Genomic DNA, 57,671 nt, shown 5'->3' on the forward strand with positions numbered 1-57,671 from the left:
AGCCGGTGGTACTTGGCTTGGTAGGCTGCGCCGATGGCGCACAGCCCCCCGACGATCCAGAGCAGAAGGAAGGCGGGATCGAAGGCTGTGCCGGGACGAGAGCCCGCCGCGAGACCTTGCCGATAAAGCGGCCAGAGCGCCGCAAGCACGGCGAACGCCACCAGCAGCCTTAGTTGCGGCTGAAGCCGCTGGGTGCCGAACACGCGCTCGAGCGTCCGGGCCCATCGCCACGACAGGGTGACGAGCACCCGTTCGAAGATGCGCTGGCCCTTGAGGTGACGCACCAGGGGAGGGCCATTGATGCCCTTCTTCAGGTATCCCTGCAACAACCAGTACAGGATGACGCCGCCGGTGAGCGCGATCATGCTCATGAGCAACGGCTCGGTGAAGCCGTGCCACACGGCCAGGCTGTAGTAAGGGGTGTCCGGCCCCAGCACCGCCCGAACGGCGGTTGCGAGGAAGGGCTTGATGGTCAGCGCCGGGAGGATGCCGACGAGCAGGCACGCCAGCACCAGGAACTCAATGGGGAAGCGCATCCAGTGCGGCGGCTCGTGCGGGATGCGCGGCAAGTCTTTCGCGGGCGGGCCGAAGAATACGCCGTGAATGAAGCGCAGCGAATAGGCCACGCTGAAGGCGCTGAACAGCATGGCGAAGTACGGGAGGGAGTGATCGAGCAGGGAGTCGACGTGGAAGGCGGCCGCCTCGGCAAAGAACATTTCCTTGGACAGGAAGCCGTTGAGCAGCGGCACGCCCGCCATGGCGGCCGCCGCGACCATCGCCAGGGTGGCGGTGATCGGCATGTATCGGAACAGGCCGCTCAGACGCCGGATGTCGCGGGTGCCGGACTCGTGGTCGATGATGCCGGCAGCCATGAACAGCGACGCCTTGAAGGTCGCGTGATTGATCGTGTGGAAGATGGCCGCCACGGCGGCGAGCGGGCTGCTGAGACCGAGCAGGAGCGTGATCAGGCCGAGATGGCTGATGGTGGAATAGGCCAGCAGACCCTTCAGGTCCTGCTGGAAGATGGCTGCGTAAGCCCCCAGGACCAGGGTGCAGAGGCCGGCCGTCACCACGATGTAGAACCACGCTTCCGTGCCTGACAGCACGGGCCAGAGCAGGGTGAGCAGGAACACGCCGGCCTTCACCATGGTGGCCGAGTGGAGATAGGCCGAGACCGGCGTCGGCGCGGCCATGGCGTGCGGGAGCCAGAAGTGGAATGGGAACTGCGCACTCTTGGTCAGGGCACCGAGCAGGACCAGGATCAGGGCCGGCATGTAGAGGCTGCTGCTGCGGACCTTGTCACCCGATGACAGCACCCGGTCCAGATCGTAGCTGCCAACGATGTGGCCGATCAGCAGGACGCCGACAAGCAGGCATAGTCCGCCCGTGGCCGTGACCGTCAGGGCCATGCGTGCGCCGTCGCGGGCGCTGGCGTTATGGTGCCAGTAACCGATGAGGAGGAAGGAGAAGAGGCTGGTCAGCTCCCAGAAGAAGACCAGCTGGATCAGGTTGCCTGAGAGCACGATGCCCAACATGGCGCCCATGAAGGCAAGCAGGAACGCGAAGAAGCGCGGCACAGGATCGGCGGGCGACATGTAATAGCGCGCATAGAGCGCCACTAGGAAGCCAATGCCTGTAACCAGCATGGCAAACAGCCAGGTGAACCCGTCCATGCGCAGGCCGAAGTTGAGGCCGAGGGTTGGCACCCACTCGATGTTTGTGCGCAGAACGCCGCCGCCGCGGTGAACGGTCGGATACTGGAGAGCCGTCAGGACGGTGGCGCAGAGGGCCACAGCTCCAGCGAGGAAAGCGGCGCCGTTCCTGGCGTCCTTGCGCAGGAAGGCGGCAACGAGACTCCCGATGAAAGGAAGGACGACGATGGCCAGGAGGGACATGCCACTGGACATGGATTGAGCTATCTCCTTCCGGGTGGGAGCGCGAGCAAAACTCCGAAATTGGGGCGATATCGCCCAATATGGTTGACATGAAGCCAGGCTGCAAGGTCATGGCGTCATAGTGGGGTAGTTCGCGCCAGGCTAGAGCCCGATACGGGCGGGAGTGCGGCCACCGGTCTCCGACCAAAACGCCAGCCGCAGAGGGACCTTTCCGCCGGAGTAATGCCACTCGATGCATCCGCCGATCAGAGATCGAGCTCGGCCCGCGTGCGCCCGGGCCTCGGCCGATAGCGCGGCAGAGACCAGTCCCACCGCAGCGCGGCAGCTCGGATTGCGAGGGCGGCCAGGAAGCCGCCGGCAAGCGCGAGTTCTCGCGTGATCCCGGCGAGCGCCAACGCAACAAAAATTGCTGCACCGCCGAGCGCCGCCGACACATAGATCTCGCGGCTGAGGATAACCGGACTTTCACCGCCCAGCACGTCTCTGACGATGCCGCCGAAGGTCGCCGTGATCACGCCCATCGCAACGGCAACGATGGGTCCGGCTTCTGCAAGCAGCGCCTTCTCGGCGCCGGTCACTGCGAACAAGGCCATGCCGACGGCATCGCACCACAGAAGGAGCTTGAGCCGGGATTGCGGAATGTGGGCGAGGAAGAACGCCATGCAGGAGACCAGCACGCAGGTGACCAGATAGGCGGGCTCCCGCACCCAGAAGACCGGAAGCGCGTCGATGAGCGTGTCCCTGATCGTTCCGCCGCCGATTCCGGTCGCCGTGCCGAGCAGCACGAAGCCGACCAGATCCATTTCTTTGCGCGAGGCGACCAGCGCCCCGGTTGTCGCGAAGACGACGATCCCGAACCAGTCGAGGAGGGCGGCAAACGTGTCGAACATCGGGTATAGTTCCATCATGAGCTTCATCAGAATAAGTAGGTGGGGCCGGGAGGGGCATAGGCCTCCCGGAGCGGGATATCGGCTGGCGCCTCGATGCCCGGCTTGAACGCCTCAAGGGTTGCACCTTCTCCGGGAGCGCTGCGCTCGCTTGTGTAGGCATCGATCGGGATCAGCTTTAAGCTAGCGGGGCCCGCTTGATGACGGCGGGAGGCAAATGAATTTGCTCGGCGCACGGCCGTACGCGATCAATCATGCTAAAAAGGAGCCGTGATTGCTCCGGCATCACGCGACGCACGAAGCGTCAGGTCATGAAGCGTGTCGCGGAGACAGTCGATTGCCCTGCGGGGACGGGTCGCAGCGCGTGTCAGCCGCTCAGGCGCGACCGAATCTGGCGCAAAAAATCATTCGCCCGCAGTTGTGGCGAAGGGGGCGCGTCATGGCTCGTATGTGTTCGGGCAAGGGCATTCGTCAGGCTCCGTCATGGTCCGCAGGCGATCCTGCGGAAGGAGCCCCCTCTGTCATTGGCCTGAGAGTTTCGTCGGGATGCGAGTGCAGCCGCGACTTTCACCATGGGCGGGAGCAGGATGCTCCACTTTTCAGAGTGTTGGGCAACGAAGCGGTCCTGGGTGCCTGAGAGTTTCCGGGGCAGTTGCTCCTTCGGCGGCCAGCGTGCTGGCTCTCTCCCGCTCATTGCTAAGGTCAATCTACCGTGGTTTGCGGCAGAATTGTGTTGTTCGGGTGTAGGGTAAAACTCCTTTGGACGATCCAGACGGCACCGTTCGGTCTTCGGCGTCGGCATCCAGCACCGTGACGCTCGTGCCGATTGGTATCCGGCGGTGCAAGTCGACAATATCCTGGTTGAACAGGCGGATGCATCCGCTGGAGATCGAGCGGCCGATGGTGTCGGGCTCGTTCGTGCCGTGGATGCGGTAGAGCGTATCACGGCCCTCGCGGTGGAGGTGAAGCGCCCGGGCGCCGAGCGGATTTTTGAGGCCGCCCTCCACTCCGCTCGCGTACGCGCCGTAGCGCTCCGGCTCGAACCTGATCCATGTTGGGCGTGTTTCAGCAGGGAAGCGATGCACAAGGCCGCGCCTCTTGTTACTTTCCCCATTGGAGGACGGCTGGGTTGAGGCGTGTGGCGATTTCGATGAGGCCCTGTCGCGTGGCCGGATGCAGCGGCTGCAGCGGATGGCGCACCGCCTCCGAGCCGATCACTCCGCCCTCCTTCATCAGCACCTTGGCCGCGTGCAGACCGCACTGCCGGTTCTCGTAGTTGATCAGCGGCAGCCAGCGCTCGTAGGCGGCCGCCGCCGCCGCGCGATCGCCGGCCACATACGGATCGAGGATCTGGCGGATGCCGTCGGGATAAGCCCCTCCCGTCATGGCGCCCGTGGCGCCCGCATCCAGATCCGCCATCAGCGTGATCGCCTCCTCGCCGTCCCACGGCCCCTCAATCGCCTCACCGCCCAGGGCGATCAGGTCGCGCAGCTTCGTTGCCGTGCCCGCCACCTCGATCTTGAAGTAGGCCACGTTGGCAATCTCCTTGGCCATGCGGGCCAGGAATGGCGCCGAGAGCGACGTGCCGGCCATGGGCGCATCCTGGATCATGATCGGGATGGTGATGGCCTCCGAGACCCGGCGGAAGAAGTCGTAGATCCCTGCCTCGGACACCCGCAGGGTCGCGCCGAAGAACGGCGGCATGATCATGACCATGGCCGCCCCGGCGGCTTCGGCCCGCTGGCTGCGTGCGGCGCAGATTTCGGTCGAGACATGGCTGGTGGTAACGATGACCGGCACGCGGCCGGCCACATGCTCGAGCACGGTGGTCATCACCGCCTCGCGCTCCTCGTCGGTGAGCAGGAACTGCTCGGAGAAGTTGGCCAGGATGCACAGGCCGTGGGAGCCGGCCTCGATCATGAAGTCGATGGCGCGCTTTTGCCCCTCCAGGTCGAGCCGGCCGTCATCCTGGAAGATAGTCGGCGCCACCGGGAACACACCGCGATAGGGGCGCGCAGAACTCGGGCCAGACAAAGACATGGCATCTCCTTTCAATATCTTTAAGTACCGTGATCAGTGATTGTCTCGCGGAACGGGCGAACCCGTGCGTCCGACGAGAAAGTCCAGATCGACACCTTTATCGGCTTGCATAACATGGTCGATATAGAGCTTTGCATAGCCGCGCGTCGCATGCGGTGCAGGTGGCACCCAGGCGGCGCGCCGGCGCTCCATCTCCTCGGCCTCCACGTGAAGATGCAGGCTGCGGGCTGTCACATCAAGGGTGATGAGGTCGCCGTTCTGCACAAGCGCCAGCGGCCCGCCGGCGGCCGCCTCGGGCGCCACGTGCAGCACCACGGTGCCGTAGGCGGTTCCGGACATGCGTGCGTCCGAGATGCGGATCATGTCGCGAACCCCCTTCTTGAGCAGCTTCTGCGGTAGGGGCATGTTGCCTACTTCCGCCATGCCCGGATAGCCCTTGGGACCGCAGTTTTTCAGCACCATGATGCAGGTCTCGTCGATATCGAGATCCTCGTCGTCGATGCTGTGGTGCAGATCCTCGATGGTCTCGAATACGACCGCCCGGCCGGTGTGCTGCATGAGTTCAGGCGAGGCAGCGGACGGCTTGATCACCGCGCCGTTCGGCGCAAGGTTTCCTTTGAGGATCGCGATGCCGGCCTCCGGCTTGAACGGCTCCTCGAACGTGGTGATCACCTCCCGGTTCCAGCACGGAGCATCCTTCACGTTCTCCCAGATCGGCTTGCCGTTGATCGTAAGCGCATCCTTGTGCAGCAATCCGCGTTCGCCGAGGGTGCGCAGCACGACAGGCAGGCCGCCGGCATAGTAGAAATCCTCCATCAGGAAGCGGCCGGAGGGCATGAGATCGACCAGGCAGTGGATGTCGCGCCCGAGCCTGTCGAAATCGTCGAGGGTCAGGTCGATCCCGCACCGTCCGGCGATGGCGAGGAGATGCACAACGGCATTGGTCGAGCCGCCGATGGCGGCGAGCGTGCGGATCGCGTTCTCGAAGGCCTGACGCGTCATGATCTTCGAGAGCACGAGGTCTTCATGAACCATGTCGACGATGCGCCGTCCGGCCATGCGGGCGAGATGGTTGCGCCGCGCGTCGCTTGCGGGAATCGCCGCGTTTTCCGGCAGGCCGACGCCGAGCGCCTCGACCATGGAGGCCATCGTGGAGCCGGTGCCCATGGTCATGCAGTGGCCGGCCGAGCGGTTCATGCCGCCTTCCGCCTCGTGGAATTCCTGCAGCGTCACCTCGCCAGCGCGCAGCTGCTCGCTCATGGAGATGATGTTGGTGCCTGACCCGATATATTTACCGCGATAGACGCCGCGCAGCTGCGGCCCGCCCGACACGCCGATCGTTGGCAGATCGGCCGAGGCCGCGCCCATGAGCAGGGCAGGGGTGGTCTTGTCGCAGCCCATCAGCAGCACGACGCCGTCGAGCGGATGGGCACGGATGGCTTCCTCCACGTCCATGGCAGCCAAGTTGCGAAACAGCATGGCGGTGGGGCGCATGGTCACCTCGCCGAGCGAGGAGACGGGAAACTCGAGCGGAAAGCCGCCGGCATCAAGCACGCCGTACTTCACGTGCTCGGCGATGGTGCGAAAATGGGCGTTGCAGGGGGTCAGCTCGGACCAAGTGTTGCAGATGCCGATGACCGGCCGGCCCTCGAACTGGTCCTGGGGGAAGCCGCTGTTCTTGAGAAACGAGCGGTAATAGAATCCCATCTTGTCCTGCCGACCAAACCAGGCTTGGCTGCGCAACCCACGCTTCTTGTCTTCGCTCATCTCTTCTCGCCTCTGAAATGGGGCGCTCGCCAAAAGGGCCTAAACCACGACTTTGGTTGAATATGCGCTCGCCTTGATTCATATAATAGTACTAATAGTCGGCTGTTAAGGCTGCTAAAGTCGAAGAGCAACGAAAATCTTAGGGAGAAAACGCATGAAGGCACGTCATCTTCTGACGACGATCGGCATGGCCGCACTGATGCTGTCCTCCGGTGCCGCCTACGCCCAGAACAAAATGACCATCGGCTTTTCTCAGGTCGGCTCGGAATCCGGCTGGCGCGCCGCCGAAACAAAGGTCTCCAAGATCGAAGCCGAGAAGCGGGGAGTGGATTTGAAGATCTCCGATGCTCAGCAGAAGCAGGAGAACCAGATCCGCGCCGTCAGGTCCTTCATCGCGCAGGGCGTCGACGCCATCTTCATTGCGCCGGTCGTGTCCACCGGCTGGGATTCCGTTCTCAAGGAAGCAAAGGACGCCAAGATCCCGGTCGTCCTGCTCGACCGCTCCATCGAGACGAAGGATGATTCGCTCTATCTCACGGCTGTGACCTCCGACACTGTTTACGAGGGCAAGGTTGCCGGCGAGTGGCTGGCAAAGGAAACCGGCGGCAAGTGCAATGTGGTCGAGCTGCAGGGAACCGTCGGCTCCAGCCCGGCGATCAACCGCAAGAAGGGCTTCGATCAGGTCGTTGCCGCCAATCCCGGCATGAAGATCGTGCGCACGCAATCCGGCGACTTCACCCGCACCAAGGGCAAGGAAGTCATGGAAAGCTTCATCAAGGCCGAGGGTGGCGGCAAGAACATCTGCGCCGTCTATGCACATAACGATGACATGGCAATCGGCGCTATCCAAGCCATCAAGGAAGCAGGTCTGAAGCCCGGAAAGGACATCAAGATCGTCTCCATCGATGCCGTGCCTGATATCTTCAAGGCCATGGCGGATGGCGAGGCCAATGTGACGGTCGAGCTGACTCCCAACATGGCAGGTCCTGCACTGGATGCTCTCGCCGCCTTCAAGAAGGACGGCAAGCAGCCTCCGAAATGGATCCAGACGGAGTCCAAGGTTTATACCCCCGAGACCGCGAAGGCTGAGTACGATAAGCGCAAGGATCTCTACTGAGACCGTAGAGCTGAAAAGGGCAGCAGGCGGGTTCCGCCTGCTGCCTCTGATAACCCGCTGGGATCCGGCGGTTTTGCGCATGGGCCGGCGAGGGCAGGATGCAGCCATCGAGAGAACAGCCTCAGCTTCTTGAAATCAGAGGACTGACGAAAGGCTTCCCTGGCGTGCAGGCGCTCGCTCATGTGGATTTCACCTTGCATGCGGGCGAGATTCACGGCCTGCTGGGAGAGAATGGTGCCGGCAAGTCGACTTTGATCAAGGTGCTGACGGGCGTGTTTCGGCGTGATGCCGGTACGATCCGCCTTGATGGCGAAGAAATCTCAGCACGTGATCCGGCCGATGCGCTCTCGCTTGGGATTGGCACCGTGTACCAGGAGGTGAACCTGCTGCCTAACCTGTCGGTGGCGGAAAATCTCTTCATCGGCCGTCAACCCCATCACTTTGGTTTCGTGCGCACGGGGGAGATGCGCCGCCAGGCCACGGAACTTCTGGCGGGCTACGGCCTCGACATCGACGTCGCCAATCCCTTGGGCACCTATTCGGTTGCGGTTCAGCAGATCGTCGCGATCGCGCGTGCCGTCGACCTCTCGGCCAAGGTGCTCATTCTCGACGAGCCGACCGCCAGTCTCGACGCGCAAGAGGTCGAGACGCTTTTCGGCATCCTGAAAAGCCTCAAGAGCCGCGGTATCGGTATCGTCTTCGTCACCCATTTCCTCGATCAGGTCTATGCCGTCTGCGACAGGATCACCGTCCTGCGCAACGGGCGCCTCGTCGGATCTCGACCGATCTCCAAGCTGCCGCGCATCGAGCTCGTCTCGATGATGCTCGGGCGCGAGCTGGCGGCCGAAGCGCTTCACCGCAACCAGCGTCCTACTGTGACGGGAGAGCCCCTCGTGGCTTTCGAGAACTATGGCAAGCGCCGGCTCCTGGAGCCGTTCGATCTAGCCGTGCGCCCTGGCGAGGTAGTAGGCCTTGCAGGCCTCCTCGGCTCCGGCCGAACGGAAACGGCCAAACTGGTCTTCGGCATAGAGCGCGCCGACAGCGGACAGGCCTTCGTCGACGGCAGGCCCGTACGCATCGCCACGCCGCGCGACGCGGCCCGCCTGCGGTTCGGCTTCACCCCCGAGGATCGCAAGACGGAGGGCATCGTCGCGGAACTCTCGGTACGCGAGAACATCATCCTGGCGCTGCAGGCGCAGCGCGGGTGGCTGCGTCTGCTCCCGAAGCGCAGGCAGGACGAGATCGCCGACCACTTCATCAAGCTCCTCGACATCCGCACGCCGGATGCGGAAAAACCCATCGGCCTTCTCTCAGGAGGCAATCAGCAGAAGGCGCTCCTCGCGCGCTGGCTCGCCACCGAGCCGCGCTTCCTCATCCTCGACGAGCCGACCCGCGGCATCGACGTGGGCGCCCATGCCGAGATCATCCGCCTGATCGAGCGCCTGTGCGAGGAGGGGCTTGCCCTTCTCGTCATCTCGTCGGAGCTCGAGGAGGTCGCCTCCTACAGCGACCGGGTCGTCGTGCTGCGCGACCGGCGGCATGTGCGCGAGCTGTCAGGCGCCGAGGTGAGTGCCGATACCATCATGACAACCATCGCAGGCCATTGAATGAGCGGCATGATCCAGGCCAATCTTCCGCGCACGCTTCCCAAGGGACTTCCGCAGGTCGCGGCGCTCCTGATTGTCTTTCTCGTCAACTGGCTCGTCTTCCGCGACTTCTTCGCTCTGCGCCTGCAGGACGGGCGACTCTTCGGCAGCCTCATCGACGTGCTGAACCGCGGCGCCCCCGTCGCGATCCTCGCTCTGGGAATGACGCTCGTCATCGCCACCCGCGGCATCGATCTGTCCGTCGGCGCCGTCATGGCGATTGCAGGCGCGATGGCGGCGACCTTGACGGCGCAGGGCTATCCGCTGCCCGTTGCGCTCGCCGCTGCCGTAGGCATCGGCCTCGCCTGCGGCCTGTGGAACGGTTTTCTCGTCGCCGTCCTCGAAATCCAGCCCTTCGTGGCAACCCTGATCCTGATGGTGGCGGGCCGTGGCTTCGCGCAGCTGATCACGGAAGGACAGATCATCACCTTCGTGAGCGAGGGCTTCGCCGCCATCGGCGGCGGTTCCTTCCTGATGCTGCCGATGGCGGTGGTGATCGCCATCGGCATGCTGATCATCACCCACTTCATCGTGCGATATACGGCGTTGGGTCTCTTTATCGAATCCATCGGCGCCAATGTCCGCTCCAGCGCTTATGCCGGCATCGGCACCAAGGTCGTGACCGTCGCGGTTTATATGTGGTGCGGCCTGTGCGCGGCGATCGCCGGCCTGATCGTGACGGCCGACATCCGCGGCGCCGATGCCAACAATGCGGGGCTCTGGCTCGAGCTCGATGCGATTCTGGCCGTGGTGATCGGCGGCACGTCGCTCTTCGGCGGCCGCTTCAGCCTCGGCCTCTCGGTCGTCGGCGCCCTGATCATCCAAGCCATGAACACCGGCATCCTGCTGAGCGGCTATCCGCCGGAGTACAACCTCATCGTGAAAGCCATCGTGGTGCTCGCCGTGCTCCTTGCCCAATCGCCCGTTCTGTCGGCCGTCCGTTCGGTCTGGAGGGCTTGAGTATGATCCGGCGCCATCTTCCGGTCCTCGTCACGCTCGCCGTCTTCATCGTCGGCTACCTGATCTGCCTCGCACAGTTTCCGAGCTTCGCCTCGACCCGGGTGATCGGCAATCTCCTGACCGACAACGCCTTTCTCGGCATCGTTGCGGTCGGCATGACCTTTGTGATCCTGTCCGGCGGCATCGACCTTTCCGTCGGCTCGGTGATCGCTTTCACGGGCGTATTCCTGGCCGTTGCCATCGAGAAATACGGCCTCAATCCCTATCTGGCCTTTATCCTCATTCTCGGCATTGCGGCATTGTTCGGGGCGGGCATGGGCCTTTTGATCCACACCTTTCAGATCCCGGCCTTCATCGTGACGCTCGCCGGCATGTTCCTGGCCCGGGGCCTCTGCTTCGTACTGACCACGGATTCGATCCCAATCAATGCTGCGGCTTATGGTCAGATCACGGATATCGCCTTTCAACTGCCCGGCGGCGGCAGGCTGAGCTTCATCGCCATCGTCATGCTGGTAACCTTTGTCCTTGGCATTGTCCTTGCTCATTTCACCCGGTTCGGCGCCAATGTTTATGCCCTTGGCGGCAACAGGACCTCGGCCGAGCTGATGGGGGTTCCCGTAGGGAAAACGACGATCCGGATCTACATGTTGTCGAGCTTCCTCGCCGCCCTCGCCGGGATTGTCTTTTCCTTCTACACGTCTGCCGGGTATTCCCTGGCCGCAACCGGTGTCGAGCTCGACACCATCGCGGCGGTGGTCATTGGCGGCACGCTGCTGACAGGAGGGTACGGGACGATCATCGGCACGCTTGTCGGCGTGCTGATCCAGGGGCTGATCCAGACCTATATTACCTTCGAGGGAACGCTGAGTTCCTGGTGGACGAAAATTGCCATCGGTGGTCTGCTGTTCGCATTCATCGTTTTGCAACGGGGACTGTCGGCGGCATCCCTCCGGTCGCGATAGAAGTGAGAGAACAGGAGCATGTCGTTGGCGAACGGCTTCCAGAGGCCATCCAGAGCGCGATCGGCCCATGATCTCGTTGCCCATGGGATCGGCCAGAACATCATGCAAGGACACTTCCCTATCGGAAGTATCCTGCCGGGTGACGCGGAGCTGATGGAGTTGTACGGAGTTTCCCGGACAGCTCTTCGAGAGGCGCTGAAGACCTTGGCGGCAAAGGGCTTGATCGAGTCCAAGACGAAGGTCGGCACCAAGGTTCTGGATCGCAACAACTGGAACATGTTCGATGCCGACATTCTCGGGTGGCATCTGGAGATGGGCGTCGATGCTCACTTCCTCGGATGGCTTTTCGAGATCAGGCAGACGCTCGAGCCGCTCGCCTGCGCCACGGCTGCCCTGCGGCGGACACCGGAGCAGCTTGAGGACATGCGCAAGGCCCTTTCGGCGATGTACGCATGCGAGAGCAACAGGCAGGGTTTCACGAAGGCCGATCTCGCCTTCCATCAGGCCATCCTGGAAGCTTCCGGCAACCCCTTCCTGCAGTCGATTGGTTCTGTGATCGGAGCCGCACTGGCAACATCCTTCACGATCAGCTCTCCAGTCTCGAGTGATGATCGCTTCAAGGAAGTGATGCGGCAGCATCAAGCCGTATTCGACGCCATAAAGCAGCGTCATCCATCTGCGGCAAGCGATGCTATGGCTGCGCTGATCCTACAGGCAGCGGAGCGAGTTCTGATCAAGCATGCGGAGAGCGCCTTAGCGAGAATCCAGATTCACGCGTTTTCTGGTGTCGACTAGCGGGAGGGTCGAGCAGTTTGTCCGGCCAACTCTGTGGTCTGCCGAGTTGCCAGCGAATAGATCATGTGCATTAGTATTATAGTAGTATTTATAGAGAATCTGGCTAGCTCAAGCGCTCCAGACGCCTATATGGAGTTAGAGCTGCCTCAACGAGAGCCTCTGCCTTTATAATAAGATCAGGCAGCCGCGACCGGCCTGTTCCGGAAGCCGTAAGCTGACCCAGAGTCCTTGACTGAAGAATGCTGCAGATGCGCCAGGCCAAGTGATGAAAGCCCGGGCATGGACAAGAGGGAGAACGACCTTGAAGACGTTTACGACCACAATGGCGGCCGTGGCTCTGGGAGCCTTCGGCCTTCTCGGTGCCGCTCAGGCGCAGGATAAAGGCACTGTCGGCGTGGCCATGCCCACGAAGTCGTCCGCGCGTTGGATCGACGACGGCAACAACATGGTCAAGGTACTCAAAGAGAAGGGATATAACGTCGATCTGCAATATGCTGAAGACGATATTCCCAACCAGCTCTCGCAAATCGAGAACATGATCACCAAAGGCGCCAAGGTGCTCGTGATAGCAGCCATCGATGGCACGACACTGTCTGACGCGCTGCAGCAGGCTGCCGACAAGGGCATCAAGGTGATCGCCTATGACCGGCTGATCCGCAATTCCAAGAATGTCGATTATTACGCCACCTTCGACAACTTCCAGGTCGGCGTGCTCCAGGGCGGCTACATCGAGAAGGCGCTTGGCCTGAAGGAGGGCAAGGGTCCGTTCAACATCGAGCTGTTCGGCGGCTCGCCGGACGACAACAATGCCTTCTTCTTTTACAACGGCGCCATGTCCGTGCTCGATCCGTACATCAAGAGCGGCAAGCTCAAGGTCGCCAGCGGTCAGACCGGCATGGACAAGGTCTCCACCCTGCGCTGGGACGGTGCAGTGGCCCAGGCCCGCATGGATAACCTGCTCAGCGCCTACTACACCGACAAGCGTGTGGATGCGGTTCTCTCGCCGTATGACGGCCTGAGCATCGGCATCATCTCGTCGCTCAAGGGCGTTGGTTACGGCACCCCGAAGCAGCCCATGCCCGTGATCACCGGACAGGATGCGGAGGTCCCCTCGATCAAGTCGATCCTTGCCAAAGAGCAGACTCAGACGGTGTTCAAGGACACCCGCGAACTGGCAAAGGTCACGGTCAACATGGTCGACGCCACGCTGTCGGGAAAGACGCCCGAGGTGAACGACACCAAGACCTATGAGAACGGCGTGAAAGTGGTCCCGTCCTACCTCCTGAAGCCGGTCAACGTCGATGCGTCGAACTGGAAGGAAATCCTGGTCGGCAGCGGCTACTACAAGGAAGACCAGTTCAAGTGATCGATTCTTGATCGTGGACCCTGGGCAGGTGCCCAGGGTCCACGCTCTTTTGATAGAAGGCTCTTGCGTCCATCTCCGGAGCTGCCTGAGGTCATGCGATGAATACGATCCTTGAAATGCAGGGGATCACCAAAACGTTTCCGGGCGTGAAGGCCCTGGACGACGTCAACATCACCGTAAAAGCCGGTGAGATCCATGCTCTGGTCGGGGAGAACGGCGCCGGAAAATCAACACTGATGAAGGTTCTGAGCGGGGTCTATCCGCATGGGTCCTATTCCGGCTCGATCATCTATGAGGGAGAGGAGCGCCGCTTCAAGGGAATTGCCGACAGCGAGTCGCTGGGCATCATCATCATCCACCAGGAGCTGGCGCTGGTGCCTCTCCTGTCGATCGCGGAAAACATCTTCCTCGGCAATGAGCAGGCGCAATACGGGATCATCGACTGGTCGCTGGCATTCGCGCGCACAAAGGAGCTGCTCAAGGTCGTCGGCCTCAACGAATCGCCTGAGACCCTGGTCACCAATCTTGGCGTCGGGAAGCAGCAACTCGTCGAGATCGCCAAGGCGCTCTCGAAAAAGGTGAAGCTTCTGATCCTCGACGAGCCAACCGCCAGCCTGAACGAGAAGGACAGCGACGCGCTCCTCAACCTTCTGCTTCAGTTCAAGGCGCAAGGCATTTCCTCCATTCTGATCTCGCACAAGCTCAATGAGATCTCGAAGGTAGCCGATGCCATCACGGTTCTTCGCGACGGCGGCACGGTCGAAACCCTCGATTGCCATGCGGAGACGGTCAGTGAGGACCGCATCATCCGCGGCATGGTTGGCCGCACCATGGAAGACCGGTACCCAAAGCGCGAGCCGAAGGTCGGCGAGGTCATCTTCCAGGTCGAGAACTGGTCCGCCCATCATCAGCTCCACGCCAATGTGCAGGTCGTGAAGAACATCAACTTGAACATCCGGCGTGGTGAGATCGTCGGCATCGCCGGATTGATGGGGGCGGGGCGGACCGAATTCGCCATGAGCCTGTTCGGTCGCAGCTATGGCCAGAACATCTCCGGCCGGGTAACGCTGCACGGCAGGGAAATCGACGTAAGCACGGTCGAGAAGGCCGTCGCGAGCGGAATCGCTTATGCTACCGAGGACCGCAAGACCTATGGTCTGGTTCTGGCCGAGGACATCCGGAAGAATGTGACGCTCGCGAACCTTGAGGGCGTCTCCAGGAACCTTGTCATTGACGACATCCAGGAACTGGCGGTCGCCAACGACTACCGGGCCAAGATGCGCATCCGCAGCCCCAGCGTCTTCCAGGAGACGGTCAACCTCTCAGGCGGCAACCAGCAGAAAGTCGTCTTGAGCAAATGGCTCTTCTCCGATCCAGAGATTCTCATTCTCGATGAGCCGACCCGGGGGATCGATGTCGGTGCGAAATATGAAATCTACACCATCATCAACAGGTTGGCCGATGCAGGGAAGGGTGTCCTTATGATATCCTCGGAGATGCCGGAACTGCTTGGTATGTGTGACCGGATCTATGTGATGAACGAAGGCGCCCTGATTGCCGAACTCGACATTGCCGAGGCATCCCAGGAAAGAATCATGCACGCCATCGTCAAATCAGGGAGACGCTGAGATGGACACGAGAACCGCTGACGAGCTTCACGTTCCCCAGCATAAGACGTCGTGGATGGAGTTCATCAAGGCCCATTTCCGCGACTACGGCATGCTGCTGTCCCTCTTGGTCATCATGCTGTTCTTCCAGGTGGTGACCAACGGCACGCTTTTGCGCCCGCTCAACCTCACCAATCTGGTGCTGCAGAACAGCTACATCGTGATCATGGCGCTAGGGATGCTGCTTGTCATCGTGGCCGGGCATATCGACCTGTCGGTCGGCTCCATCGTCGGCTTCGTGGGCGGCCTGGCGGCTGTGATGATGGTCAGGTTCGGCATCGACCCCGTGACGACCACCATCGCCTGCCTGATCGTGGGCGGCCTCATCGGCGCGGCTCAGGGTTATTGGGTGGCCTATTTCAAGGTGCCATCCTTCATCGTGACGTTGGCCGGCATGCTCGTCTTCAAGGGGCTCACCCTGGCGCTGCTCGGCGGCATGTCGGTCGGTCCCTTCCCGGTGGTGTTCCAGCGGCTGAGCTCGGGCTTCATCCCGGACGTCTTCGGCGGCGAGGGCTTCAATTACACCGCTCTCTTCCTGGGTGTCGCGAGCGTGGCGGTGCTCATCTATTTCAGCTTCCGCAGCCGCGCCAACCAGCTCAAGCATGCGGTCGAGACGGCGCCCTTCGGGCTCTTCGCCTTCAAGAACGGCCTGCTTGCTCTCCTCGTGGTCGCGTTCTGCTACCTGATGGCGACCTATCGTGGCCTGCCGAACGTTCTCGTCATCATGGCGGTTCTGATCGCGCTCTACGCCTTCGTGACCAACCGGACCACGATCGGCCGACGCATCTATGCGCTCGGCGGCAACGAGAAAGCGGCCAAGCTGTCCGGCATCAAAACCGAACGTCTCACCTTCCTGACCTTCGTCAACATGGGAGTGCTGGCGGGGCTCGCCGGTCTGATCTTCGCCGCGCGCCTGAACACGGCTACCCCGAAGGCAGGTCTTGGCTTCGAGCTCGACGTGATCGCAGCCGTGTTCATCGGCGGCGCCTCCGCCACGGGGGGCGTTGGCAAGGTGACGGGAGCCGTCATCGGCGCCTTTGTCATGGGCGTCATGAACAATGGCATGTCGATCCTCGGCATCGGCATTGACTACCAGCAAGTCATCAAAGGCCTTGTGCTGCTCGCAGCGGTCTCCCTCGACGTGTACAACAGGAAGAAGTGAGGAGATCCGTGAGGCCCCAGGTGACTCTGCGCACGATATGGACCGTGACGTAACTCGTAGCTGCATGCGCTTTTACTGACCTAACAGACCAGCAGCCGTGAAGCCGCCATCGACACAGATCGTCTGCCCGGTTATGAAGCCCGAATGCACGTGATCGAGAAGAAAAAGCGCCGCACTGGCAATCTCGGACGGTTTTCCGTAGCGGCGCTGGGGAACCCTGGCGAGCCATTCGGCTCGAATTTGATCGGTATGCACCTCACGGACAAGGGGAGTCTCAATAGGGCCGGGAGCGATTGCATTGACCCGGACGCCTAGAGAAGCAAGCTCGACGGCCATGACTTGAGTCATCGTGATCATACCGCCTTTTGAGGCGCCATAGGCAACGCGCCCCACATTGCCGCGGATGCCGGAGACCGACGCGATGTTGACGATGGAGCCGATGTGGCGCTCGCACATCCGCTTGGCAATCTCTCGGGAAATCACGAAGCTTCCGATAACGTTGACATCGAGAATTCTGCGGAAAAGGTCGGCACTGGTCTCGAGGGATGGCACGTCCCGCGCGATCCCGGCGGAGTTGATGAGTCCGGTGATCGGGCCGAACTCTGCCTCGCAGCGTTCAACGGCCTGCACGACTGCGGCTTCATCTGCGATATCCAGCTGCATGAAGTGAGCTTGAGCGCCGAATTGCTCGAGTGCTGCCCGGCTTTGAAGGAGACTTCGTTCATCCCGGTCCACGACGACGGCGCGCCAGCCTTTTTCGAGAACCGCCTCAACGATCGCGAGCCCTATCCCTGAGGCCCCGCCTGTGACGAATACCGTTTCCTGAATGGACATCGTGCTTCCTAGCTATAGGCTCGCCCCATCTGATAGTCCTTCGGACGCGCTTGGCTCCGTCCGTGAAAGCTTGCTCGGCAGCAGTTATACCGAGGCTCCAACTGGTTTGTCTGACGGAAGGCATCCCTTCGCCTCCAACTCCTCACGGATGATCTTTTTCGTGATCTTGCCGTAAGCGGATTTCGGCAGGGAATCCCAGAAGAACACGCGTTTCGGAAGCTTGTAGCGAGCGACTTTGCCATCGAGCCAGGAGTGGAGTTCGAGTTCGTCGAGAGTCGAGCCGGAGCGCAGGACGCACACGGCAATGCCAACCTCGCCCCAGGTTCTGTCAGGCACTCCCAAGACCGCAACCTCGGCGATGTCTGGGTGTGTGAGGATCTTTTCCTCGATCTCACGTGGATAGACGTTCGAGCCGCCCGAGATGTACATGTCCGAGGCGCGACCGGTGATGTAGAGAAAGCCTTCTTCGTCCACATGGCCGAGATCGCCAGTCCTGAACCAGCCATCCCGGAATGCCTTCGCATTGGCGTCAGGGTTGTTGTAGTAGCCCGCGAAGACCGCCGGGCCGCAGACGCAGATCTCGCCTGTCACATCGGGCGGCACTTCGCGTCCTTGATCGTCTTGGATCGAGACCTGCATGCCGGTGCGCTCGTAGCCACAGGTGCCCACCTTCACACCGGGTCCGTCCTCAGGCTCGTGGAGCGCGGGAGGAAGCACGGTGATGTTGCCGGTAACCTCGCCGAGGCCGAAATACTGCACCAGCACCTTGCCGAGCTTCTTGAGAGCATGCTTCTGATCTTCCCGGTACATGGGCGCGCCGGCATAAATCACATAGCGAAGAGATGAGTGATCGTGCGCGTCGACCGAAGGATGCTCCGTCAGCAGCTTCACGATGGTCGGCACGGTAAACAGGTTCGTGATGCGCCACTTCTCCACCAGGGTCCAAGCCTCGTCGACGTCAAAGCGCTCGCCGGACAACAGGACCGTCTTGGCAGCCCTCGCGACCTGCACGAGCTGATGTACGCCTGCGCCATGGGAGAGCGGCGCGACCACCAGAGAGGCATCCGCGCTGGTCGTGCCCGGCATGAGATCGCAGAGATGATTCGTGATCACGAAGGCCATCTGGCCATGGGTCAGGACTGCCGCTTTGGGGCGACCTGTCGTGCCAGACGTGAAGAAGAACCAGCATGGATCGTCATGGACCACGGCAGCGGTCAGAGCCGACCGCCCTGTATGAAGTTCGACGAGCTCGTCGTAGTCCTCTCCGAAATCGGAACGGCCGATCGAGATCACGAAGCGGATGTCGGGCGCTGCCTCGCGCATGCTTTTGGCATGCTCGGGAAAGTCGCTGTGGCAGATCATGCCTAAGGCGCCGCTGGCTTGGGCCAGATAGGCGACTTCGCCTGGAGTCTGGCGGAAGTTCGTCGGCACCCAGACGGCGCCAAGCCGGAAGCAGGCGAACATCGATTCGAACATCTGGTTGCAGTTCTTGGACTGCACCAGCACGCGATCTCCCTTTCGGATCCCCTTGGCTGCAAGCGCCGCCGCCATCGCATCGACGCGCCGGTCGAGATCCGACCACGTCCATGTGCGCTCGCCCCATACAAACCCGATTTCCTGGCCGTGCCGTCGTGCCGCCTGGCGGAGGAAATGGGACAGGTTCATGACCCGCTTCGATTCGGCTATGACGCCGCTATGGGGAAGGGGAGGGCTGCTCATGGGGTTGCCTCCCAAAATGCATGGCAATGAATGTCTGGGATCATGGCGTCGTCCCGACGGGGTGGAACATTCTGCGCAGCTTGCCTTCGACGCGCTCGACCTCAGTCCTCAGGTAGCGGACAAGTTCCGGTTGCCGCTCGGCACTCATGCGGCTGTCGATGGCGGCAATGCTGAGAGCGCCCGCGATACGTCCATCCGGGAACCTGATTGCAGCTCCGAGGCCCCATGAGCCGGCGACGATACGGCCGGGGTTGAGGGCGTAGCCCTGCAGGCGCGTCATGGCGACATCCTCCCGGATCCGCTCCGCCGAATAGTAGGCATATTGAGTATCGAGAGCTTTTGTGTTCGCGGCAAGCACGCGCTCCACCTCATCGTCACTCAGAGCTGCGAGCATGGCGAGCGAGCCGGCGCCAATGCCGAGCGGATGCTGATTTCCGGCCTGCAGGGCGTGCGTGCGCACCGGATAGGTACCTTCCTCCCGATGGAGGCACACGGCGTAGTTTCCCCGCTTCACAGAGAGGAAGCTCGTATCCATGGTCTTATCGGAGAGGTTACGCAGGCTTTCCAGAGACAACTCAAGCAGGCCGTGCCGGCGAGACGCGAGGGTTCCAAGGACATACGCCTCCTCACCCAGATAGTACCGACGTGTCCGCGCCTCCTGCTCAACGAGACCTGCACGCATCAGCGCGAGGAGCAACCGCCTTGCAGTCGGCTTGTTGAGGCCGCTTTCCTCCACGATGTCGCTCAACTGTGCGCCGCGCTCGGCCTCTCGCCCGACAAGCGCCAGCAGGCGCAGGGCCCGATCCACACTTTGGGAGCCTGACAGATCGACGGTTGAAAAAGGGGCATCGTCCATGGTGTTGTTCAACCAGAGGTCCATATTATGGACCAAAAAACTCAAGCATCATCCTCGTTCAAAGGCTAAATTGCTTTAGCGCGTATTGCAATGACCTGTAAGACGTGTATCTTTCCCCCGCCATCTACGAAACAAAGATCCACAAAGTGGACCTATTACGCAGTGTTTGTTGCGGCTGTTGGAATAAATGGGAGGAGGCGTATGAGTACTGAGGTAAACGGTATGACGCCTTCTTCGGATCATGCCCGCAGGCAGTCTCCTCTCCGTCGACCATATTGTGAAACATGGCGCCGAATGCGGCTCCAGACAGCCTTGAACCGTAGAACGCATCGCTGAAACGGGGCGGCGTGATTGAGGGACATGGAGAGCAACATGGCTGCCGCCACTGATACTGTCGCCCCGTTATTGGATGACGAGGAGATCAATGCGCCTCATGTCGGCGCTCTGCTGATCCGGCCGATCGAGGCAGTATCGGCGCTGCTTCTCTGCGTCATCATCGTTCTGCTTCTGGCCGGCGTGGCCTCGCGCTACGTGTTCTCCTACCCGGTGGTCTGGATCGACGAAGCGGCGTCGATCTCTTTTCTATGGCTGGCCATGCTGGGCTCCGCCATCGCCATCGACCGGAACGAGCATCTCAGGCTGACACTCTTCACCGGAATGTTCCCAAAAAGCATTCAAGGGTTCATCCACACGCTCGGTCTCGTGCTTACGGCGACGTTCCTGCTCATCATGCTGCAGCCGGCCATCGAATACGTGATGGAGGAATGGTACGTCACGTCCGCAGCCCTCAACATTCCCAACAGCTTCCGCGTCTCGGCCATCGCTTTCGGCATCTTTGCGATGCTGGGCTTCATCGTGTTGCACGCGGTAAAGACATCGACCTTAAGGGATCTCGCCATATCCGTGGCGCTCGTGGCGGCTATCGTCGGGGCGCTCTGGTTCCTGACACCCGCATTGCTGCGGCTCGGCAACCTCAACATCCTCATCTTCCTCGTCGGTGTCGTGGCCGTATGTCTCGTGATGGGAGTGCCGATTGCATTCTGTTTCGGCATAGGAACTCTAGCATTCCTGGCCTTCAGCACGCGGGTACCGATCTTCGTCATGATCGGACGCATGGATGAGGGTATGTCGAGCATCATTCTCCTGTCGGTGCCGATCTTCGTGTTCCTCGGCTGCATCCTCGATGCAACCGGCATGGGGAAAGCCATTGTTGACTTCCTCGCCTCTCTCCTGGGTCATGTGCGAGCAGGCATGTCCTATGTGCTGCTCGGCTCTCTCTTCCTGGTCTCCGGCATCTCCGGCTCGAAGGTGTCGGACATGGCGACTGTCGCCCCGGCTTTGTTCCCGGAGATGAAACGGCGCGGGCACAAGCCACGGGAGATGATTGCTCTGTTGGCGACAGGTGCCGCCATGGCGGATACGGTTCCGCCGAGCATCGTGCTGATCGTGCTGGGTTCGGTAGCCGGTGTCTCCATCGCAGGCCTGTTCACGAGCGGCTTCGTGGTCGCCATGGTGCTGCTCGCGGTATTGGCCGTTCTGGCGCGGATGAAGGCTGCCGGCGAGCATCTCGGCGATGTGCGTCGCGCACCCTTCCGGACGATGTGGCGCACGTTGATTGTCGCTGCGCCGGCACTGGTCCTGCCGTTCATCATCCGAAGTGCCGTAGGCGGCGGCGTCGCTACGGCGACCGAGGTCTCGACGATCGCGGTTTTGTACGCCCTGATCATCGGTATCTTCCTCTATGGCGGCATCGGACTGCGCAAGTTCTATGACATGCTCGTGGAGACGGCAGCGTTGAGCGGCGCAATCCTTCTGATCCTCGGCACAGCGCTTGCCATGGCCTGGGCGCTGACCCAGACGGGTTTCGCACAGCAGCTTGCAACGTTCATGGCAGGCCTGCCCGGCGGCTGGATCATCTTCATGGCCGTAACCATCGTGGTGTTTCTGCTTCTCGGTTGCGTGCTCGAAGGGCTTCCTGCCATCGTCCTGATGGCGCCGCTCATGTTCCCGATCGCGAAGAACCTCGGCATCAACGACATCCACTATTCCATGGTCGTCGTGACCGCGATGAACATCGGCCTGATGGCCCCGCCCATCGGCATCGGCTTCTACATCGCCTGCAAGATCGGCAACGTCTCGCCAGACGAAGCCATGGGGGCGATCTGGCCCTATATCGTAGCCTTGCTCGTCGGCCTTGTGCTGATCGCCGCGATCCCTGGCATTTCCACCGCCTTCCTGTGACGGTGGAGCCCATTTGAAGATACCTGCCACAAAAACCACGAGGGAGAGAAACATGATTATTTCACGCCGCACCATGCTGCAGGGCTCCGCCTCAGCCGCATTGGTCACCAGCTTCGGGGTTCGCGCTCAGTCCGCCGAGTTCACGTACAAATACGCCAACAATCTGCCGGTCACGCACCCGATGAACCTGCGCGCGAAAGAGGCAGCTGATAGGATCAAGCAGGAGACCGGAGGCCGGGTCGAGATCCAGATCTTCCCCAATAACCAGCTCGGCTCCGACACCGATATGCTGAGCCAAGTCAGGTCGGGCGGTGTGGAGTTCTTCACCCTCTCTCCGCTGATCCTGTCCACCCTCGTGCCCAATGCCTCGATCAGCGGCATTGGCTTCGCATTCCCGAATTACGACAGCGTCTGGAAGGCCATGGATGGCGACCTCGGCGCCTATGTGCGCGGCCAGATATCCAAGGTGAATCTCGTCGTGATGGACAAGATCTGGGACAACGGCTTCCGGCAGATCACGAGCTCGAGCAAGCCGATCCAGACGCCCGACGATCTGAAGGGCTTCAAGATCCGTGTTCCGGTAAGCCCGCTCTGGACCTCCATGTTCACCGCCTTCGGCTCGGCTCCGGCCAGCATCAACTTCGCCGAAGTCTACACTGCGCTGCAGACGAAGGTGGTCGACGGACAGGAGAATCCGCTTGCGATCCTCTCCACCGCGAAACTCTACGAGGTCCAGAAATACGTCTCCATGACCAACCATATGTGGGATGGTTTCTGGTTCCTGGCCAACCGCCGGGCCTGGGAGCGGCTGCCGGAAGACCTGCGCGCTGTTGTGGCCAAGCACCTCAACGCGGCAGCCGTGGAGGAACGTACTGACGTGGCAAAGCTCAATGCAGGCCTCAAGGACGAACTCGTCTCGAAGGGCATGCAGTTCAACGATCCGGATCCGGCCCTCTTCCGTGAGGCTCTGCGGAAAGCAGGGTTCTATGCGGAATGGAAGAAGAAGTACGGCGACGAGGCCTGGGCCATTCTCGAGAAGTCCGTAGGCGGCAGCCTGACCTGATCTCGGCAGCCGGATTTGATTTTCGCGACCGGCGAGATCCGCCGGTCGCATATCCAGGCTCGGAATCGCTCCTGAGGGAAGGGGACGGCTCTTTGCCTGGAGGGCGCGAATGCCTGCTGGGTTCGCATGCGGTGGAGAACTTCATGGTCGACCGTTTGAGGGGGAAAGCCGCCGTCGTGTTCGGCGCCGGATCCTCGGGCCCCGGCTGGGGCAACGGCAAGGCCGCCGCCGTAGCCTACGCGCGGGAGGGTGCCCGCATAGCCTGCATTGACCTTATCCAGGAGGCTGCGGAGGAAACCGCATCCATCATCGCGAAGGATGGCGGTGAGGCGATTGCGATTGCTGCCGATGTTACCGACGCGAGCTCGGTGGAAGGCGCCGTCGCGCGGACGATCGAGGCCTTTGGGCGCATCGACATCCTGCACAACAATGTGGGCGTGACCCATATGGGCGGTCCTGTGGAATTGACCGAAGAGCAGTTCGAGGCCGCGCTGAAGCTGAATATCGGACCCGTCTACCGCACGGCGAAGGCCGTTATCCCGCACATGCTGCGGCAGGGGAGCGGTGCCATCGTCAACATCTCCTCCCTCGCGGCGATCCGCTGGACGGGGTATCCCTATTTCGCCTATTACGCCACCAAGGCAGCGGTGAACCAGGCGACGGTGGCAATCGCGATGCAATATGCCCGTCAGGGCATCCGGGCCAATTGCATCATGCCGGGTCTTATCGACACGCCGCTGATCTACCGGCAAATCTCCGGGCAGTATGCCACTGTGGAGGAGATGGTGGCGGCGCGCAGCGCCGCTGTTCCAATGGGCCGGATGGGAACCGCTTGGGACGTTGCCAATGCGGCAGTATTCCTTGCTTCCGACGAGGCGCAGTTCATTACCGGAGTGTGCCTGCCGGTGGACGGTGGGCAGAGCTGCGCCGTGTCAGAATTTCGCTGATAGGACAAGTTCAATGGCCTTTGCAACCACAAGCGATGGCGTGCGGCTTTTCTACCAATCCGCTGGAAAAGGCATACCCATCGTCTTCGTGCACGAGTTCGGGGGTAATCACTGGAGCTGGGAGCCACAGGTCAGCTACTTTTCCCGCAGGCACGAATGCATCACTTTCTCGGCTCGCGGCTATCCGCCCTCGGATATCCCAGGCGACGCGGAAAAGTACTCCCAGTCCCGCGCCGCCGACGATATCATCGGTGTCATGGATGCAGCCGGGATTGAGACAGCCCATGTCGTCGGCCTGTCGATGGGGGCGTTCGCCAGCCTGCATGCCGCACTGCGGTATCCCGGACGCATCCGGTCTGCTGTCGTTGCAGGAGCAGGTTATGGCTCGGAGCGGGAGTATCAGGAGTTCTTCCGACGCAACTCCGAGCAGGTGGCAAAGGGCTTCGAAGAGCGCGGCGCCCGCGTCTTTGCTCCGGTCTATGGGGAAAGCGCGTCGCGGGTTCAGTTCCAGGAGAAGGACCCCCGTGGCTGGCAGCTTTTCGTAGAGCGGATGGCGCAGCATTCCGATAAGGGTGCCGCCAACACCATGCGCGGCGTGCAGATGCGACGACCGTCACTCTACGATCTGGAGGACGAGCTTCGCGCGCTTCAGGTTCCGCTGCTCGTGGTCGTCGGCGACGAGGACGATCATTCGATCCAGCCCGGCATCTTCCTGAAACGGACGGTGCCCCGCTGCGGTCTCACCATGTTCCCGAAGTCTGGCCACACCTTGAACCTGGAGGAGCCGGCGCTGTTCAATCATCTCGTGGCGGAGTTCCTCGCTCAGGTGGACGCCGGGCGATGGGGGCCTCGGGACCCGCGATCCGATCCGACGCAGATCATGCGCGCGGACTAACATTGCGGGAGGTGGCGGGGAACCAACCATGAGACGCATTCATCATTCGGGTCCCACTGCGCCGGAACGTATCGCGGCCGTCGCCGGTTCGGCCGTTCCGCTCCGCTTCGTGCTGGAGCCCGGCCAGACTGTCGACGAGGCCGTCGCTTTGGGGATGAAGGCCTCTGGCTGCATCGGCGGCTTCGTGGCCTTCGAAGGCGGCCGGTGCGAACCATTCCGATACGTCATGCCTGCAGCATCCTCTGATCCACGATACGCCGCCTGGTACAGCGAAACCTTCGAACCGGTTGGCCCTGTAACCATCAGGCGGGCCTGTGCCATCGTCGGAGTGAGGGATGGAAAGCCCTTCCTCCACTGCCACGGCATCTGGGATACGTCCGAAGGACCGCGTATGGGTCACATGCTTGCTCCCGTGACAACGGTGTCGGAGCCCATCGTGGTCAAAGGGATCGGCTTTAGGGACGCCAACTTCGAGGCCATGCCCGACCCGGAAACCAACTTTACCCTCTTCGAACCGGTTCGATTCGCCGGTGCAAACTTCATGACATCGGGCGTTCGCATGCTGCTCGCAAAAGTTCGCCCGAACGAGGACATCAGTCTTGCCATCGAGAAGATCTGCTTACGACATGGCATTGAAACGGCTAAGATTCATGGGATCGGCAGCCTGAACGGAGTGCGCTTCGTCGACGGAACTCAGGTGGATTCGTATGCGACTGAGGTTTCGATCCGAGATGGCATCGTGAAGAGCGATGGCAATCAGCTGGTAGCGCAACTTGCCATCGATGTCGTTGACATGGAGGGAGTTATCTCCTCCGGGAAACTCGTTCGGGGCGATAATCCTGTCTGCATTACGTTCGAGATAGTGGTCGAGGAGAACCAGGGATAAAAGCCTTACCCGATGTGCCTTCCGCATGAGGTCGGACGTCTGGCGTCGTAGCAAGCAGATCTTCAACTGGCGAAGCCGAGCCTCTTCCGGCGCCCCAGCTATCCGACACAAACATCGCAAGTTGCCGAGTGGGACCTGACACTTCTGGAGAGGGCTCAGGGCAAGGTGGGGCCCACTCTCCAGAGCTTCGCAGCTCGGGTCTATATCAGGGGTATCGCGATCAACTTGACGGACAATCTCATTCAGTGGATCGAGAACCCGCGCTCCATCGCTCCTAAGACAGCCATGCCGATCACGGGCGTCTCCCGGGCTGAGGCGAGGCATGTCGCGGCCTATCTCTACACGTTGCGCTGACCGCAGAGAGGTGGCCACCAGTTCCGGCATCGTGCTCGATAGGCACGAACTAGGCTGATGAAAGCATCAGATCGACCTATGGCTACGCTGTCACGCCGTCCGGCCTTGAGCATGTGCACCAAGGACCGCCTCAGATTTGAGCTTTCGATGCTTTTCTGAGCAGAGGCTCCGGCTCGGCTCTCCGGTTACATGAATACACTGCCGCTACGCAGCTGCGCCACCGGTACCATTGGCATGGTTCTTGCTTAGTGACCCGTGCTGCACCTGAAGCAGGGCAGGCAAGGGAGAAGGACCTATGTCGATATTCAACATGACGCGGAGAAACCTGATGGCGCTGACGGCAGCGGCTCTGGTTTCGAGCGCCACGGCGCAAGCCGCAAAAGCAGAGGAAACGATCAAGGTAGGGGTTCTCCACTCGTTGTCGGGCACGATGGCGATCAGCGAGACGACGTTGAAAGACGTCATGCTGATGCTCGTTGCGGAACAGAACAAAAAGGGCGGATTGCTCGGCAAGAAGCTTGAGGCGGTTGTCGTCGATCCAGCCTCCAACTGGCCGCTCTTCGCCGAGAAGGCTCGTGAGCTAATAAGCCAGCACAAGGTTTCAGCCGTCTTCGGCGCCTGGACCTCCGTGTCGCGTAAGTCGGTATTGCCGGTTTTCAAGGAACTGAACAGCATCCTGTTCTACCCCGTCCAGTATGAGGGCGAGGAGAGCGAGCGGAACGTGTTCTACACGGGCGCTGCGCCCAACCAGCAAGCGATCCCGGCCGTCGATTATCTCGCCAAGGAGGAGAAGGTCGAGCGCTGGGTCCTGGCCGGTACCGATTACGTCTATCCGCGCACGACCAACAAGATCCTTGAGGCCTATCTGAAGTCCAAAGGCGTGAAGACCGAGGACATCATGATCAGCTACACGCCCTTCGGTCATTCCGACTGGCAGACCATTGTTGCCGATATCAAGAAATTCGGCTCGGCGGGCAAGAAGACGGCCGTTGTCTCCACGATCAATGGCGACGCCAACGTGCCGTTCTATAAGGAACTCGCCAACCAGGGCGTCAAGGCGACGGACATCCCCGTGGTCGCCTTCTCGGTAGGCGAGGAGGAACTCGCCGGCATCGATACGAAGCCACTCGTCGGCCATCTCGCCGCCTGGAACTACTTCCAGTCCGTCGAGACGCCCGAGAACAAGGCGTTTATCGAGAAATGGAAGGACTTCACGAAGAACGCCAAGCGCGTCACGAATGACCCGATGGAAGCCCATGTCGTCGGCTTCAACATGTGGGTGAAGGCGGTCGAGAAAGCCGGCACGACGGATCCCGACAAGGTCATTGACACCATCATCGGCGTCCAGGTGCCGAACCTCACCGGCGGCGTCTCGGAAATGCTGCCGAACCACCACATCACCAAGCCAGTGCTCATCGGCGAGATCAAAGATGACGGCCAGTTCGATACCGTATGGCAGACGGACGGCCTCGTACCGGGCGAAGCCTGGTCGAAGCACCTTGAGGGCTCTAAGGACCTGATCGCCGACTGGAAGACTTTGAAGTGCGGCAACTACAACACCGTCACAAAGAAGTGCGGCGCCTGATCAGCTGACAGGCGAGGGCGGTCACCTGGGCCGCCCTCTCACCCCTCCTTTTCAAAGTTTGCTTCATGATCCGCTTATACATTCTCCTGCGAGTCTTTGTGCTGCTGGTCGGCATGACAGGTGTTGCCCTCGCAGGTGAGTACGAAGACGCATTGCCGAAATTCACCACCGGGAACTATTCTGATACCGAAGAGGCTATCGGCGCGGTCGCCGCCAGCAGGCACCCCCTATCCCTGGCTCTTATTGAGGCATTGCAGGACGGGAGACTTCTGGCTGGCATGGGCCAAGTGTTCATCCGCGATGCAGCGGGCGATCTCCTCAATGCCGAGACTGGACAGCCGCATGGTGCCACCTCCCGAGACCTTAAGCCGATCCGCGTCAACAACCGCATCCGCCGCGCCATCGAGGCCGCACTCGGCGGGCTGACATTGCTCAGCACGAATGCCGGAACGCGCATGGAGGCGGCCCGGGCCGTCTTCCGCTCCCGAGACGCGGCGGCTCTTCCCACCCTCGCGCACGCCATCGCTCAGGAGAGCGATCCCACGGTGAGGCAAGCCCTTCAGCAGGCCCGCGCGGCAATTCTAGTTGGCAAGGCCGATGCATCCCCGGGCGACCGTCTCGAAGCCGTGGAAACCCTGCGGGTGCGAGGCGATCAGGATGCTCTGGCACTTCTGTCCAACCTGCCTGCCGACAGCGTGCCGGAACTCACGGAATCCGCTCGGAAAGCGGCCGACGGAATCCGCTCGCGGCTGGCATTCTGGAACGTCCTCCAGAATGTCTGGTATGGTGTCTCCCTCGGTTCAGTGCTGCTGCTCGCCGCCATCGGTCTTGCCATCACCTTCGGCACCATGGGGGTCATCAACATGGCCCATGGCGAGATGGTGATGCTGGGAGCCTATACGACCTTTGTGGTGCAGGAGCTCATCCGCACCTATGTGCCCGGGCTGTTCGAAATCTCGCTGTTCATCGCGTTGCCGCTCGCCTTTCTGATCGCGGGTGCGGTCGGCATCTTCATCGAACGTACCATCATCCGCTTCCTCTATGGCAGACCGCTCGAAACCCTGCTCGCGACCTGGGGTCTCTCCCTGATCCTTCAGCAGGGCGTCCGCACAATCTTCGGCCCTACCAACCGTGAGGTCAGCACACCAGTCTGGATGAGCGGCGCGCTGGACATCGGTGCGATGAGCCTGACGTACAACCGCATTGCGATCGTGGTCTTCGCCTTCTCGGTCTTTGCAATCCTGCTCCTCGTGCTGCGATACACTTCGCTCGGGCTCTACATGCGGGCCGTCACCCAGAACCGGCGTATGGCTGGCTCCATGGGCATCCGGACCAACCGCATTGACGCCCTGGCCTTTGGGCTTGGATCAGGAGTTGCGGGCATTGCCGGCGTGGCGCTTTCCCAGATCGACAATGTCAGTCCCAATCTTGGGCAGGGATACATCATTGACAGCTTCATGGTTGTCGTTTTCGGCGGTGTCGGGAATCTCTGGGGCACGCTAGTCGGCTCAATGACGCTCGGCATCGCAAACAAGCTGCTCGAACCCTATGCAGGTGCGGTCCTCGGCAAGATTGCCCTGCTCATCGCGATCATCCTCTTCATACAAAGGCGTCCGCGCGGGCTCTTCGCGCTCAGAGGCAGGGCGGTCGAAGCATGAAAACTCGGTTCTTCTTCGACAGGCAGACCGTTCTCGTTCTGTCGTTCCTCACAGCCGCCGCTGTCCTGGTGCCCGCGATGAACGGGCTGGCCGCGCCCGGCTCGGCGCTGCATCTCCCGGATCACATAGTGCCTCTTCTCGGCAAGTATTTGTGTTTCGCCCTGCTCGCGCTCTCGGTCGATCTGATCTGGGGGTTCTGCGGCATTCTCTCCCTTGGACACGGAGCCTTCTTCGCGCTTGGAGGCTATGCGATGGGCATGTACCTCATGCGTCAGATCGGGCCGCGAGGCGTCTATTCCGATCCGATCCTGCCCGATTTCATGGTGTTCCTGAACTGGAAAGATTTGCCCTGGTTCTGGCAGGGCTTCGACTGGTTCCCCTTTGCTGCACTGATGGTGCTTTTGGTGCCGGGTTGTCTCGCCTTCGTCTTCGGCTGGTTCGCCTTCAGGTCACGGGTCACAGGGGTCTATTTCTCCATCATCACACAAGCGATGACATTCGCGCTGATGTTGGCCTTCTTCCGCAATGACATGGGATTGGGTGGCAACAACGGGTTGACCGACTTCAAGGAAATCCTCGGCTTCCCGGTGCAGGCGGGCTCGACGCGCATTGCCCTATTCGTGCTCTCGGTCGCGGCGCTTGCGGGCGGCTACCTGCTGTGCCGTTGGGTCGTGGGGACTAAGTTCGGCAAGGTCCTCGTGGCCGTGCGGGACGCAGAGAGCCGTACGCGTTTCCTCGGCTATCGCGTCGAGCACTACAAGCTCGCGGTCTTTACCCTCTCCGCCATGCTGGCAGGTGTCGCGGGTGCGCTTTACGTGCCGCAAGTCGGCATCATCAATCCGAGCGAGTTTGCTCCCGCCAGCTCCATCGAGGTTGTCATCTGGGTGGCAGTCGGCGGACGCGGGACTCTGGTCGGAGCGATTCTGGGCGCCATGGTGGTCAATGCGGGCAAGACATGGTTCACGGGCGCATTGCCGGAGTTCTGGTTGTTCGCTCTCGGCGGTCTCTTCGTCTTCGTCACACTGTTCATGCCCAACGGCATTCTCGGTGCTGCAGGAGACCTCTGGGAGCGTTCCAGCCAGAAACTGCGGGCTGCGCGGTCGCCTAAACCGCTCACGCATGCGGCGGAGTGAGCCATGACCGCACCGGTAACGCCAGCACTGCTCTATCTCGACAATGTCACCGTATCCTTCGATGGCTTTCGTGCGCTGAATGCTCTCTCTCTTGCCATCGATCACGCGGAAATGCGCGCCATTATCGGCCCCAACGGGGCAGGCAAGACGACCATGATGGACGTGATCACCGGCAAGACACGACCTAACGAGGGCACCGCGCTGTTCGAAGGATCCTACGACCTGACCACTCTCGACGAGGCGGCCATCGCAGAACTCGGCATAGGACGTAAATTCCAGACCCCGACAGTATTCGAGATGCATACGGTCGAAGACAATCTCCTGCTGGCTCTGCAAGGGGCGCGTAGCCCGCTCGCGGCGCTGCTCTCGCGGCGCTTGGCGCGGGAAAGAGAGAGGATCGATGCCTTGTTGGAGCGGGTCCGCCTCACCCCAAACCGTCACCGCAGAGCCGGGGAACTGTCCCATGGCCAGAAACAGTGGCTTGAGATCGGAATGCTGCTGGCGCAGGAGCCCAAACTCCTTCTGATCGACGAGCCTGCAGCCGGGATGACGGACCAGGAAACCGCAGACACTGCCGACCTCCTGCGCGAGATCGCCAAGACGAAGGCCGTGATCGTGGTGGAGCACGACATGACCTTCGTTCGTGACCTCGGCGTGAAGGTCACATGTCTGCATGAGGGTTCCATGCTCGCGGAAGGATCGCTCGATGTGGTGAGCGCAAACGAGCGCGTGGTTGAGGTTTACCTAGGCCGATGACAATGCTTGCAGTCGAAAACCTGTCTCTCCATTACAGCGCAGCCCAGGCCCTGCGCAGCGTTACCGTTACGGCCGCCGTGGGGGAGGTAACGTGTGTCCTCGGCCGCAACGGCGTGGGCAAGACATCGCTCCTGCGCGCCATTGCGGGCCACCGGCCGATTTCGGGCGGCAGCATCGTCTTCGATGGCCAGGACATCGCACGCCTGAAACCGTTCGAGCGTGCGGCGCGGGGAATTGCCTATGTGCCTCAAGGACGGGAAATCTTTCCGCTCCTGACCGTGAAGGAGAACCTCGAAACCGGCTTCGCACCCTTAAAGCGCGGAGCGCGGCAGATTCCTGAGGAGGTGTTCGAGCTTTTTCCGGTGCTCAAGACCATGTTGGCGCGGCGCGGCGGAGATCTCTCAGGTGGGCAGCAGCAGCAGCTCGCTATTGGTCGCGCGCTGGTGATGCGTCCGCGTCTCCTCGTGCTCGATGAGCCGACTGAAGGCATCCAGCCCTCGATCATCAAGGATATCGGACGCGCGATCTCTTACCTGCGCGAGCGAAGAGACATGGCGATCCTGCTCGTCGAACAGTACTTCGACTTCGCCCGCGATCTGGCGGATCGTTTCGTGGTCATGGAACGCGGCGAGATCGTTCAGCATGGTGATCGAGCAGCGCTGGAGGGGGATGATGTTCGTCAGCGCCTCGCCATTTGACGGCGTACCCGCGCTGCGTCAGCGGGCCGTCGGTCGTGTTTCATTCGCCGCAGCCTCTCTCCATAGGCGGACCCGGCCAATGCGCATCGAGGAAAGCGGCTCCATGCGCATCCGCCTCCCGAAAGGAGAGGGCGCCGGGCTCGACGCGGTTCTCGTCAACACCGCAGGCGGCATCGCCTGCGGGGACCAGTTTACCGTGGAAATCGAGGCTCAGGCCGATGCTTCGGTGACAGTCGCGACGCCAGCTGCGGAAAAGGTCTATCGCTCGGACGGGCCAGTCTCCAGGATGTCGGTGAAGCTCCACGCAGGGGCAGGAGCCCGGCTCGATTGGCTCCCGCAGGAGACGATCCTGTTCGACAGCGCGAGGCTCGATCGGCAGCTTGAGGCGGACATCGCCGAGGACGCGCGCCTGACTTTGCTCGAGGCGGTCGTCTTCGGGCGGGAGGCAAGGGCGGAGCGCATGGCGGACGGCCTCTTCATCGACCGCTGGCGCATCCGCCGAGGGTCGCGCCTCGTCTACGCGGACACGTTGCGGCTCGACGGGCCGATCGCCGACCTGCTGCAGAAGCCGAGCGTGGGAAACGGTGCACGTGCCCTCGCGACCTTGATTCATGTGGCCCCGGATGCCGAGGCTCGCCTGGAAGACATACGCGAGCAGCTGTCCTCCGGAATTGGCTGTGATGCTGCGGCGAGCGCTTGGAACGGCCTTCTCGCCGTGCGGTTCTGCGCTGTCACCATTGAGGCGCTGCGTGCCGCCATCTGCCCCTTCCTCCTCACCTTTCGTGACGAGCCCCTGCCTCGCGTCTGGCTCAGCTAAGGTTTAAGAATGCACCTCACTCCTCGTGAAAAAGACAAGCTCCTCATCGCCATGGCCGCCATGGTGGCCCGCCGCCGCTTGGAGCGCGGCGTGAAGCTCAACCATCCGGAGGCAATTGCTCTCATCACCGACACGGTGGTGGAGGGCGCCCGCGATGGGCGCTCCGTGGCCGAGTTGATGGAGGCGGGCGCGCATGTCGTCAACGCCGAACAGGTGATGGAGGGTGTGGCCGAGATGATTCACGACATTCAGGTCGAGGCCACGTTCCCCGATGGCACCAAGCTCGTGACCGTGCATCACCCGATCCGGGGCGCTGCTTCCGAGGATGTGCCCGGCGAGGTCGTGACGCAGGATGGAGAGATCGTTTTCAATGAAGGTGCGGACCGAACCGTGCTGACGGTGGCGAACACCGGCGACCGCCCGATCCAGGTCGGGAGCCATTATCACTTCTTCGAGACCAATCCGGCCCTGTCGTTTGAGCGCGAGAAGGCACGCGGCATGCGACTTGATATCGCGCCCGGAACGGCGGTGCGGTTCGAGCCGGGCTCCACCCGCGAGGTCGTTCTGGTTCCCTTGTCGGGCAAGCGCGAAGTCTACGGTTTTCGCCAAACCGTAATGGGGGCCCTCTGATGACGAATGGAAGGAAGCCTGCCTCGCTCCCGCGCGCGGCCTATGCCGACATGTTCGGCCCCACCAAAGGGGACAGGATCAGGCTCGCCGACACTTCCCTCGTGATCGAGGTCGAGAAGGACTTCACGACGTATGGGGAGGAGGTGAAGTTCGGCGGCGGCAAGGTCATTCGTGATGGAATGGGACAGAGTCAGGTGACCCGTGCCGGGGGGGCAGTCGATACCGTGATCACGAATGCGGTCATTCTTGACCATTCTGGCATCGTGAAGGCCGATATCGGCATCAGGGGCGGACGGATCGCTGCCATAGGCAAGGCCGGAAACCCGGATGTACAGCCTCATGTCGATATCATCATCGGGCCGGGTACGGAGATCATTGCCGGGGAGGGCAAGATCGTCACAGCCGGCGGCTTCGACTCTCATATCCACTTCATCTGCCCGCAGCAGATCGAAGAGGCGCTGATGTCCGGCATCACTACAATGCTTGGCGGCGGAACAGGTCCTGCGACCGGTACCTTCGCCACCACCTGCACGCCGGGGCCTTGGCATATTGCCCGCATGATCGAGGCAGCAGACGGTTTTCCCATGAATCTCGCCTTTACAGGCAAGGGCAACGCCTCGCAGCCCGGTGCTCTGGAAGAGATGATCCAGGCGGGAGCCTGCGCCCTCAAGCTGCACGAGGATTGGGGCACCACCCCTGCGGCTATCGATTGCTGCCTCTCGGTGGCTGATGCCTACGACGTGCAGGTGATGATCCATACCGACACCCTCAACGAATCCGGTTTCGTCGAAGATACGATTGCAGCCTTCAAGGGTCGCACGATCCATGCCTTTCATACGGAAGGGGCAGGTGGCGGCCACGCGCCGGACATCATCAAGGTTGCGGGCCTTCCCAATGTGCTGCCGTCCTCCACCAATCCGACGCGGCCTTATACGGTGAACACCATTGACGAGCATCTCGACATGCTCATGGTCTGCCACCATCTCGACCCGTCGATCCCTGAGGATCTGGCCTTCGCCGAGAGCCGCATCCGCAAGGAGACAATAGCGGCTGAGGATATCCTCCACGATATCGGCGCGCTCTCGATGATGTCCTCCGACAGCCAAGCCATGGGTCGCGTGGGCGAGGTCATCATCCGCACCTGGCAGACGGCGCATAAGATGAAGGTGCAGCGCGGGCCGCTGCCTAGCGAAACCGGTGACAACGACAACCTGCGCGCGCGACGGTATGTGGCGAAATACACGATCAATCCCGCCATCGCCCATGGCGTGTCCCGGCATATCGGCTCCGTCGAGACCGGAAAGCTTGCCGACCTCGTGGTCTGGACGCCGGCTTTCTTCGGGGTGAAGCCCGATCTCATCATCAAGGGCGGAGCCATCGCGGCGGCGCTCATGGGTGATCCGAACGCGTCGATCCCGACCCCGCAGCCAGTACATTACCGGCCAATGTTCGGAGCCTATGGCCGGGCGCTCGTGACAACCTCCCTGACATTTGTGTCAAAAGCTGCCCTTGAAAACGGCCTTGCCGGGAAGCTCGGAGTTCAGAAACAGCTGGTCGCCGTCGAGAACGTACGCGGCGGCATCGGCAAAAAGGACATGGTGCTGAACGGTGCCACGCCTGTCATTGAGGTAGATCCCGAGACCTATGACGTTCGCGCCGACGGCGAATTGCTGGTCTGCGAACCGGCCAAGGTCCTCCCCATGGCTCAACGCTACTTCCTGTTCTGAACATGATCCGAGCCACATCCATCATCCGCCGCAATGCCGTCGATCAGGACCGCATCATCGATATCATCACCCTCGATCACGGCGACCGTCACCGCCGCCGGATCATGCTGAACGCCGATGGAGGCACCGCTTTCCTGCTCGACCTCGACAAGGCCGATGTGCTGGAGGACGGGGACGCTATCCGCCTTGAAAGCGGCTGGTTAGTCGGGGTGAAGGCGGCGAAAGAGAAGCTCATCGAGGTATCAACGGAGGATCCCCTCGATCTCCTCACCTTAGCTTGGCACATCGGCAACCGGCATGTTCCCGCTGAAATCACGAGGTCTGCCATCTACATCGCCTACGACCATGTGCTGCTCGACATGCTCCAAGGCTTGGGAGCCAAGACCGAAGTTGTCGAGCGCGCGTTATGCCCTGTGCGTGGAGCCTACCACCACGAGCACAGCGAGCATTCAGGCCATCCTAGCCATGGACACGGTCATGGATGAGGCCTTCCTTCAAGCAGGTCAAAAGGGACAGAGCATCCTGCCGCTCTTGGCGTGGTTGTCCCCCTCCTATCCCGTCGGTTGCTATGCCTATTCTCACACGCTGGAATGGGCGGTCGAGGCAGGCGACGTGATGAATGAGGAAACGCTCATTGCGTGGCTGACCGATCAGATGACGCTTGGTTTTGGCCGCAACGATGCGATACTGATGAGCCATGCCTATCAAGCGTCAGCGGTAGGCGATGAAGCCACCCTATGTGACGTCAACGAATTGGCCCTGGCACTCTCCCCATCCGCGGAATTGTACCTCGAGACGAGCCAGCAGGGGCGCAGCTTCCTCGATGCGACTCTGGCCGCGTGGCCTGCGCCGGGGCTGCTCTGGTTAGAGGGCGAAGTGGCGTTTCCAATTGCTATCGGCATGGCGGCTGCGGCGCATGGCGTTCCTCTGCCGCTGACCTCAAGCGCTTATCTTTTCGGGCTCGTGCAGACGCTCGTCTCGGCAGCTATCCGCCTTGCGCCGATCGGGCAGACGGCCGGCATCCGTGTCTGCGCCGTCTTGGCTGTGACCGCGCAAGACGTCTCACGGGAAGCCATCAGCTTATCGCTCGACGATATCGGCGCAGCGACCTTCCGGGCTGATCTCGGTTCCTTTCACCATGAAAACCAGTACACGAGGCTATTTCGCTCATGACCTCCCACACAGGACCTCTTCGCGTCGGCATCGGCGGGCCGGTCGGTTCAGGCAAGACTGCCCTGATGGAGGCACTCTGCAAGATATTTCATGGCCGCTACGACATCTGCGCCATCACCAACGACATCTACACCAAGGAGGATGCCCGCCTCCTCACTGTCGCCGGAGCCCTGCCGGTGGAGCGCATCATGGGTGTCGAGACGGGCGGATGCCCGCATACGGCCATTCGCGAGGATGCTTCCATCAACCTTGCCGCTATTGCAACCATGCGCAAACGCTTTCCGTCACTCGACATCGTGCTGGTGGAGTCCGGCGGGGACAATCTGTCCGCGACCTTCTCGCCCGAACTTGCGGATCTGACGATCTACGTCATCGATGTTGCCGGGGGCGAGAAGATCCCACGTAAGGGCGGCCCAGGCATTACCCGCTCAGACCTTCTGGTGATCAACAAGATCGACCTCGCGCCTCATGTGGGTGCCGATCTTGCCATCATGGAAGATGATACGAAGCGCATGCGTGGACAGCGCCCGTATGTCTTCAGCAATATTCGCGCCGGTGTGGGCGTGGATTCCATCGCGAAGTTTATCGAACAAGCCGGCGGCTTAGACGCGGCTGCATAAGAGGGTAATCGTGCAACTCAAAAATTCCATCTTTGTTGCCGCACTGGCAGTTGCAGCAACGCCGGCGCTGGCCCACACCGGGACGCACTCGGTTTCGGGTTTTGCCGCGGGCTTCCTGCACCCCCTTGGTGGGTTCGATCACATGCTCGCCATGGTCGGCGCCGGCCTTTTTGCGGCATTGCTCGGCAGGAGCGCCCTTGTGGTGGTACCTGCAAGCTTTGTGCTGATGATGATGACTGGCGGAGCAATCGGTATGGCAGGATTTCAGATCCCTGCCGTCGAGGCGTTAATAGCTGCGTCGGTTGTTGCTGTCGGTGTCGTCGTGGCGCTGGGCTGGCCTTGGCCGAGGAGCGCGGCGGCAACGCTTGTCGGCTTCTTTGCCGTCTTCCATGGCTATGCCCATGGCATCGAGATTCCAATAGGAGCGGATGCCTTCCCTTACATCCTGGGCTTTGCCTTAGCGAGTGCAGCCCTGCATTCTTTCGGCGTTATCCTGAGCCGAATGACCTCAAGCTATAGGAACGCCGCCAAGTCGATCGGAGCAGCCATCACGTTTGCGGGGCTAGTGCTAGCCTTTGCACTGTGAGTAAACTGCTCACAGTGTAAAAAAATATATGAATTTAAGGCAGCAACGGCCAAGGAATTCTCGGAGGGCGCGATCATCGCGCGCGCAGCTCTCCTGTACCCCAATCCCTGCCGGTGATCGCCAATCCGAGCTGTTCCTCTAACAGAGACACATATAGCTCGGGTCTAACAATATAAGGGAAGTGCCCGCCCCATTCGAAGACGTAGGCGACTGAAGGCTTCAGCCGCTCACGTACCGCCTCTCGCATTGATAGCAGAATGAGGGGGTCATCGGCGCTCTCGATCGTCGCAATTCGTTCCCTTGGCAAATTGGGCAACGGCAACTCTGGCCCTCGCTTTAGCGCGTTCAGCCGTGCGCGCAGTTCCGGCTCCGGGATTCGTCCAGCGACTTCGGTCATGAGGAGATCGACGAGTTCCTCCTGCTCTGGGTGAGCTTCTCGCCAAGTTCCGAGGTTGCGGCCGAAGCCTGCGCGGAGTTCCTCTATCGGTGCGCTGTCAAGGTCCGAGGAATAGGGTGGACGGGTCGCAACGCCTGCCACACTGTGCAACGTGTTGGCTGCGATGAGCCCTTCAACAAGGTGCGGATACGTCGCTGCGAGGTATTGCGCCAAGTATCCTCCAAGGGATGAGCCGAGTACGGTGAATCGGTCCAGAGCGAGCCTGCCGCTCAGTTCTGCGATGTCGCTGGCCCATTCAGGCACACCACCGCTCTTCGGGTAAGTGACAGCAACGATACGTGCGCGGTCTTGCAATGCCTCGATCTGTTGCCAAAAGACGTCGCCGCGGCCTAGCGTACCCGGGATGAGCAGCAGCGCTGGACCGCTATCGCCTGCTTTCACGTATCCCCATTCACGGCCACTTATCATGATCCGCTGCTCCGGATGGCGGTTCGTAAAGTGATTGCGGATGGCGATCAGACGATTGGCCATGTGAATGGGTCCTTCACCTCGGGCGAGGAGTGCGCACCCCCTATGCGGCACGCCATCTCCATGGAAATGTAATCTAAACAAAATTTCGATAGGGCGTGTATAGGCTCCTGGAGAGGTATCTATGTAACAATCTGACCCTAGCGGAACATCCAAAATTCGGGAGGAGAGCGGACTTTCGCTTGGCTACACTGAAAGGAGCAGTTCAGAAGAGACTGCTTCAAAAAGGGGGTAATTGGGACATGTACCTCCGACTGCTAAGATTTCATTCTCGTAGGAGGGAACGGGAGAAAGGATTATCATCGCACGAACCCAAGGGGTTCAGCTGTGTACCAATCGGGAGACCAATCGGGAGAAGGTGCCAGTACTTTCCACATCCGGATCGACGCTGCCGAAGCGTCGAGCGGCAACCCTGACACCGAGCCTTCCATCCTCTTCCCGGACAAGGATATTCTATTCACCGCCGACTTCAAGCGATCTGGGACCGATCTCCTGCTTGTGAGGCACGAGACGACGGCGGTCATCCTCGACTATTTCAGGGAGGATCGGCGCTTAAGCCTCATCACTCCCGAAGGCGCTAGCCTCTCAGGTGCAACCGTCGAGGCCTTGGCAGGTCCCGACCCATCAGGGCAATACGCGCAGGCGACGCCTGCGGTGGCAACACGGGCATCGATCGGGCGGGTCGAGAAGGTATCCGGATCGGCAACCGTTCTACGGAATGGCGTCTTGATCGAGTTGCGCCTCGGCGATTTGGTCGCCAAAGGCGACGTCGTCCAGACAGGGACGAGCTCGTCTGTTGCAATCAAGTTGAACGACGGAACGGTCTTCAGCCTGTCATCCAATGCGCGAATGGTGTTGAATGACATGGTCTACGCCGCGGACTCGACCGCGAACTCGGCACTGTTCACTCTTGTCGAAGGCGTCATTGGGTTCATAGCGGGAAAAATCGCCAAGACCGGTGACCTCAAGGTGGACACACCGGTTGCCACCATGGCAATCAGGGGAACTGCCGTCCAGACTGAGATCGCAGCGTCCAGCGGGACCACGCGGTTCTCGCTTCTCACGGAGCCGGACGGAACCGTGGGCTCGTTCCTCCTGCTGAACAAGAACGACCCATCCCGAGTGATCACGTCGGTGTCGGATACTCGTACCGCAACACTCCTGACGCCCGTCGCCGCCGCAGACCCGCGCATCACGTTGGTGACGAAAACAGCGGACGACCTTCGCGGCGAAGGTAGTTTCGTGCGGGATATGTTCCAGTTCTTTGCCCCCGAGCCTCTTCAGCGACGTGGCAGCAGCGATTCCGAGGACACTCCGGTCATTCCAGTGAACCTGTTTCAGCAGGTTGATCCGCCAGACTTGTCGCAATTTGCCATCGCGCCCTTTGTCCCGGAGCGTGTTGCTTCCCGAGATATTGTCCTTCCGTCTCTCGCGGCTGTGTCGGCGCGGATGCAAGGGAGAGCAATCGAGGACGGGCCTCTCGCGCGGCTCGGCACACTGCCAGAGGCCGACACTCCAACTGGCGCGACCCTGCCCCTTGTGCTCGTGCCGACGTCGTTGCCGCCAGGCGTGAGATATCGCGATGGATCACGTAGTTTCTCCCTGGATCCCTCGGATCCAGCCTATCAGCATCTGGGAAAGGGGGAGACCGAGACCGTCACTGTCGACTATATTCTGTTGAACAGTGACGGAAGACAAGTTCCGGCTTCGGTCTCCTGGACCATCGCCGGCGTGAATGATGATCCCGTTGCCGCGAGCGACACCATCAGCGCTGTCGGGGAGATTGGGCGGACGATCCTGGAGGTGCGCAGCAACGATCGTGACGTTGACGGCGACGCCCTCCAGATCGTTCGTTGGACCGCCCCGTCCGAGGGATCCATCCTCCGGACGTCGTCCGGGGATCTGGTCTTCGATCCCAGAGACGACTTTCGCGCCCTCAGCGCGGGTCAAACGGCAACATTATCATTCACCTATGCGATCTCGGATGCCCAGGGAGGAACCGATGCCACGACCGTCACCGTAAAGGTCCAAGGGACCGGAACGTTCTCTGCGCCCCATCAGACTGATTTGGAGAGAGGCATACTCGGGTTCAATCAGCAGGAGGTTTCGCTCATCGTCGATCTGCCGTCGGCAACCACGACAACGAGCGCGGATCTCGACTTGGCCATCGGTCTCGGCCCGGTGCTGCAACCGCAGATGAACATCCTCTACCTGATCGACATCTCGGGCAGTACTTCGGAAGAGTTTGAAGGAACGCCGATCGGCGATCTTAACCGGGATGGCCGCGCCAACACAGTTCTGGATGCGGAACTCGCAAGCCTGATCGCACTCACTGAACGGATCAGAGCGCTCGGATTTTCACCAGCCGACGTGACGGTAACGGTCATCCCCTTCAACGGGAGTGCTGACCCGACCGATGCCACGGATCGCGCCGAAGGTGGCGTAGACGCGGCGACGTTCGGTCTCGGACAAGCGGGGGATGCGGCCATCGAGAACTATCTGAGAGGCCTGGATTCTCGCGGGCTAACGAACTTCGCTGATGCCTTACGAGCGGCCAACGACAGGTTGGAGGGGCTGGACGAGGGCAGCGAGCTGAACTTCGTGTACTTTCTCTCGGATGGCAGTGGACAAGGCTCGATCGAGACCGAGCTTGCGACCCTGAACGGCCGTTATGCGGCGAAGATTACCGCCGTCGGGGTCGGCGAGGGCGCAAGGCTTACACAGCTTGACATGATCGACAACACGGGCGGAGCCTCCTTGTTGACCTCGCCCGACCAACTCGACATTTCCGTTCTCGGATCCCCCCTTGAGGATGGAGTTGTGGCCGATCTAAACGTCTTCCTGAATGGGCGGGAAATCCCTGAGATCGATCTCGAAGATCTCGTCAGAACACCTGAAGGGTTCACCCTCAACGCGTCGCTGGAAGGTCTCGAGCGGCTTGCAGGCGATAGGAATTCCTTGTCGGCGACAATCACCTTCGCGAGTGGAGAAGCGTTGACGACCAATTTGACGATTGCCGGGGCTCTGCCTCGTTCAACCGACCTCATTCTGTGAGGCCATCATGCATCGGTTCTCGCTTCCGTCCGATCCGAACCTTGATTGTCCGATCCGACGAACGAAGCCATCGTCTCTTCGTGCACCGAATTCGGAAGCGGATGTCGCTTTGAGGGCCGGTCCAATATTCTTTCTCCTGACGAGTGACGATCCCTGCGCCTGCTTTCCGAGGGATTATTGGCTATGAGGGCGCTCTTGCGGAAGATGCGTCGTTTCGGCATCGGACGTATGGTGGGCCTTCTGCTTCTCGTTGGCCTGCTGGCGCTGCGTGCCTGGGATCCAGGCCCCATTGAAGCGCTTCGCCACAAATCGTTCGATGTCTATCAACTGATGTACCCTCGGTCCGAGCGCCCGAACCTCGTGGCGATTGTCGATATCGACGAACGGAGCCTGCGGGCTTTGGGACAGTGGCCGTGGCCGCGCACAATTATGGCCAATATTGTTTCAAAGGTTGTCGAGCATGGTGGCACAATCATTGGCTTCGATGTGCTCTTTCCAGAGCCGGATCGCAGTTCGCCCGAGGTTGCAGTCGAAACCTTCCAGGGGGTGGATCGTGCGACCCGGGAGACGCTTCGGCAACTGCCAAGCAATGACGCCATCTTCGCAGAGGTCATTCGCCGGACCAAGGTGGTGCTTGGACAGTCGGGTTATCGTGTTGCGGGAGCAGCGCCTATCGCGCGCCCGATAATCCAGAATGGAATCGCCACACTCGGCCCTGACCCGCGCCCGTATCTGGTCGACTTTCCGCACCTGCTGCGAAACCTACCTGTTCTTGACGAGGCCGCTCAAGGCAATGGCATTTTTTCGATTATCCCAGAACAGGACGGTACCGTCCGTCGCGTGCCGGTCGTGGCGCTCGCCGACGGAACTATCGTTCCTTCTCTTTCTCTTGAGATGCTTCGGGTCGCCACGGGATCAGGTGCCATTCTCATAAAAACGGACGCTAGCGGCGTTCGGAGTGTCGGCTTTCAGGACCTCGAAATTCCGACGGACGGCAAAGGTCGGATCTGGATCCACTTCTCACCACACGACCTAAGCAAATATATCTCTGCCATCGATCTTCTTCAGGATAGGGTTGGCGCAGACAGTATTGCAGGCAAAATGGTGCTGATAGGGACTTCCGCCGCCGGCCTTCTCGACCTCAAAGTCACACCGATTCATCCGGCACTTCCCGGAGTCGAACTGCATGCTCAGCTTCTGGAGAGCGCCCTCACGAGATCGACCTTGAGCCGGCCGGGCTACACGGCATTCTTCGAGCTCATGCTCGGGACACTTCTGAGTCTGACTCTGATCGCATTGGCACCCAAAATGAACGCGGGAAGCCTTTTCTTCTTAGGCGGCACTATCGCCGCTGTGACCTTGGGCGTGTCCTGGTACTGTTTCGTTTTTCTCAATCTTCTGATCGACTGCACATTCCCGCTGATCTCAAGCCTTCTCGTCTACGCGGTTCTGGTTTGTACGAATTACGTGAGTGTTTCCGCAGATCGCCACCGCATCAGATCTGCCTTCAGCCAGTATCTGTCGCCCGATCTGGTCGAGCAACTGGCGCAATCACCCGAAAAGTTAGTCCTTGGCGGCGAGCAGCGCAATCTGACTGTTCTCTTCTCGGACATTCGGGGTTTCACAGCCATTGCTGAATTGTACAAGGACGATCCGCAGGGATTGACGACCTTGATTAATCGGCTCTTCACCCCGCTTACCAAAGACATCATGGAGCGCCACGGGACGATCGACAAATATATGGGCGATGCGATCATGGCCTTTTGGAACGCCCCGCTCACGGATCTCTCCCACGAGGCGAATGCCTGTGAAGCCGCGCTGGCCATGCTGGACAGCCTTCAGGAGCTCAATGAACAGCGGCAGCGCGAGGCTTGGGGCGATCATCCTGTTCCGCCACTCAGAATCGGCATCGGTCTGAACACAGGCAGCTGTGTGGTCGGCAACTTCGGCTCAGATCTACATTTCAACTATTCGGTTCTGGGAGATACGGTCAATCTGGCATCTCGACTGGAGAGTCTGACAAAGCAGTACGGTGTCGCTATCATTATTGGAGAAAAGACTGCCAAGGCTGTCCGCGAGCGGTTCGCCGTTCTCGAAATCGACCATATGCAGGTGCGGGGAAAGCAGGTGCCGGAGCGGATCTTCACGGTTCTGGGACGAGCCGAAGTGGCCGCTGGATCAGACTTTATAGAACTGATGGAACGAAACGATACCATGCTTGATGCATATCGCTGTCGCGAATGGTCGAAGGCCCTCGAGACGATCCTTCGCTGTCGCGAGCTGGGAAACAGATTCGGTCTCGACGACTACTATGACTTCTATATTCAGCGGATCAGGCACCTGATTGAGACCTCGGCATCGTCCAGCTAAAATGGTTCTAACGTTGAACGAACGATAGAAGGCGCTGGCCTAGCACGGCGAAACATGCGCCATGTCTATCTTACAATAGTTCATGTAGAGGAAAGGAGACCTCAGAGGCTGACCTGCCTCGTACATAGCCGCCTATTAAGCGAGGCTATCAGACGTTACGCTCTGCATAGGAGCGCGCCAAAACGGCGCAAACCAGCAATTGAATTTGATGGAATAGCATCAGAGGCAGAATGACGGCGCCTATCATGCTTGCTGGAAAGAGAATGCTCGCGATCGGAACACCACTGCCAAGGCTTTTCTTGGAACCACAGAAGACGAGAGCAATCTCATCCCGTCGTGTGAACCCGAACAGCCGGCTGGCACCTGTCGTGATCACGAGCACCATGGCCAGGAGCAAGCAGTTCACGAGCACAAGGAGAGCCAAGTCGCTCGGTGCCAACTGGAGCCACAGGTTGTTGATAGTAGCTTCGCCAAAAGCATAGTAGACGACGAGAAGGATCGCACCCCGATCCACGATTCCTGTAAACGTTCGGCGCGCTTCCACCCATCGTCCAATCCAGGACCGCATGAGGTGTCCGACGAGAAATGGGACCAGAATCTGCAACACGATCTCAGCAATGGCGTCGAGCGAAATGCCACCCTGGGTCTGCATCAACAATCCCGCCAGAAGCGGAGTGATAAAGACGCCTAAGACGTTCGAAGCTGATGCGCTACACACAGCGGCAGCGACATTTCCACCGGCTATCGACGTGAAGGTGATGGAGGACTGGATCGTAGATGGGAGGAGGCAGAGATAAAGGATGCCCAGTGCAATACCGGGCGCCAGATACGACTGCAGATAGGTTTTAGTGGCGAGGCCAAGAATTGGAAACAGGACGAAGGTCGCGGCAAATACCATCAGATGAAGGCGCCAATGACCAACTCCTTGAACGATTGCTTCTCGCGGCAGACGGGCGCCCTGAAGAAAGAACAGAAGTGCTATCGAACCGGTGATGATCATTTCAAGCAAAGGCGCCGCTGCTCCCGTTGCCGGAAGAAGCGTTGCAACGATGGCTGCCGCAACGAGAGCGAGGGTGAAGCGGTCAGGGCGCAGAAGGGAGAGAAAGGCCATCGATCACGCGCTCGCTTTCAATTCCCGTGCATGCCCCCCGAAAAAACGCGTATCCTGATCGCGACGAAGGCTCATCAGGGCGGAATTTTCATCCAACTCAAGATCGTTCATCCGAATTTCCTGACCTTTCGGGACCGATCTGGCCAGCCGGCAATCCGCCGCAAGGTAGAATGGGACTGGCGCCGCGGCCGTGAGAGAGCCGGCCGGGCGGAATTCCGCCGTGACGCCCGAGATCGTATGGTGGTGGCCCCCCATGGACAGGACCGTGCCGGCCACCAGGTCCTCGGTTGCCACAGCGATCAAATCGTAGCGCGGCTGATAGTCGTTGCCATAGCCGGACACCTGATGAACGGCCGCGTCGAGGATGCTGGTGGCAGCCTCAAGCCCCAGCAGATGACGCGGCAGGAAGATCATGGCGGTCGCGCCTGTCCGGCTGACGATATGTCCCTTCTGGGCCAGCATCTCCCAGCTTTTGGCATCGTCACATCGCACAACCACGAAGACGCCGCCTGCGAAGCTGATCTCGTCAGGTTTGCGCAGGCAGTGAAATACGTCGAGACGCCCGTCGCCGGAGAGGATTCCGCCATCATCGTGATGGGAGAAGATCGTGGGAACCTCGCTTATCCGGGCAAGGGGAGCATGAAGGTCGAACCGGTCCGGCTGCAGGCCGGTGGCATTGGCAACGACCATGAGCTCGCACAGATCAGGCACAGCTCGCTGCGGAAAAGCGGCTATGGCAGCGCTCCGGGCTTCAAGCAACTCATTGACGCTACGCTCGCCAAGCCCCCAATGACCTGCAAGATCAACATTGTCAGCGTATCGTTCATTGCTGGTGAGGCGGCTGGAGGCAGGGTCGAAAACGAAGTCGTATTCACTCGACTTTCCTGCAGCGACGACATGGAAGCCCATGACTTCCGCCCAGGTCGCGAGACCGATGAGCAGGCTCGGCTGGTCGCCATCGACCGTCGTCACGGTGCGCCCGCGCTCGGCCGCGCGAGCTTTGAGGCCCGGGCCAACGACGCTGTCGAGTTCCTTCGTCACGAGAGCGAGGTGCTTTTCCGCCTCGATCGCGATCAGGGCGTGATGCGCGGCAGCTCTAGGTTGCCCGGTCGCTTCGACAACGACGTCGAACGGAAGGTCCGCGACCAGCGCAAGGTCGCCGGTAGCGATGTAGTCGCCCCGCTCCCATGCAGCCTTCGCGTCCCGAACGGTTTCGCAAACCTGGATCTTGCGAGCCTCGATGCCCGCGGCTCTCAAACCCGATGCCGCTCCTTCAGATGTGAGGTCTACCGCAATGCGGGCACTTATCAGGGGAACGCGCTGAGCCTGAGCTAGAAAGCTCTGTCCAAAGCCGCCCGTGCCGACGACGCAGGTTTCGACAGGGCGGTCAGCTTTCGCGTAATAAGCATGATAGTTCATGGCATACATCTCCCCACCCTAAGCGCTTGATGCGATGGGCCTGGCTGGTAATGGTTGCTACAGGTCGGTGCTTCGGCCTACCGAAGCATGGTCCAGGCCTTGAGGAAAAAATCCTGACCGCCGAAATTGCCCGACTTGAGCGCGAGTGCGAGATCGACGCCGCCCAGCGACCGTGTCCATGGTACGCCCGGATCGATCTCGGGACCGATCGAGAGGGCTTGAACCTCCAGTGCGTTCACGACCGCTCCTGATGTTTCGCCACCTGCAACGATGATGCGGGTGAAGCCAAGAGTGGGAAGGGAACGCGCGATCTCCGCCAGCGTGTTTTCGACGATTTCTCCGGCATTCATACGGCCGAGCTTGCTTTGGATGGCCTGCACTTCTTCCGGCGCTGCCGTGGAATAGATCAGAACCGGTCCTTGCTTTTGCTTGGCCGTCAGCCAGTCAAGAGCGGTTTGTGCCGTGATAGCCCTCGACGCGAGATCCATAGGGTCGATCCGGAGTGCCGGAATGCCAGCTTTGATCGCAGTTTCAACTTGCTGCCGCGTCGCGTTCGAGCATGACCCCGCTAGGATGATGCTGCGCCCTTCGGGAGCTTCGAAGCCTGCGGGCAGGATGTCCATCGCGAGAGCCTCCCGCTGCCGGTAGGCTGCGGGAAGACCCATGGCGACGCCCGATCCGCCTGTGATCAAAGGGAAATCGGCAGCGGCGAGGCCAATGGTTCGAAGGTGCGTATCGCTAAGGGCGTCCACGATCACGATCCGGTGTCCTGCGGCCTCCTCTCGCTTGAAAGTAGAGCGAAGTGCATCGGGCCCTGCGTCCACATCCTCAAAGGCAACGAGACCGACGGAGAGCTTGGTCTGTCGTTGCAAAACGCGGACAAGGTTGGAGTCCCGCATCGGCGTGAGCGGATGGTCCTTCATGCTGCTTTCGTGCAAGGGAACGCCATTCACGAACAGATGTCCCTTGTAAACTGTACGACCATTGGCTGGAAAGGCAGGGCAGGCGAGGGTGAGAGCGCTGCCGGTGAAGGCGAGAAGCGCCTCCGTCACGGGACCGATATTTCCTTCATCCGTGGAATCGAAGGTGGAGCAATATTTGAAGAACAGATTTCTGGCGCCGGCGTTTTTGAGCGACTTCGCCGCAGCGAGCGATTGAACGATAGCCTGCTGCGGAGGGATGGTTCTGGATTTCAGGGCTACAACGACGGCATCTGCCCCGGAGAGATCGAGCCCAGCGTGCGGCACGCCTATCGTCTGTATCGTCCTTAATCCTTCGCGAGCCAGCATGAGAGCGAGATCCGTGGCGCCCGTCAGGTCATCCGCGACGCATCCGAGCTTCATGCTGCATCTCCGCGCGAGCTTGAGGGGAATTGGTTCCGGCTCCACGTGGAGAGCCAACCGAGTCCGTCTTCAGTGCGGCCGCGAGGCTTGTACTCAGCCCCTATCCAGCCGTCATAACCGAGCTTGTCGAGCGTTCGGCAGATTTCGCGATAGTCGATCTCACCCTCGTCAGGTTCAGCCCTGCTCGGGACCGCAGCGATCTGCACATGGCCGATCAGGCCAAGATACTCCTTGAGCCTTCTCGTCAGATCACCCTGCATGATCTGCGTGTGGTAGCAGTCGAACATGATCTTCACGTTACGGCGCTCCACCTGCGCGATAACTGATGCTGCCTGCTCGACTGAGTGGAGGAAATAGCCGGGCCGGTCGCGATGATTGATCGGCTCGATCAGGATTGTCATTCCGGCCTGGGCAGCCTTATCTGCCGCCGCCCGCAGGTTTGCTATGAATGTGCGCTCGGCGGTTGCGACAGCATCCGCGGGTACTACGCCTGCCATGCAGTGAACGGCCGTCGCACCGATGGCGCTGCCATAGGACACGGCCTGGTCAAGAACTTGATGGAATTCGGTTTCGCGCCCTGGCAATGCTCCCAGTCCGAAGTCACCTGCGGCAGCATTGCCGATGGGGGTGTTTAATCCAAGCATTGTCATCTGGCTGCGCACCAAGACCCTGTGCATCTCCGCAGCGGGTACATGATAGGGCCAGTGCATCTCAACAGCTTTGAAACCTGCTGCTGCGGCAGCGGCAACCCGATCGACATCGGAATGCTCGGTGAACAGAAAACCCAGATTGGCCGAGAAACGAGGCATGGATTCATCCGCATTTGTGTGAATGGTGATGAGGAGTGGTGCAGCATTCCTCGGCATTACCAGGCGACTCGTCCAGGATGGCCCCGTCCAAGTCGAAGTGGGTGACGAGATCCCGGACCTGCGCTCGGCTTAGCAATCGAGGGTTGAGACCGTGCAGCAGAAGCCGCAGCTTCGCGGTCTCTTCCAATTCCTCAGTTGCATAGACAGCAGCTTCCAGATCCTTGCCAGCTACCACGGGGCCATGGTTGGCGAGAAGAACCGAACTGTAACGTCCCGCGAGCCCTCGGATCGCATCGGTGACGGCGGGATCGCCCGGCCTGTAGTAAGGAACGAGAGCCGTCCGGCCGACGCGCATGACATAATAGGCCGTCATGGGCGGGAGGACGTTGGCAGGATCAATGTCCGGCAGCATTGAGACTGCGACTGAGTGCGTGGAGTGCAGATGAACGATCGCGCCAGCATCCTTGCGGGTTGCATAGAGAGCCGAGTGAAGGGGCAACTCCTTTGTTGGTGCGTCCCCCGACAGGAGGCGGCCGTCTTCATCGAGCTTGCTCAGGCGCCCCGGGTCGAGGAATCCAAGCGAACTGTTGGTAGGAGTCGTCAACCAACCTCCATCGCTCAGCCTGACGGAGATGTTGCCGGATGATCCGGCCGTCAGGCCCCGCTCGAACAAGGAGCGGCCAAACCTGCAGATCATCTCGCGAAGCTCGCTCTCATGGCTCATGTTGGCGACCTTGGGTGTCAAGGAGAATGGGAAGAAGCTTCAGGAGGCGCCGGTAACGCTAGTTCAAATGGCGTGCCTGACACGCTCCCAGGTTTGCTCCATATGAGCAGTCAGCACCTTGGACAGGCGCTCGGCATCACGGGCTTCCAAGGCGCTGATGATCTCTTCATGATCGGCCACGGCGCCGGCCCACTTTTCCGGCCCCTCATTGCCGATGTAACGGATCCGCTTCAGCCGAGCTTGGAGAACCCCATGAACGGAAACCAACGCTTCGTTCTTGGAGAGGCGGAGAATGGCCGAGTGAATGCTCTGGTTCAGCTTGAAGTAGGGAAGGCGGTCGCGTTTCCCATACATATCCATCATGCGGTCATGCAACTGCCTCACCTCGTGGATCTCGGCGTCAGTAGCATTGGCGCAGGCGAGCCGTCCGGCGAGACCCTCGAGGCTTCCGAGTACGATCAGGCTGTCATGAACGTCTTTCTCAGTGAACTTGCGCACCACTGCGCCTTTGCCGGGTGATAGTTCTACCAAGCCTTCGCTGGCGAGGAACTTGAGCGCTTCCCGCAAGGGCGTTCGGGAGACTCCGAGAATCTTACCCAAGTTACCTTCGTGGAGCCGGGTTCCTGGGGTGAGTTCGCCTTCAATGATCATGTCGCGGACGCGCGCCACGATGGCATCATGAAGGGTAGGGCGGGCAATCGGACCGCGCGAGTCGATCTCGTTGATCAGCAAATCTGCGGCCTCAAGTGCCATAGCTCGTCCCCACCTCTCGCCGTCTTTCCACAAATCCTGGATGCCGTTGATCCCTCTATACAACTCTTCTACGGAGTCCCGCAATCAAAATTCTGCATACAGAATACTTGTGTACAGCATTTAAGGCTGTTAGTGTCCTTGCGTCAGTCCAAAAAGAGGTTGCTGTGAGCGCTCACCTGTCATCGACCACCTCAGAAAAGCCTACGGTTGCATTCGCCATGGGCGATCCGGCTGGCATCAGCCCTGAATTGGCGGCTAAGCTTCTTGCGGCAGATGAATTCCGGGCCGGGGCTAATCTGGTCGTGCTTGGCGATCTTAGGGTCCTGGAGCAGGGGGCGAAGGTCGCCGGGGTCGCCGTCGATGTGGAGATCGTTTCGTCGGAAAGCGCGATTCCCGATGTCTTCGACCGCCCAGTCTTCGTGGATCTCAAGAATCTCAGCCCGGATCAGGTTGTGCCTGCGATAGCAACGCTAGAGGGTGGGATTTATGCGACCGAGAACTTCCGGCGCGCCCTACTTATGGCTCAGTCGGGCCGCGCGGATGCTGTTTTCTTTACGCCCTTCAATAAGAAGGCCATGCGCCTTGCCTATGAGGGATATGACGACGAAATTCGCTTCGTGCGCGACGTTCTCAAGACATCAACCGCGGCGAGCGAGTTCAATGTTCTGGGTAAGCTCTGGAATGCCCGCGTGACCTCGCACATCCCCTTATCGCAGGTAGCCTCCGCCATTTCTGAACAATCGATCCTGAGATCGCTGACCTTGGCGGATCAATGCATGCGCGCCGCCGGTTTCAATCCTCCTCGTATTGCTGTCGCAGGACTCAACCCCCATGCCGGCGACGGGGGCAACTTCGGCAGCGAGGAGATTGATGTCATCGAGCCAGCAGTTCGTCAGGCGTTGGCGCGGGGATTTGCAGTGGAAGGCCCGTTTCCGTCGGACACAGTCTTCCTGCGCGCCAAGAACGGCGACTTCGATGCCGTTCTGACTATGTATCACGACCAGGGGCAGATCGCGATGAAGCTGATGGGCTTCGACCGTGGTGTTACACTCATCGGCGGCTTCCCATTCCCGATCTGCACGCCTGCCCATGGCACGGCTTACGAGATCGCCGGTCGTGGCATTGCCAATCTCGGCGCCAGCCGCGAGGCCCTGTCCCTTGCCATTCGTATGGGCGCAGAGGTGCGCGCCCGTCGATCGGGGGTTGAAGAGCCTCGCCTGTCAGTCGCCTGTTCCTAGACACACCATTCTGAAGCCGACGCCATCGGCAGGAAACACCCAAAGGGAGGAAGTACGATGTTGAAGAAGACCTCATGGTTGGTAGCCACTGCAGTTGCTATTTCATTTGGAGGAATAGCGCAGGCTGATTGGAAGCCGACCAAGCCTGTCGAGTTTGTCGTTACGTCAAGCCCTGGCGGTGGTACCGACAATTTCGCACGCATGGTGCAGTCGATCATCGCCAAGCACAAGCTGATGGAACAGTCGGTCGTCGTCACCAACAAGGGTGGTGGCAGTGGGGCAGAGGGCTTTATCTATACGAAGGTCGCTGCTGGCGATTCCCACAAGCTGACGTTCGGAACGAACAACGCCTACCTCCTGCCATATGTGGCAAAGCTCGCCTACAAGCCTGATGAGTTGACCCCCGTCGCCGCCATGGCCCTCGACGAGTTCCTGCTCTGGGTGAAGGCGGATGCACCCTACCAAGACGCCAAGAGCTACATCGAGGCTGTGAAGGCGAAGCCCGACACCTTCAAGATGGGCGGAAGCCAGTCTAAGGATACGGATCAGACCCTCACGAGCTTGATCCAGGATGCCACGGGCGCCAAGTTCATCTACGTTCCGTTCCAAGGCGGCGGTGCGGCCGGCGTGCAGCTCGCCGGCGGACACATCGACTCCAACACGAACAATCCGAATGAGAATGCCGGTCAGTGGAAGGCTGGAGCGATCAAGCCGCTCTGCGTTTTCAGTCCGACCCGTCTGCAGGAGGGGCCGAAGGTCACGGCGACCATGGGCTGGTCGGATATCCCAACCTGCAAGGAGGCAGGCGTTCCGGTTGATCAGTTCCAGATGCCGCGCACCGTATGGCTGCCAGGTGGCGTTTCCCCCGAGACTGTGGCGTTCTACGCCGATGTGCTCAAGAAGGTAAGTGAGACGCCGGAGTGGAAGGAATACATCGAACGTACATCCCAGACCAACCGCTTTCTGGCCGGTGAGGAACTGAAGAGCTTCATCGCCTCGGACGATTCCAAGAACCGCAAGGTCTTTGAGCAGGAAGGCTGGGTTGTCCGCTAATTGCGATGACCTTGGGACTGGCGTAGAAGGCCTCCGCCAGTCCCATTCTATTCGGCATTCATCGAACCGGGGCGGACGCCATGATTTCTCGATACACAGCTGAAATCGGAACTGCGACACTGACGGCGGGTTTGGGCCTGACTGCGGTGGTCGGCGCTCTGGAGTTCGGAATTGGCTGGGGAGATGCAGGGCCGGAGCCTGGTGCCTTTCCCTTCTATATCGGTCTTCTGGTCGTCGCGGCCAGCATGGGCACCTTGATCCAGGTCACTTTAGGCCGTTATGGGCTGCAATCGATATTCCTCCATCGGGAGGAAGCCAAGCGTGTGGCATCGTTCTTCGTGCCGATGCTCGCCTTTGTGGTGTTGGCTCGCCTCCTCGGGCTTTATGTGGCGACGGCTCTTTATCTCACCTTCGTCATGTCAGTGCAGGGTAAGTACCGGCTCGTAACATCCATTGCTTCAGGCATTGCCGCTGCCGTCATCTTCTATTTCGTCCTCGAAGTGGCATTCCAGGTTCCTCTCCTGAAGGGGCCGCTCGAAGCTGCCCTGGGCCTCTACTAACTTTAAACCCTGAAGGAGACAGGCCATGGAAAATTTTGCATCGCTCCTTCATGGTTTCGGTGTCGCCCTGACCACCTATCACGTTGCGCTGATGATGATCGGCGTTCTGCTGGGGATCCTCGTTGGTGTTCTTCCAGGACTCGGCGCTCCCAATGGTGTTTCTCTACTACTGCCACTGACATTCACCATGGATCCGGTGGCCGCGATCATCCTGCTCACCAGCATGTACTGGGGAGCGCTCTTCGGAGGCTCGACCACATCGATCCTTTTCAACATTCCAGGTGAACCCTCGTCAGTCGCGACCACATTCGACGGTTATCCAATGGCGCGTCAGGGGCATGCCACGCAGGCCCTGACCCTTGCATTCCTGTCGGCCGGATTCGGCGCGCTGGTTGGGGTGATCCTCATTACGGTGCTGTCGACCTGGGTGGCTAAGTTCGCGCTCCGCTTTAGCTCGCCTGAATATTTCGCCGTCTACTTCCTGGCCTTTGCCAGCTTCATCGGCCTTGGCGCCGCATCGTCTTTCAAGACGATTGTCTCCATGGGTCTCGGCTTTGCCTTTGCGGCCGTTGGGATGGATACCGTATCGGGCGGATTGCGCCTCACCTACGGCTTCAACGAACTTCTGTCGGGCATCAGCTTCCTCATCGCCGTTATCGGCCTATTCGGCATTGGAGAGCTCATGCTCACCATGGAAGAGGGGCTTCGATTCAACGGAATCAGTGCTCGGGTGAAGGTGAGCGATGTCCTCAAAACCATCAAAACCCTGCCACGCTATTGGGTAACGCTCCTGCGCAGCAGCGCTATCGGTTGCTGGATGGGCATCACGCCCGGCGGTCCGACGGCGGCTTCCTTTATGAGCTACGGACTGGCCAAGCGCCTCTCGCGCCGGAAGGATAACTTCGGGCTAGGTGAGCCCGAAGGAGTCGTAGCTCCGGAGACGGCAGACCATGCTGCGGGTAGCAGCGCCATCTTGCCGATGCTCGCCCTTGGCGTTCCCGGCTCTGCGACGGCAGCCGTTATGATGGGCGGCCTGATGATCTGGGGCCTCAATCCGGGGCCGATGCTTTTCATCGAACGTCCCGATTTCGTATGGGGTCTGATCGCGAGCATGTATCTCGGCAACATTGTCGCCGTGCTCATGGTGCTGGCCACCATCCCGCTCTTTGCCTCGATCCTGCGCATTCCCTTTGCAATCATCGGTCCAGTGATTGTGGTCGTGTGTTTCATCGGCGCCTACACCGTTGCGGGGCGTCCCTTCGATCTCTGGCTGGCCCTCGCTTTCGGCGTCGTGGGATACCTGTTCAAGAAGCTTGATTACCCGATTGCGCCGCTCGTGCTCGCCATGGTGCTTGGCGACAAAGCCGAGGACGCATTCCGACAATCCATGATCATGTCCAGGGGTTCCCTGTCGATCTTCTGGTCGAACGGCCTCGTCACAACACTGATGATCATCGGTCTTGTGCTGGCTCTGGGACCCGTCCTGACCACTGCCTTCGGACGACTGATACGTCCAAAGGCTTCTTCTGCAGTGGCGTGAGCACTTTCTTGCGTCGCGCAAGGTGATTGTAAGGAGACTTCGATGGCCGCGTCCTGTTTTGGCGCAGTGACATTTCTCGGCATTGGTCTTATGGGATCGCGCCAGGCCCGACGGCTGCTCGATGCGGGCTATCGCGTGACAGTCTGGAACCGCTCGCGTGAGAAAGCCGAGGCGCTGATCCCGTTTGGAGCCCACGTTGCCGAGACACACTCTGAGGCTGCCGCTGGCGCAGACGTTGTCATCCTCATGCTCGAGAATGGCAGCATCGTCACGGATGTGCTCTTCGCACAGGGTGTTGCGGAAGCCCTTCAGCCGGGCAGTATCCTGGTCGACATGAGTTCGATTAAGCCTGCTGAGGCTCAAGATCATGCTAAGCATTTGGCAGAACGCGGCGTTCAGCACATCGACGCGCCGGTTTCAGGTGGCACTGTCGGGGCAGAGCAGGGGACGCTGGCCATCATGGCTGGTGGAGACGAGCAGGCGTTCTCTCGTGTGAAGCCGATATTGGACGTTATGGGCCGCGCCGTTCACGTCGGTCCGCATGGAGCGGGGCAACTTGCGAAACTCGCAAACCAGATCATTGTCGGCGTCACGATCGGCGCGGTCGCCGAGGCGCTTCTCCTCGCGCAGCGCGGAGGGGCGGATCCTGCAAAAGTCAGGGAGGCTTTGCGAGGAGGTTTTGCTGAGAGCCGGATCCTCGAGCTTCATGGTCAGCGGATGGTAGACCGAAACTTCGTGACCAAAGGTCGTTCGGTCACGCACCTGAAGGATCTCGACAATGCTCTGGACGCAGCGGAGTGTCTGGCTTTGGATGCAGTGCCTTACACATCGCTGACAGCCGAACTCTTCCGCGATCTCATCGATAACGCGGGTGATCTCGATCACAGTGGACTGCTCGTTGAACTCGAGCGCAGGAATGCTGTCGCTCGTTAAATCTATTCCAGAAACAACACATTTGGTCTGAGAAGAGTGGTTCTCGCCTGACAACCATTAAGAGGGGCGTGGCGATTGAGGGCCCGTGGGACGGCGAGGAGGCGATCACGCGGATGGCGGATCTGGATGCGGGCGCCACGGGGGCCATGACGGGAGGGGTTCTTATCGAGTGCACCGTTTGCAGTTACGTTCGGTTTCATGGTTCCCGAGAAGATGCTCGGTCTGAGCCAGTTGACTGGTTATACACCGGTTTCATTTGGGTGAGCTTATAGGTCACCTTCATTGAATGCGGCTTAACGGTGCGGTTTGATCAAGCACTGAATAAATCTGGGTGCTCCGCTTCGACCCGGGGGAGGGTTCGCAGAATCTCGGTCAGGTGATGGCGCATGGCCTCCGCAGCTGCGTCCTCGTCGCGCGCGTCGATGGCGGCGATGATGGCACGGTGCTGATCGATCAAGGGCAGCATGGCTTCCGGGTTGGGGAGGGTGAGCTGGCACACTCGGTCCATGTGGGCCTTGATGTCTTGGACAGCCTCCCAGGCGAGAGGGCAACCGGCGCCCTCGGCCAGAGCAATGTGGAACAGCTCGTCATAGCGCTGAAAGGCGTCATGGTCGTCCCGCCGGGCGGCTTGCTCCTGCATCTCAAGCAGATCGTTGATCCTCTCCCGGCTCTGTTGGTCAAAGGACGCGCAGGCCCGACGCACGACGGCTGTCTCAATGGCCTCTCGAACGAAACGAGCCTCCATCATCTTCCGAACTGAGATTTTAACCACCGTGGTCCCGCGCTGGGGCTGGATTTCAACAAGCCGGGTCCGGGCCAAGCCGATAAGGGCCTCCCTGACAGGTTGGCGGGAAACGCCGTGGCGTTCAGCAATATCCTGTTCGGAAAGGCGGCTGCCGGGTGGGAGCTCAAGGGCAATGATCAGGCGGCGCAGCTCGTTCTCGATCCGTTGGGCTGCAGAGCCATGGCTGGCGGCAAAGGTCGTGGTCACAGCAGATTTCATCCTTTAGGCGAGTTGCCTAATATATAAGTGCATACTACCATACAATCGTCGACCAGTTAAGTCGCGACAAGCGACGCCTGGTCTCGTCCAACAGGGGTGACCCCTGCCAGACGAGAGGTAATCCGGCCGAAGGTCTGGTTGCGAACAACAGAGCATTGAGGAAGCCTAAGGAGGAAAATGATGTTGACCAAGAGAACTTTTGCTGCCGCCACCCTTGGCTTGTGGGCGGCCTTCATGAGCGGCACGGCGGGCGCTCAAACCACCCTTCGCTCCGCCGATATCCACCCGGACGGATACCCGACCGTCGAGGCGGTCAAGTATTTCGGCTCCCAGCTCGAGAAGAAGACCAACGGTCGCTACAAGGTGCAGGTGTTCCACTCGGCCCAGCTCGGCCAGGAAAAGGACACTATCGAACAGACCCGTTTCGGCGTGATCGACCTGAACCGGATCAACATGGGCCCGTTTAACAACCTCATCCCTGAGACCTTGGTCCCGTCGCTACCCTTCATCTTCCGAACTGTCGATCACATGCGCAAGACTATGGACGGCCCTGTCGGTGAACAGATCCTGAAGGCGTTCGAACCTCACGGTCTGGTGGCGCTGGCCTTCTACGATTCGGGTGCGCGCTCGTTCTATAACTCCAAGCGCTCCATCAACTCTCCCGCGGATCTCAAGGGCATGAAGGTGCGCGTGATCCAGTCCGATCTCTTCCTCGACATGGTCAATGCGCTGGGCGCCAACGCCACGCCGATGCCCCCGGGCGAGGTCTACTCGGCGCTCCAGACGGGGGTTGTGGACGGGGCCGAGAACAATTGGCCGAGCTACGACTCCTTCCGCCACTTCGAGGTCGCGAAGCACTACTCGCTGACGGAGCATTCCATGTCGCCGGAAGTGCTGGTGATGTCGAAGAAGAGCTTCGACAAGCTCTCACCGGAAGACCAGAAGGCAGTGCGCGAAACCGCCAAGGAATCGGTCGTCAAGATGCGCGAACTCTGGGAGGCGCGCGAGAAAGAGGCCGAGAAGAAGATCCGGGCGAGCGGCAGCCAGATCAACAATGTCGACAAGCAGCCCTTCATCGACGCCATGAAGCCGGTCTACGAGAAGTATGCCAAGGATGCAAAGGTGAAGGATCTCGTCTCCCGCATCCAGGCTATGAACTGAGTTCGATCCTCCCGAACCAACCTGGGCCGGCATCGGCCGGCCCTCTTTCCTGCTGGAGAGTATGTTCGATGCGCGAGTATCTTGCAGGGCTATCCCGAATCCTAGCTGCCATCAATCAGGCAGCGCTTTGGATTTCCGGGGTCGGCCTCATTCTGATGACAGCCTTCGTCGGCTGGCAGGTGTTCGGGCGGTATGTGCTGAATCAGTCGCCGAGTTGGACGGAACCGGCCTCG

Annotated in this window: 51 protein-coding genes, 1 pseudogene and 1 riboswitch (1 of these 53 running past the window's edge); of the genes and pseudogenes, 36 read left to right on the forward strand and 16 right to left on the reverse strand. The window is 60.4% G+C overall.

The window, feature by feature from the left end; genetic code table 11:
- The 5 genes from ILT44_RS10645 to ILT44_RS10665 form a co-directional block, all read right to left on the reverse strand.
- On the reverse strand, positions 1-1,907 hold a 1,907-nt coding region (locus ILT44_RS10645; RefSeq protein ID WP_305070687.1), incomplete at its 3' end, for a proton-conducting transporter transmembrane domain-containing protein.
- A gap of 233 nt (positions 1,908-2,140) precedes the next feature.
- Positions 2,141-2,785 (reverse strand): trimeric intracellular cation channel family protein, encoded by a 645-nt coding sequence (locus ILT44_RS10650; RefSeq protein WP_239468097.1) that lies wholly within the window; start codon positions 2,783-2,785, stop codon positions 2,141-2,143.
- A 607-nt stretch (positions 2,786-3,392) separates the two neighbouring features.
- Positions 3,393-3,481: riboswitch (glycine riboswitch) on the reverse strand.
- A gap of 8 nt (positions 3,482-3,489) precedes the next feature.
- Positions 3,490-3,867, reverse strand: coding sequence for a L,D-transpeptidase (locus ILT44_RS10655; RefSeq protein WP_372441149.1), 378 nt, complete (start codon positions 3,865-3,867; stop codon positions 3,490-3,492).
- 16 nt (positions 3,868-3,883) lie between these two features.
- On the reverse strand, positions 3,884-4,822 hold the full coding sequence (locus tag ILT44_RS10660; RefSeq protein WP_204239554.1) for a dihydrodipicolinate synthase family protein: 939 nt from the start codon (positions 4,820-4,822) through the stop codon (positions 3,884-3,886).
- A gap of 33 nt (positions 4,823-4,855) precedes the next feature.
- Positions 4,856-6,589 carry an IlvD/Edd family dehydratase gene (locus ILT44_RS10665; RefSeq protein ID WP_204239555.1) on the reverse strand — a complete coding sequence of 578 codons (1,734 nt, stop codon included), beginning with the start codon at positions 6,587-6,589 and terminating at the stop codon, positions 4,856-4,858.
- Positions 6,590-6,743: 154 nt separating this feature from the next.
- Between ILT44_RS10665 and ytfQ the strand changes: the two genes are divergently transcribed.
- The 8 genes from ytfQ to mmsB all read left to right on the forward strand — a co-directional run bounded on the left by ytfQ (position 6,744) and on the right by mmsB (position 16,264).
- Positions 6,744-7,706, forward strand: a complete 963-nt coding sequence (gene ytfQ, locus ILT44_RS10670) for a galactofuranose ABC transporter, galactofuranose-binding protein YtfQ (protein WP_305070688.1) — start codon at positions 6,744-6,746, stop codon at positions 7,704-7,706.
- A 98-nt stretch (positions 7,707-7,804) separates the two neighbouring features.
- Positions 7,805-9,313 (forward strand): galactofuranose ABC transporter, ATP-binding protein YtfR, encoded by a 1,509-nt coding sequence (gene ytfR / locus ILT44_RS10675; RefSeq protein ID WP_204239556.1) that lies wholly within the window; start codon positions 7,805-7,807, stop codon positions 9,311-9,313.
- A gap of 12 nt (positions 9,314-9,325) precedes the next feature.
- The gene (gene ytfT, locus ILT44_RS10680; protein ID WP_307826435.1) at positions 9,326-10,312 is read left to right on the forward strand and encodes a galactofuranose ABC transporter, ATP-binding protein YtfT; all 987 of its coding nucleotides are present in this window, start codon (positions 9,326-9,328) and stop codon (positions 10,310-10,312) included.
- A 2-nt stretch (positions 10,313-10,314) separates the two neighbouring features.
- Complete coding sequence (gene yjfF / locus ILT44_RS10685) at positions 10,315-11,274, forward strand: galactofuranose ABC transporter, permease protein YjfF (protein ID WP_204239558.1); 960 nt, start codon at positions 10,315-10,317, stop codon at positions 11,272-11,274.
- 18 nt (positions 11,275-11,292) lie between these two features.
- A complete protein-coding gene (locus ILT44_RS10690; RefSeq protein WP_204239559.1) occupies positions 11,293-12,069 on the forward strand; it encodes a FadR/GntR family transcriptional regulator in 777 nt (258 codons plus the stop codon).
- Between the two features lie 322 nt (positions 12,070-12,391).
- On the forward strand, positions 12,392-13,435 hold the full coding sequence (chvE, locus tag ILT44_RS10695) for a multiple monosaccharide ABC transporter substrate-binding protein (RefSeq protein WP_372441151.1): 1,044 nt from the start codon (positions 12,392-12,394) through the stop codon (positions 13,433-13,435).
- A 98-nt stretch (positions 13,436-13,533) separates the two neighbouring features.
- Positions 13,534-15,063, forward strand: coding sequence for a multiple monosaccharide ABC transporter ATP-binding protein (gene mmsA, locus ILT44_RS10700; RefSeq protein WP_204239561.1), 1,530 nt, complete (start codon positions 13,534-13,536; stop codon positions 15,061-15,063).
- Position 15,064: 1 nt separating this feature from the next.
- Complete coding sequence (gene mmsB / locus ILT44_RS10705; RefSeq protein WP_239468089.1) at positions 15,065-16,264, forward strand: multiple monosaccharide ABC transporter permease; 1,200 nt, start codon at positions 15,065-15,067, stop codon at positions 16,262-16,264.
- 72 nt (positions 16,265-16,336) lie between these two features.
- On the opposite strand, the gene ILT44_RS10710 is transcribed toward mmsB, so the two are convergent.
- The 3 genes from ILT44_RS10710 to ILT44_RS10720 form a co-directional block, all read right to left on the reverse strand.
- The gene (locus ILT44_RS10710) at positions 16,337-17,098 is read right to left on the reverse strand and encodes an SDR family NAD(P)-dependent oxidoreductase (protein WP_204239562.1); all 762 of its coding nucleotides are present in this window, start codon (positions 17,096-17,098) and stop codon (positions 16,337-16,339) included.
- Between the two features lie 84 nt (positions 17,099-17,182).
- Entirely contained in the window at positions 17,183-18,817 is a 1,635-nt protein-coding gene (locus ILT44_RS10715) for an acyl-CoA synthetase (RefSeq protein WP_204239563.1), read from the reverse strand.
- A 40-nt stretch (positions 18,818-18,857) separates the two neighbouring features.
- Positions 18,858-19,673, reverse strand: a complete 816-nt coding sequence (locus ILT44_RS10720) for an IclR family transcriptional regulator (protein ID WP_204239564.1) — start codon at positions 19,671-19,673, stop codon at positions 18,858-18,860.
- 372 nt (positions 19,674-20,045) lie between these two features.
- Between ILT44_RS10720 and ILT44_RS10725 the strand changes: the two genes are divergently transcribed.
- From ILT44_RS10725 to ILT44_RS10810, 18 genes are all read left to right on the forward strand, one after another.
- A complete protein-coding gene (locus ILT44_RS10725; RefSeq protein WP_204239565.1) occupies positions 20,046-21,914 on the forward strand; it encodes a TRAP transporter large permease in 1,869 nt (622 codons plus the stop codon).
- 52 nt (positions 21,915-21,966) lie between these two features.
- Positions 21,967-22,977, forward strand: coding sequence for a TRAP transporter substrate-binding protein (locus ILT44_RS10730; RefSeq protein ID WP_204239566.1), 1,011 nt, complete (start codon positions 21,967-21,969; stop codon positions 22,975-22,977).
- 143 nt (positions 22,978-23,120) lie between these two features.
- On the forward strand, positions 23,121-23,924 hold the full coding sequence (locus tag ILT44_RS10735; protein ID WP_204239567.1) for an SDR family NAD(P)-dependent oxidoreductase: 804 nt from the start codon (positions 23,121-23,123) through the stop codon (positions 23,922-23,924).
- Between the two features lie 13 nt (positions 23,925-23,937).
- Positions 23,938-24,819, forward strand: a complete 882-nt coding sequence (locus tag ILT44_RS10740; RefSeq protein WP_204239568.1) for an alpha/beta fold hydrolase — start codon at positions 23,938-23,940, stop codon at positions 24,817-24,819.
- Positions 24,820-24,847: 28 nt separating this feature from the next.
- Entirely contained in the window at positions 24,848-25,705 is an 858-nt protein-coding gene (locus ILT44_RS10745; RefSeq protein ID WP_204239569.1) for a PCC domain-containing protein, read from the forward strand.
- Positions 25,706-25,870: 165 nt separating this feature from the next.
- A complete protein-coding gene (locus ILT44_RS10750; protein WP_204239570.1) occupies positions 25,871-26,059 on the forward strand; it encodes a c-type cytochrome in 189 nt (62 codons plus the stop codon).
- A 328-nt stretch (positions 26,060-26,387) separates the two neighbouring features.
- Positions 26,388-27,644 carry an urea ABC transporter substrate-binding protein gene (gene urtA, locus ILT44_RS10755; RefSeq protein WP_239468098.1) on the forward strand — a complete coding sequence of 419 codons (1,257 nt, stop codon included), beginning with the start codon at positions 26,388-26,390 and terminating at the stop codon, positions 27,642-27,644.
- A gap of 65 nt (positions 27,645-27,709) precedes the next feature.
- On the forward strand, positions 27,710-29,302 hold the full coding sequence (urtB, locus tag ILT44_RS10760) for an urea ABC transporter permease subunit UrtB (protein ID WP_204239571.1): 1,593 nt from the start codon (positions 27,710-27,712) through the stop codon (positions 29,300-29,302).
- The gene (gene urtC, locus ILT44_RS10765; protein WP_204239572.1) at positions 29,299-30,435 is read left to right on the forward strand and encodes an urea ABC transporter permease subunit UrtC; all 1,137 of its coding nucleotides are present in this window, start codon (positions 29,299-29,301) and stop codon (positions 30,433-30,435) included. The genes urtB and urtC overlap by 4 nt, the downstream gene beginning before the upstream one ends.
- Positions 30,436-30,438: 3 nt before the next feature.
- Complete coding sequence (urtD, locus tag ILT44_RS10770; protein ID WP_204239573.1) at positions 30,439-31,191, forward strand: urea ABC transporter ATP-binding protein UrtD; 753 nt, start codon at positions 30,439-30,441, stop codon at positions 31,189-31,191.
- A 2-nt stretch (positions 31,192-31,193) separates the two neighbouring features.
- Positions 31,194-31,889 (forward strand): urea ABC transporter ATP-binding subunit UrtE, encoded by a 696-nt coding sequence (gene urtE, locus ILT44_RS10775; RefSeq protein ID WP_204239574.1) that lies wholly within the window; start codon positions 31,194-31,196, stop codon positions 31,887-31,889.
- Positions 31,864-32,706 carry an urease accessory protein UreD gene (locus tag ILT44_RS10780; RefSeq protein WP_504739439.1) on the forward strand — a complete coding sequence of 281 codons (843 nt, stop codon included), beginning with the start codon at positions 31,864-31,866 and terminating at the stop codon, positions 32,704-32,706. Before urtE ends, ILT44_RS10780 begins: the two co-directional genes overlap by 26 nt.
- A 9-nt stretch (positions 32,707-32,715) precedes the next feature.
- Complete coding sequence (locus tag ILT44_RS10785) at positions 32,716-33,336, forward strand: urease subunit gamma (RefSeq protein ID WP_204239576.1); 621 nt, start codon at positions 32,716-32,718, stop codon at positions 33,334-33,336.
- Positions 33,336-35,063: an urease subunit alpha gene (ureC, locus tag ILT44_RS10790; RefSeq protein WP_204239577.1), complete on the forward strand. Its 1,728-nt coding sequence runs from the start codon at positions 33,336-33,338 to the stop codon at positions 35,061-35,063. Before ILT44_RS10785 ends, ureC begins: the two co-directional genes overlap by 1 nt.
- A 2-nt stretch (positions 35,064-35,065) precedes the next feature.
- Positions 35,066-35,548, forward strand: a complete 483-nt coding sequence (locus ILT44_RS10795; RefSeq protein ID WP_204239578.1) for an urease accessory protein UreE — start codon at positions 35,066-35,068, stop codon at positions 35,546-35,548.
- Positions 35,541-36,236: an urease accessory protein UreF gene (locus ILT44_RS10800; RefSeq protein ID WP_204239579.1), complete on the forward strand. Its 696-nt coding sequence runs from the start codon at positions 35,541-35,543 to the stop codon at positions 36,234-36,236. Before ILT44_RS10795 ends, ILT44_RS10800 begins: the two co-directional genes overlap by 8 nt.
- The gene (gene ureG, locus ILT44_RS10805; RefSeq protein WP_204239580.1) at positions 36,233-36,856 is read left to right on the forward strand and encodes an urease accessory protein UreG; all 624 of its coding nucleotides are present in this window, start codon (positions 36,233-36,235) and stop codon (positions 36,854-36,856) included. The genes ILT44_RS10800 and ureG overlap by 4 nt, the downstream gene beginning before the upstream one ends.
- Positions 36,857-36,866: 10 nt before the next feature.
- Entirely contained in the window at positions 36,867-37,442 is a 576-nt protein-coding gene (locus ILT44_RS10810; protein ID WP_204239581.1) for a HupE/UreJ family protein, read from the forward strand.
- A gap of 73 nt (positions 37,443-37,515) precedes the next feature.
- Here ILT44_RS10810 and ILT44_RS10815 read toward each other — a convergent pair whose 3' ends face one another.
- Entirely contained in the window at positions 37,516-38,370 is an 855-nt protein-coding gene (locus tag ILT44_RS10815) for an alpha/beta fold hydrolase (RefSeq protein WP_204239582.1), read from the reverse strand.
- A 324-nt stretch (positions 38,371-38,694) separates the two neighbouring features.
- Here ILT44_RS10815 and ILT44_RS10820 point away from each other — a divergent pair, with 324 nt between their 5' ends.
- Positions 38,695-41,421 carry a cadherin-like domain-containing protein gene (locus ILT44_RS10820; RefSeq protein WP_204239583.1) on the forward strand — a complete coding sequence of 909 codons (2,727 nt, stop codon included), beginning with the start codon at positions 38,695-38,697 and terminating at the stop codon, positions 41,419-41,421.
- Positions 41,422-41,625: 204 nt separating this feature from the next.
- Positions 41,626-43,791, forward strand: a complete 2,166-nt coding sequence (locus ILT44_RS10825) for a CHASE2 domain-containing protein (protein ID WP_239468103.1) — start codon at positions 41,626-41,628, stop codon at positions 43,789-43,791.
- A gap of 148 nt (positions 43,792-43,939) precedes the next feature.
- Here ILT44_RS10825 and ILT44_RS10830 read toward each other — a convergent pair whose 3' ends face one another.
- The 6 genes from ILT44_RS10830 to ILT44_RS10855 all read right to left on the reverse strand — a co-directional run bounded on the left by ILT44_RS10830 (position 43,940) and on the right by ILT44_RS10855 (position 49,923).
- Positions 43,940-44,902, reverse strand: a complete 963-nt coding sequence (locus ILT44_RS10830) for a bile acid:sodium symporter family protein (RefSeq protein ID WP_204239585.1) — start codon at positions 44,900-44,902, stop codon at positions 43,940-43,942.
- A 3-nt stretch (positions 44,903-44,905) separates the two neighbouring features.
- Positions 44,906-46,321 (reverse strand): NAD(P)H-dependent oxidoreductase, encoded by a 1,416-nt coding sequence (locus ILT44_RS10835; RefSeq protein ID WP_204239586.1) that lies wholly within the window; start codon positions 46,319-46,321, stop codon positions 44,906-44,908.
- Positions 46,322-46,398: 77 nt separating this feature from the next.
- Positions 46,399-47,664, reverse strand: a complete 1,266-nt coding sequence (gene otnK, locus ILT44_RS10840; RefSeq protein WP_204239587.1) for a 3-oxo-tetronate kinase — start codon at positions 47,662-47,664, stop codon at positions 46,399-46,401.
- Complete coding sequence (locus ILT44_RS10845; RefSeq protein WP_204239588.1) at positions 47,661-48,473, reverse strand: hydroxypyruvate isomerase family protein; 813 nt, start codon at positions 48,471-48,473, stop codon at positions 47,661-47,663. The genes otnK and ILT44_RS10845 overlap by 4 nt, the downstream gene beginning before the upstream one ends.
- Before the next feature lie 4 nt (positions 48,474-48,477).
- The gene (otnC, locus tag ILT44_RS10850; protein WP_204239589.1) at positions 48,478-49,197 is read right to left on the reverse strand and encodes a 3-oxo-tetronate 4-phosphate decarboxylase; all 720 of its coding nucleotides are present in this window, start codon (positions 49,195-49,197) and stop codon (positions 48,478-48,480) included.
- A 63-nt stretch (positions 49,198-49,260) separates the two neighbouring features.
- Positions 49,261-49,923 (reverse strand): GntR family transcriptional regulator, encoded by a 663-nt coding sequence (locus ILT44_RS10855; RefSeq protein ID WP_372441152.1) that lies wholly within the window; start codon positions 49,921-49,923, stop codon positions 49,261-49,263.
- A 245-nt stretch (positions 49,924-50,168) separates the two neighbouring features.
- Between ILT44_RS10855 and ILT44_RS10860 the strand changes: the two genes are divergently transcribed.
- The 6 genes and pseudogenes from ILT44_RS10860 to ILT44_RS31880 form a co-directional block, all read left to right on the forward strand.
- Complete coding sequence (locus ILT44_RS10860; RefSeq protein WP_239468104.1) at positions 50,169-51,188, forward strand: 4-hydroxythreonine-4-phosphate dehydrogenase PdxA; 1,020 nt, start codon at positions 50,169-50,171, stop codon at positions 51,186-51,188.
- A 57-nt stretch (positions 51,189-51,245) separates the two neighbouring features.
- Positions 51,246-52,241: a Bug family tripartite tricarboxylate transporter substrate binding protein gene (locus tag ILT44_RS10865; RefSeq protein ID WP_204239592.1), complete on the forward strand. Its 996-nt coding sequence runs from the start codon at positions 51,246-51,248 to the stop codon at positions 52,239-52,241.
- An 80-nt stretch (positions 52,242-52,321) separates the two neighbouring features.
- Complete coding sequence (locus ILT44_RS10870) at positions 52,322-52,801, forward strand: tripartite tricarboxylate transporter TctB family protein (RefSeq protein WP_204239593.1); 480 nt, start codon at positions 52,322-52,324, stop codon at positions 52,799-52,801.
- Positions 52,802-52,826: 25 nt separating this feature from the next.
- Positions 52,827-54,341 (forward strand): tripartite tricarboxylate transporter permease, encoded by a 1,515-nt coding sequence (locus ILT44_RS10875; protein ID WP_204239594.1) that lies wholly within the window; start codon positions 52,827-52,829, stop codon positions 54,339-54,341.
- A 42-nt stretch (positions 54,342-54,383) separates the two neighbouring features.
- Positions 54,384-55,274 (forward strand): NAD(P)-dependent oxidoreductase, encoded by an 891-nt coding sequence (locus tag ILT44_RS10880; protein WP_204239595.1) that lies wholly within the window; start codon positions 54,384-54,386, stop codon positions 55,272-55,274.
- A 65-nt stretch (positions 55,275-55,339) separates the two neighbouring features.
- Positions 55,340-55,516 (forward strand): annotated as a pseudogene (locus ILT44_RS31880) (dihydrodipicolinate synthase family protein); the annotation flags it as partial.
- Between the two features lie 68 nt (positions 55,517-55,584).
- Here ILT44_RS31880 and ILT44_RS10885 read toward each other — a convergent pair.
- Positions 55,585-56,265: a GntR family transcriptional regulator gene (locus ILT44_RS10885; protein ID WP_204239596.1), complete on the reverse strand. Its 681-nt coding sequence runs from the start codon at positions 56,263-56,265 to the stop codon at positions 55,585-55,587.
- A 192-nt stretch (positions 56,266-56,457) separates the two neighbouring features.
- Here ILT44_RS10885 and ILT44_RS10890 point away from each other — a divergent pair, with 192 nt between their 5' ends.
- Positions 56,458-57,438: a TRAP transporter substrate-binding protein gene (locus ILT44_RS10890; RefSeq protein ID WP_204239597.1), complete on the forward strand. Its 981-nt coding sequence runs from the start codon at positions 56,458-56,460 to the stop codon at positions 57,436-57,438.
- A gap of 68 nt (positions 57,439-57,506) precedes the next feature.
- Positions 57,507-57,671 carry the 5' end (the start) of a TRAP transporter small permease gene (locus ILT44_RS10895; RefSeq protein WP_204239598.1) on the forward strand. Its footprint extends 375 nt past the window's final position, so only the first 165 of its 540 coding nucleotides appear in the window; the start codon lies at positions 57,507-57,509; the stop codon falls past the right edge of the window.

It is taken from the genome of Microvirga arvi, assembly GCF_016892765.1.
GTDB lineage: Bacteria > Pseudomonadota > Alphaproteobacteria > Rhizobiales > Beijerinckiaceae > Microvirga > Microvirga arvi.

Coding starts and splice junctions, on each gene's coding strand:
- urtD (WP_204239573.1), top strand. CDS start 30,439: ATGACCGCACCGGTAACGCCAGCACTGCTCTATCTCGACAATGTCACC.
- ILT44_RS10720 (WP_204239564.1), bottom strand. CDS start 19,673: ATGGACGATGCCCCTTTTTCAACCGTCGATCTGTCAGGCTCCCAAAGT.
- urtA (WP_239468098.1), top strand. CDS start 26,388: ATGGCGCTGACGGCAGCGGCTCTGGTTTCGAGCGCCACGGCGCAAGCC.
- ILT44_RS10800 (WP_204239579.1), top strand. CDS start 35,541: ATGGATGAGGCCTTCCTTCAAGCAGGTCAAAAGGGACAGAGCATCCTG.
- ILT44_RS10795 (WP_204239578.1), top strand. CDS start 35,066: ATGATCCGAGCCACATCCATCATCCGCCGCAATGCCGTCGATCAGGAC.
- ureC (WP_204239577.1), top strand. CDS start 33,336: ATGACGAATGGAAGGAAGCCTGCCTCGCTCCCGCGCGCGGCCTATGCC.
- ytfR (WP_204239556.1), top strand. CDS start 7,805: ATGCAGCCATCGAGAGAACAGCCTCAGCTTCTTGAAATCAGAGGACTG.
- ILT44_RS10845 (WP_204239588.1), bottom strand. CDS start 48,473: ATGCCTCGTTTCTCGGCCAATCTGGGTTTTCTGTTCACCGAGCATTCC.
- ytfQ (WP_305070688.1), top strand. CDS start 6,744: ATGAAGGCACGTCATCTTCTGACGACGATCGGCATGGCCGCACTGATG.
- ILT44_RS10665 (WP_204239555.1), bottom strand. CDS start 6,589: ATGAGCGAAGACAAGAAGCGTGGGTTGCGCAGCCAAGCCTGGTTTGGT.
- ILT44_RS10660 (WP_204239554.1), bottom strand. CDS start 4,822: ATGTCTTTGTCTGGCCCGAGTTCTGCGCGCCCCTATCGCGGTGTGTTC.
- otnK (WP_204239587.1), bottom strand. CDS start 47,664: ATGAAGCTCGGATGCGTCGCGGATGACCTGACGGGCGCCACGGATCTC.
- urtE (WP_204239574.1), top strand. CDS start 31,194: ATGCTTGCAGTCGAAAACCTGTCTCTCCATTACAGCGCAGCCCAGGCC.
- ILT44_RS10865 (WP_204239592.1), top strand. CDS start 51,246: ATGTTGAAGAAGACCTCATGGTTGGTAGCCACTGCAGTTGCTATTTCA.
- yjfF (WP_204239558.1), top strand. CDS start 10,315: ATGATCCGGCGCCATCTTCCGGTCCTCGTCACGCTCGCCGTCTTCATC.
- mmsA (WP_204239561.1), top strand. CDS start 13,534: ATGAATACGATCCTTGAAATGCAGGGGATCACCAAAACGTTTCCGGGC.
- ILT44_RS10745 (WP_204239569.1), top strand. CDS start 24,848: ATGAGACGCATTCATCATTCGGGTCCCACTGCGCCGGAACGTATCGCG.
- ILT44_RS10710 (WP_204239562.1), bottom strand. CDS start 17,098: ATGTCCATTCAGGAAACGGTATTCGTCACAGGCGGGGCCTCAGGGATA.
- ILT44_RS10825 (WP_239468103.1), top strand. CDS start 41,626: ATGCGTCGTTTCGGCATCGGACGTATGGTGGGCCTTCTGCTTCTCGTT.
- ILT44_RS10830 (WP_204239585.1), bottom strand. CDS start 44,902: ATGGCCTTTCTCTCCCTTCTGCGCCCTGACCGCTTCACCCTCGCTCTC.
- ILT44_RS10740 (WP_204239568.1), top strand. CDS start 23,938: ATGGCCTTTGCAACCACAAGCGATGGCGTGCGGCTTTTCTACCAATCC.
- ILT44_RS10730 (WP_204239566.1), top strand. CDS start 21,967: ATGATTATTTCACGCCGCACCATGCTGCAGGGCTCCGCCTCAGCCGCA.
- ILT44_RS10690 (WP_204239559.1), top strand. CDS start 11,293: ATGTCGTTGGCGAACGGCTTCCAGAGGCCATCCAGAGCGCGATCGGCC.
- ILT44_RS10735 (WP_204239567.1), top strand. CDS start 23,121: ATGGTCGACCGTTTGAGGGGGAAAGCCGCCGTCGTGTTCGGCGCCGGA.
- ILT44_RS10880 (WP_204239595.1), top strand. CDS start 54,384: ATGGCCGCGTCCTGTTTTGGCGCAGTGACATTTCTCGGCATTGGTCTT.
- ILT44_RS10875 (WP_204239594.1), top strand. CDS start 52,827: ATGGAAAATTTTGCATCGCTCCTTCATGGTTTCGGTGTCGCCCTGACC.
- urtC (WP_204239572.1), top strand. CDS start 29,299: ATGAAAACTCGGTTCTTCTTCGACAGGCAGACCGTTCTCGTTCTGTCG.
- ILT44_RS10815 (WP_204239582.1), bottom strand. CDS start 38,370: ATGGCCAATCGTCTGATCGCCATCCGCAATCACTTTACGAACCGCCAT.
- ILT44_RS10725 (WP_204239565.1), top strand. CDS start 20,046: ATGGCTGCCGCCACTGATACTGTCGCCCCGTTATTGGATGACGAGGAG.
- ILT44_RS10785 (WP_204239576.1), top strand. CDS start 32,716: ATGCACCTCACTCCTCGTGAAAAAGACAAGCTCCTCATCGCCATGGCC.
- ILT44_RS10780 (WP_504739439.1), top strand. CDS start 31,864: ATGTTCGTCAGCGCCTCGCCATTTGACGGCGTACCCGCGCTGCGTCAG.
- ILT44_RS10890 (WP_204239597.1), top strand. CDS start 56,458: ATGTTGACCAAGAGAACTTTTGCTGCCGCCACCCTTGGCTTGTGGGCG.
- ILT44_RS10715 (WP_204239563.1), bottom strand. CDS start 18,817: ATGAGCAGCCCTCCCCTTCCCCATAGCGGCGTCATAGCCGAATCGAAG.
- ILT44_RS10870 (WP_204239593.1), top strand. CDS start 52,322: ATGATTTCTCGATACACAGCTGAAATCGGAACTGCGACACTGACGGCG.
- urtB (WP_204239571.1), top strand. CDS start 27,710: ATGATCCGCTTATACATTCTCCTGCGAGTCTTTGTGCTGCTGGTCGGC.
- ureG (WP_204239580.1), top strand. CDS start 36,233: ATGACCTCCCACACAGGACCTCTTCGCGTCGGCATCGGCGGGCCGGTC.
- ILT44_RS10860 (WP_239468104.1), top strand. CDS start 50,169: ATGGGCGATCCGGCTGGCATCAGCCCTGAATTGGCGGCTAAGCTTCTT.
- mmsB (WP_239468089.1), top strand. CDS start 15,065: ATGGACACGAGAACCGCTGACGAGCTTCACGTTCCCCAGCATAAGACG.
- chvE (WP_372441151.1), top strand. CDS start 12,392: ATGGCGGCCGTGGCTCTGGGAGCCTTCGGCCTTCTCGGTGCCGCTCAG.
- ILT44_RS10650 (WP_239468097.1), bottom strand. CDS start 2,785: ATGTTCGACACGTTTGCCGCCCTCCTCGACTGGTTCGGGATCGTCGTC.
- otnC (WP_204239589.1), bottom strand. CDS start 49,197: ATGAGCCATGAGAGCGAGCTTCGCGAGATGATCTGCAGGTTTGGCCGC.
- ILT44_RS10835 (WP_204239586.1), bottom strand. CDS start 46,321: ATGAACTATCATGCTTATTACGCGAAAGCTGACCGCCCTGTCGAAACC.